The sequence below is a fragment of the Neobacillus sp. B24 genome (assembly GCF_055381825.1).
In genome coordinates, this window is sequence record NZ_AP035777.1 from 35,001 (window position 1) to 92,671 (window position 57,671).

Genomic DNA, 57,671 nt, shown 5'->3' on the forward strand with positions numbered 1-57,671 from the left:
CTGTAGTCGGTCCCAAGGGTTGGGCTGTTCGCCCATTAAAGCGGTACGCGAGCTGGGTTCAGAACGTCGTGAGACAGTTCGGTCCCTATCCGTCGTGGGCGCAGGAAATTTGAGAGGAGCTGTCCTTAGTACGAGAGGACCGGGATGGACGCACCGCTGGTGTACCAGTTGTCTTGCCAAAGGCATCGCTGGGTAGCTATGTGCGGACGGGATAAGTGCTGAAAGCATCTAAGCATGAAGCCCCCCTCAAGATGAGATTTCCCATAGCGTCAAGCTAGTAAGATCCCTGAAAGATGATCAGGTTGATAGGTCAGAGGTGGAAGCATGGTGACATGTGGAGCTGACTGATACTAATCGATCGAGGACTTAACCAAATAGAAAAGCGGAGGCGACTGTCCAACTTCGACAGACGTTGGAGGGCCGGCACGGCAAATCCCGATTTTGGATTTGTTGGGACGGACCGAAACGGCCGAGAAGTTAGGAGCCGAAGCTAGACAAGTCAACATGATTATTCGGTTTACTAATACTTCTTCTGCATTATCTAGTTTTGAGGGAATGAACCTCAAAAAAATAGTCTGGAAACTATGGCGAGAAGGTCACACCCGTTCCCATACCGAACACGGAAGTTAAGCTTCTCAGCGCCGATGGTAGTTGGGGCGAAAGCCCCTGTGAGAGTAGGACGTTGCCGGGCTAGCAAAAGACAACCTGAAAAATGGTTGTCTTTTTTGTGTTGTTTTATTAAAAGGGTAATTGGCTTTGAAAAATGGAGTTTCGCGGATATATTGGGAGTTTCGCGGATATATTTGTTTTTTCGCGGATAAAATCAAATTAACGCGGATATATTTTGTTTTTCGCGGATATCCGCAGGAAAACCGCGGATATAATTTTTTCAAACTATAATTGGTAAACAAAACTCCGAATTTTTACCCATAAAGTACGCCAATAGAACCTATTGGAGCAGTAAAGTACAAATTTTTATCCATATATTATGCCAATACAGCTTATTGCATAGTGATCCACGATTTTTCTACCATCCGCTGCGCCAAAAGCATCCATTGGAGCAGTAACACCACATAATTTCCCCGCTAACTACGCCAATAGAGCATAAAAAACTTCCCTCTAAGCTGAAACTGAAAAAAGTACGAATTGTTCGCAAAGAATTCACCATTAGACATACACCCAAACGAAAAATTGAACATAAAATATTTACTGAGGCCAGGAAAATTCGAAAAATTGTATACAAATGGCAGTTGGCGGAAAGAATGGGTGTATGGAGGTGGAGAGATTGAGTTTATTGGCACATAATCATTTTGAGGACAAATGCGTTATTTGTGAGAATCTAAAACCAAAAGGTATACATCTATACACTTCTTTCATTTGTACGGAGTGTGAACATGATTTAATTCAAACTGATACAAGTGATCCCAGGTATAAATATTTTTTAAAACAGCTAAAAAAAATCACAACCCCAGAAATATTTTCATGATAAGTCCTTTAAGGGCTTTATTTTTTTTGCTTAAAACGAGAAAATAGATAAGACTCTTAAAAGGATGTAAGAAGATGAATAAGCAACTGAATGTACCTTTATATAATGCGTTGGCAGAACATGTCCGAAAGGGGCCAATCTCGTTTCATGTACCCGGACATAAATATGGACGCGTTTTTGATGCAAGCAAAGATACCTTTTTCCAAAATATACTGTCGCTTGATGCCACAGAGTTATCGGGCTTAGATGATTTGCATTCGCCGGAAGGAGCGATTTTAGAAGCTCAAACTCTTTTAGCTGAACTTTATCAGGCAGACAAAAGCTTTTTTCTAATCAATGGCTCCACGGTAGGGAATTTGGCGATGATTATGGCGGTTTGTTCTGAAGATGATGAAGTGTTAGTTCAAAGAAACTGCCATAAATCGGTGTTAAATGCCGTAAAGCTTGCTAAGGCACGGCCAATTTTTCTCGAACCGGAATATAATAGCGAATGGAAAATTGCCGGCGGAGTTAGTCCGTTAACGGTGAAGGAAGCGATTCACCAATATCCTGAAGCTAAAGCGGTGATCCTAACCTACCCGAATTATTATGGAATGGTTAACGATATGCAGGCCATTGTAAAGGAAGCACACTCACATAACATTCCCGTTTTGGTGGATGAGGCGCACGGTGCCCACCTGATTGTCGGCAGACCGTTTCCGGCATCAGCCTTGTCTTTAGGTGCCGATATAGTTGTCCAATCAGCCCACAAAACCCTCCCGGCAATGACAATGGGGTCGTATTTGCATGTCAACAGCAGGTTGATTGATTTGGATAAACTGGGTGATTATTTGGCGATGTTCCAATCAAGCAGCCCATCCTATCCTATTATGGCATCGCTTGATTTGGCACGGGCTTATATAGCTGCATATGAACAAAACGACTTGGCTTACTTACTGTCTGAAATTGCTTATTTTAAAAGAGAATTGCGTAATATTTCAACAATAAAAGTGTTAGATTTCCCTGCAGGCCAAGGAGATTTATTAAAAATAACCATTCAGTCCCGTTGTAAGTTAAGCGGATTTGAACTGCAAAAGCGATTTGAAGGGTATGGAATCTATACGGAATTGGCTGACCCATACAATGTATTGTTGGTATTCCCGTTATTAAAAGCGGGGCAAACGTATCCCATTGCTGAAACTGCAGCAAAAATAAAGCAAGCTTTGGAAACAGAAACTTCATGCAAAATTGTAGATAAAGACCTGCAGGATACTATACATAAAATTTCAGCCTTGGCTCTCGGCTATAAAGAAATGGATAACCTGGAAACAGAGGAACTAGCTATTGGTGCAGCCTATGGTCGTATTTGTGCGGAAACCATCCTCCCGTATCCACCAGGAATCCCGCTGCTGCTAAAAGGGGAACAAATAACAGCGGACAAATTGGCTCAGCTGCAACAATTATTGGCAACGGGAGCGCGGTTTCAAGGCGGGGGTTTGCTGAAACAGGGTTTGTTGAAAGTTTTCCGGGCAACTTAAGAAATAACAGATTTGGAGGTTTTATAAATGAACGGAGTATTTATTACATTTGAAGGGCCGGACGGGGCAGGAAAGACAACGATTCTTGGTATGGTCGCGGAACATCTGCAAAATGTGCTGGTTACACGCGAGCCAGGCGGGATTGATATAGCAGAACAGATTCGCCAGGTGATATTAGCAAAAGAAAATACAGCAATGGACCCGCGCACAGAGGCATTGCTCTATGCTGCCGCCAGAAGGCAGCATTTAGCTGAACGGGTAAGGCCTGCACTTGAAGCAGGTAAAGTAGTTTTGTGTGACCGGTTTGTTGATAGCTCATTGGCTTATCAAGGGTACGCCCGCGGCTTGGGAATTGATGAGGTGTGGTCGATTAATCAATTTGCCATTGAGGAAATGATGCCGGAGTTAACGATTTATTTTGATATTCAACCGGAGTTAGGTTTAACCCGGATTAATAAAAATAAAGGTAGAGAGATTAATCGCCTGGATCTTGAAAATCTTGATTTCCATCAAAGGGTAAGAGAGGGCTACCATATTTTAATGGAACGGTTTCCTAATCGAATTGTGAAAATTGATGCTTCAGGAGAGATTGATGATGTATTCACAAAAACCCTAGAACTGATCCAAGCAAAGTTAGCACAAAAAAAGCCTGCGTTGTAAGGCTTTTTTTTAGCTAATCAGAATTTATTTCCATAAATTCTGAACGCATAAATTCAACTAAGCCTCATGAACCGTCCTAACGGACTCGCCATTCGGCAAGTTTCCATTTACGGAAAAGAACTAAATTTTCTTTCATTCTATGATTGCGTATGAACGTACGCCAATAAACTGTTATAATATAGAAAAAGCTAACAAGTACCGGGAAAATGAAGGAGAGGGTGAATAGGATGAAGTTAATTATTGCAGTAGTTCAAGACCAAGATAGTAACCGTTTATCAAAGGCATTGGTGGAAAATAATTTTCGGGCAACCAAGCTTGCCAGTACAGGTGGGTTTCTCAAGTCGGGAAATACCACATTTATTATCGGTACCGAGGATATTCGCGTCGATCGTGCCCTCCAAATTATCAAGGATAACTGCAGAGCCCGTGAACAGCTGGTGTCACCTGTATCACCGATGGGCGGAAACGCCGATTCCTATGTCCCTTACCCAGTCGAAGTAGAGGTCGGGGGAGCAACCGTATTTGTTCTGCCAATTGAGCAGTTTTTGCATTTTTAATTATGAAAGTTAGTGAGTGATAAGCATGGTTAATACATGGGATCAACTGGAGGAACTGCAACCGGCAGTTCTAAGGATGTTAAAAAACAGCATAGTAAAAAGTCGGGTGGCCCATGCCTACCTTTTCGAAGGCCAAAGAGGGACCGGAAAAAGGGAAATTGCCTTATTGCTCACGCGTGCCCTATTTTGTGAATCACCAATCGATGGCTATAAGCCCTGCGAGTCCTGCCATAATTGCCGAAGGATTCAAAGCGGCAATCATCCCGATATTCATCTTGTTGAGCCTGATGGACAATCGATTAAAGTTGATCAAATTAGAAACCTGCAGGCAGAATTTTCGAAGAAGGGCGTGGAATCATTACGGAAGGTCTATCTGCTAGTCCATGCAGATAAAATGAGCAATAGCGCATCCAATAGTTTGCTAAAGTTCCTAGAGGAACCGAATGCGGAGACAACTGCTTTTTTGCTCACCGAACAGCCACAGCAAATGCTGCCAACTATTCTATCAAGATGCCAGACGTTATCATTTCAGCCGCTCCCGCCACAAATATTGGTAAAGCAATTGATTGAAAATGGTGTAGAGGCTAGGAAGGCACCGCTGTTAGCGCACTTGACCAATAGTCTCGATGAGGCGCTAGAACTAAATGTCGATGAATGGTTTGCACAAGCCCAAAAAATAGTGGTAAAATTATATGAGGTGTTGGGAAAGAATCAATTGGAGGCGATGGTCACGCTTCAAACAGAATGGTTCCCTCACTTTAAAGAAAAAGAACAGCAATATCGTGGTTTAGATCTATTACTTCTTATTTTTAAAGATTTACTATATATACAACTGGATAAAGAGGAGCAAATTGTTTTCAAGGGAGAAACAGATAGGCTGAAGCAATTTGCCTTACGGACATCTGGACGGCGCTTAACGGCTCAAATGTCAGCTATTCTTGATGCAAAAAGAAAGCTGCAAGCGAACATGAATCCTCAGCTAATGATGGAGCAACTGGTGTTAAATTTGCAGGAGGGATCTTGATTTTGTATGATGTTGTAGGAGTACGCTTTAAAAAAGCGGGGAAAATCTATTATTTTGATCCCGGAGACCTCCCAATTCAAAAGGATGACTTTGTCATTGTCGAAACCGTCCGCGGTGTGGAATACGGCAGAGCAGTAATTGCCAAGAAACAGGTGGACGAGAATGATGTTGTCCTGCCGTTAAAAAAGGTAGTTAGAATTGCGGATCCCAAGGATCGGATGATTGTTGAGGAGAATAAGCAGGCAGCTCGGGAAGCGTATGAAGTTTGCAATGAAAAAGTAACTGAACATCAACTGGATATGAAGCTGGTTGATGTTGAATATACATTTGACCGGAATAAAATCATCTTCTACTTTACTGCAGATGGAAGGGTGGATTTCCGGGAACTTGTAAAGGATTTGGCAGCGATTTTTCGCACAAGGATTGAGCTGCGGCAAATAGGTGTTCGCGATGAAGCAAAAATGCTCGGCGGTATTGGCCCATGTGGGAGGATGTTATGCTGTTCCACGTTTTTGGGAGACTTTGACCCGGTATCAATAAAAATGGCCAAAGACCAAAACTTATCGCTGAACCCTACGAAAATCTCCGGCTTATGCGGCAGGTTGATGTGCTGCTTAAAATATGAAAATGATGAATATGAATCTGCCAAAGAGCAGCTGCCTGATTTGGGTGAAACCATTCAAACACCAAATGGGTTAGGAAAAGTTGTAGGTTTAAATATTCTGGAACGCGTAATGCAAGTAGAAATGGTAGGACAAGACCGGGTTCTAGAGTATACTTTGGATGAAATCATTAAAGAAGGTGCCTTTTCAATCCAATCCACAGATTAAGAGGTGTAAGACGTGGATAAAAAAGAAATATTTGAATCAGTAAGTAATATGGAAACTCAGATTGGCCATCTTTACCAACAGCTCGGGGAATTGAAGGAGCATCTAGCTGAAATACTAGAAGAGAACCATAGTTTAAAGCTAGAAAATGAACATTTAAGACGCCGTTTAGATGTAACCACGGAAACAGACAGAAAAGATGGCAAGAAGAAACTTGAGCAAGGCGCTGGAGGAGTGACCACGAGTCCAACTCCTGGCGGCAAAGCGTTTGATGTTGGCGAAGGCTATGATAATTTAGCACGTCTGTATCACGAAGGCTTTCATATTTGCAATTTGCATTTTGGAAGCTTGCGTAAGGAAGGCGATTGTTTATTCTGTTTATCTTTTCTTAATAAGAAATAATTTTGGGAGAGGCTGATGACCGTCAGCCTCTATTTTCATACATATATTTAGTTAGGATGGTAATTGTGGTCAACTTGAAAGCTGATGAAAGACTTGATTATTTGTTGGCGGAAAATTTACGGATTATCCAGAGTCCGTCCGTGTTCGCCTTTTCACTCGATGCCGTTTTGCTGGCAAGGTTCGTTTATGTCCCAATCCAAAAAGGCAATTTAGTCGACCTGTGCAGCGGAAATGGGGTAATCCCGTTATTTTTAAGCGCCCGGACAAAAGGAAACATAATCGGTGTTGAAATCCAGGAGCGTCTTTACGATATGGCAGTTCGCAGCATTGAATATAATGGCCTGGAAAAGCGCCTTAGGATGATTCATGGTGATATTAAGGACATCCCTAAGCAGTTGGGCTATAGCAAATTTGATGTTGTCACATGCAATCCACCCTACTTTAAAACCCCGCCAAAGGCCGAAATTAATCCTAATGAACATCTAGCCATTGCCCGTCATGAAATCCTCTGTACATTGGAGGATGCGATCAAGGCTTCAAGCGAGTTGGTGAAGCAAGGTGGAAAAGTGGCATTTGTCCATCGCCCTGGAAGGTTATTGGATATTATTACATTAATGCGCGAATACCGGCTCGAGCCAAAGCGAATCCAATTTGTTTATCCGAAGCTGGGGAAGGAAGCCAATACGGTTTTGGTTGAGGCGATTAAGGACGGAAGTCCCGATATAAAAATTCTTCCGCCAATCATTGTCTATAATGAACAAGATGAATATACGAAACAAATTAGAGAGATTTTATATGGAGAAGAATGAGCATTATTTCTATGTGTTAACCTGTGCTGATGGGAGTCTTTATGGAGGCTACACAAACAATCTGGACCGCAGAGTTAAGATGCATAATGAAGGCAAAGGTGCCAAATATACACGGGGCAGAGGCCCGGTTAAGTTAACCTTTTATAAAAGCTACGATAACAAAAGTGAGGCAATGAGTGCGGAATACTTTTTTAAAAAGTTAACCCGCAAGCAGAAACTAGAGTATTTAGTTCGAGAAACGAGTGGTGATGTTGATGTGGCAGCAAAAGAGTTTTGAGAATGAGGAACAGAAGGGGATTCTTTATCTTGTCCCGACCCCAATTGGCAATTTGGAGGACATGAGCTTCCGGGCAATTCGAATCTTGAAGGAAGCGGATTTAATTGCGGCAGAAGATACAAGAAACACAAAAAAGCTGCTGAATTACTATGAAATTGATAATCCCGTGGTCAGCTATCATGAGCATAATAAAGAGAGCAGTGGAGAGAAGCTGCTGCAAAAATTGCGGGATGGCCAGAAAATTGCCTTGGTCAGTGATGCTGGGATGCCAGCGATTTCCGACCCCGGTTACGAGCTCGTCTCTCAGGCGATTGCAGAACAGTTCACGGTTGTGCCGCTGCCAGGAGCCAATGCCGCTCTGACATCATTGATTGCTTCTGGACTTGTCTGTCAGCCGTTTTATTTTTATGGCTTCCTCCATCGCAATAAAAAGGAAAAGCGTGCGGAATTGGATGAACTGAAGCATCAGGAAGCAACGCTCATATTTTACGAGTCACCGCATCGCTTGAAGGATACTTTAACCTTGATGTTAGAGGTTTTGGGAAACCGCAAACTTGCCTTATGCCGGGAATTAACGAAAAAATTTGAGGAGTTTATCAGGTGCAGTATCGAAGAAGCGGTGGTATGGGCCAATCAGGAGGAAGTTCGCGGTGAGTTTTGCATCATTGTCGAAGGCGGTGTGGCCAAAACCGATGAGGCAGAGAACTGGTGGGCACACATGAAAGTGGAAGAACATGTCGACCACTATATTTCAGTTAAAAACATGACGTCAAAGGATGCAATAAAACAGACTGCAAAGGACAGGGGTTTGAATAAACGGGATGTTTATCAGGCATATCATATTGATTAACAATATCGCAAAATAAAAGAGAGCTCCACGGAGCTCTCTTTTATTTTGCAGTTTCAAAGTTGTTTTGGATTTCTTTTATTAATTGCTCTGCACCTTCACGGCTTAAAATTAACTTGCCGCCTGCAAGTGCCATGTTATCATCAGAAACTTCGCCAGTGATAGCGCAAGTCATGTTTGGCTTATATTTCTTTAAGATGATGCGATCATCATCCACGTAGATTTCAAGTGCATCTTTTTCAGCAATACCAAGAGTACGTCTTAATTCAATCGGAATAACCACACGACCTAATTCATCAACTTTACGAACGATACCAGTAGATTTCATTTTTTTAAATCTCCTCTCATAAATTAGCAATCTATTTCTATTATAATTCGTCATTATTCGACAAATTTCTTTACCCTAATAATACCAGCCTTTCCCATATCCGTCAATTATTTTATTTTGAAAAATAATTGAAAAATTTTTCCTGTAACATAAATGTTGATATGATAGCGTTTTCAGCTGAAAAACCCTATGGAATTAGGTTTCTAATATTATTGTAGTACAAACCTAATAAATCAAGGTTTTGTCGAAAATTCGACAAATTTCTACATTAGTTCTCTTTTTTTCACAATATACTTCGGTATAAAAATTAAATTTATGGGTGTGAAAAGGAAAATATTTTAAAAAAATGGAATCTATAAATGATGGTTTCTTGCACTTACACTCAATTTTAGGTATATTTTGATGATATAGAAGGGAAAAAACGGGCAATACTGAATAGGTGGGGATTGCTTGCGATTTGCCTTAAGGGAGGGCTAACAATGGTAGAAGACAAAAAGACTTTTTACATTACCACACCGATTTATTATCCAAGTGGAAATTTACATATTGGCCACGCTTATACTACTGTGGCTGGAGATGCGATGGCTCGCTACAAGCGGATGCGAGGGTTTGATGTCAGGTATTTGACTGGAACGGACGAGCACGGGCAAAAGATTCAGCGCAATGCCGAGGAAAAAGGAGTTACACCGCAGGCTTATGTCGATACAATCGTCTCTGGAATCAAGGAACTTTGGGATAAGCTTGAGATTTCCTACGATGATTTTATTAGGACAACCGAGGATAGACATAAAAGGATTGTCGAAAAAATCTTTGCCCAACTGCTGGAGCAAGGGGATATTTATCTTGATCAATATGAAGGCTGGTATTGTACTCCGTGTGAATCCTTTTATACTGACCGCCAGCTTGTCGATGGAAATTGTCCCGATTGCGGCCGTCCGGTGGAAAAGGTAAAAGAAGAATCATATTTTTTCAAAATGAGTAAGTATGTCGACCGCCTGCTGCAATACTACGAAGAAAATCCTGAATTTATTCAGCCGGAATCCCGCAAGAATGAAATGATTAATAACTTTATCAAACCGGGGCTTGAGGACTTGGCCGTATCAAGGACAACATTTGACTGGGGCATTAAGGTGCCGGGAGATCCGAAACACGTTATTTATGTTTGGATCGATGCGTTATCCAATTATATTACCGCTCTTGGTTATGGTACCGAGGATAATACCAACTACTTAAAATACTGGCCGGCTGATGTTCACCTCGTCGGGAAGGAAATTGTTCGTTTCCATACGATTTATTGGCCGATTATGTTAATGGCCCTTGATCTTCCGTTGCCAAAGAAAGTGTTTGCGCACGGCTGGCTGTTGATGAAGGATGGAAAAATGTCAAAGTCAAAAGGTAATGTTGTCGATCCGGTCACATTAATCGACCGTTATGGTCTGGATGCCCTTCGCTATTATTTATTAAGGGAAGTGCCGTTTGGTGCTGACGGCGTGTTCACTCCAGAAGGATTCGTTGAAAGAATCAATTTTGACCTTGCCAATGACCTAGGGAACCTATTAAACCGTACAGTAGCGATGATTGAGAAATATTTTGCTGGCATTACACCTAAATATGCCGGCTCAATTGGTCAATTTGATGAATCACTGCTCGAAGTAAACCGGGAAACCGTCACAAAATATGTGGACGCAATGGAAAAGATGGAGTTTTCCGTTGCATTAACAGCGATTTGGCAGTTGGTCAGCCGTACCAATAAATATATTGATGAAACCCAGCCATGGACATTGGCTAAGGACGAAGCTCGCAGAAGCGAATTGGCCAGTGTGATGGTGCATTTAGCTGAATCACTGCGCCGGACTGCGATTCTACTGCAGCCGTTCTTAACCAGGACGCCAAATGGAATCTTTAAACAGCTGGGTATTCAGGATGACGACTTGAAAACATGGGAAAGCCTTGAAACCTTTGGCACAATCCTAAGTGGTACAAAGGTTGAGAAGGATGCGCCGTTATTCCCGAGATTGGAAATTGCTGATGAAGTAGAATTTATTAAAACTAAGATGCAAGGAGGGACGGCTCCTGTGGATACGCCAGAAGTACAAGCAACGCAGGAAGAGAAACCTGAAGAACTCGCAGAAATTTCAATTGATGATTTTATGAAAGTAGATTTGCGAGTGGCAGAGGTTGTTGAGTGCGAACCAGTGAAAAAAGCGGATAAATTGTTAAAGCTACAACTTGATCTAGGCTATGAGAAACGTCAAGTTGTATCTGGGATTGCCCAATATTATAAACCAGAGGAACTTGTCGGCCGTAAAGTAATCTGTATTACGAACCTAAAACCGGTCAAGCTTCGCGGTGAACTGTCACAGGGAATGATTCTAGCCGGATCAAAAGACGGTAAGCTATCCGTTGCCACTGTGGATCAATCGCTTCCGAATGGTTCGAAGGTGAAATAATAAGAGAGGGGAATGTTTCACGTGTAACAATTTTCGTGAATATTCCCCTTTTTTCTATGTGAATTCAAAAATAAACTATTTATGTAATTCCTTGATGAATAAAGGAAAGAAGGGACTAGTATGTTATTCGACACCCATGCGCATTTAAATGCAGAGCAATATCATGATGACCTGGAAGATGTGATAGAACGAGCACAAAATGAGGGAGTTTCTACTATGGTTGTGGTAGGATTTGATCGCCCAACTATTGAAAGAGCAATGGAACTGGCAGAAAAATATGAGTTTATTTATGCCTGTGTTGGCTGGCATCCTGTTGATGCCATTGATATGAAGGATGAAGATTTGCTTTGGATTGAAGAACTCGCAGCACACCCTAAGGTTGTGGCTTTAGGTGAAATGGGGCTTGATTATCATTGGGACAAGTCGCCGAAGGATATTCAGCAAGAGGTATTTCGCAGACAAATCCGGCTTGCCAAAAAAGTAAAGCTGCCGATTGTTATTCATAATCGTGAGGCAACAGCGGATATCGTTGAGATCTTGAAGGAAGAAGGGGCAGAAGAGGTAGGCGGAATTATGCATTGCTTCAGCGGCAGCGCGGAAACTGCAAAGGAATGTGTGAAAATGAACTTTTTTATTTCTTTGGGTGGTCCAGTCACCTTCAAAAATGCCAAAAAACCAAAAGAAGTGGCAGCAGAGATTCCTTTAGACAAGCTGTTAATTGAAACAGACTGTCCTTATTTGGCACCCCATCCGTACCGTGGTAAACGAAATGAGCCAAGTTATGTAAAGCTGGTTGCCGAACAAATTGCCGAAATAAAGGGATTAACGTATGAGGAGGTAGCGGAAGCCACGACACGAAATGCTAAAAAATTATTCGCCATAAAATGCTAAAGGATTTTGTCGAAAGCCAAAGAAGCTTGTCCAAATTTTTTCTAATAACAAAAAGTTCTACATGTCTCCTTTTCTACATAGGATAACCGTGTCGATAAGTTTCCCTTTGCAATATTTTTAATATTGTGCATAATTAGGAATAAGTTCTCAGGGTATGCAAAGGTTGACAGCCAGGCAGCTTGGTTTTTAAATATCTCTCCAAAGAAAAGGAGGCGTTTTTCATCGTATTCAAAAACGTGAAAAGCCTGTTTTTCGAGTCCTTGAGCGGAAGAAATTTGACCATTGCGTTTGCTAGTTTCGTAGTTTTGCTAACCACTCTTAGCAGTCTTCTCTATGAGGGATCAAAGAACACGGTAGCGCTCACATTAAATGGCGAGCAGATGGTCTACAAGACGCATGCAGATACTGTTAAAGAAATATTAGATGAGCAAGATGTATCGATCCGCAATCAGGACTACTTGCATCCAAACCTAGATACCAAGGTGAAGGATAACCTTGAGATTGTTTGGAAGCAAGCGAAGCAGGTGACCATTGTCAAGGACAACGAGAAGAAAACGATTTGGACAACAGCTGGGACTGTAGCAGAGGCTTTAAAGGCAGAGAATATTGTTTTGAACGAGTATGATAAACTATCCCCTGGACCGCAGGCGGCAATCAAGGAAAAGATGAAGATTGGCATACATATCGCCTTTCCTCTGAGCCTTGTTGACGGCGGAAATCCGAAAGAAGTTTGGTCCACTTCGACTACGGTCGCTGACTTTTTGAAACAACAGGGCATACAACTAAACGAATTAGACCGAGTTGAACCGTCATTAACAGAAACCATCGCAATGAATGGTGTTGTTAACGTCATTCGAGTAGAAAAAGTCACCGATGTAGTGGAAGAACCTGTTGAGTTTGCCGTAATCACAAAAAAGGATGAAGGTTTAGCAAAAGGAAAAGAAAAAACAGTAACTCAGGGTAAGCAAGGACTCGTTTCCAAACAATATGAAGTCGTGTTGGAAAATGGCAAAGAGGTTTCCAGAAAAGTAGTAAGCGAACAGATAGTTAGAGCAAAGCAGGATAAGGTTGTGGCTGTCGGAACGAAAGACTTAGCGTTACAGGTTTCACGTGGTGCAGAAGAAACAGGAACGGAGTTTTATGTTACAGCAACGGCCTATACGGCGTATTGCAATGGCTGTTCAGGGCGAACTGCCACCGGTTTTAATCTCCGTGCCAACCCAAACGCCAAAGTGATTGCAGTAGACCCGAGAGTGATTCCACTTGGAACCAAAGTTTATGTCGAGGGTTATGGCTATGCCGTTGCTGCTGATACAGGAGGTGCCATTAAAGGGAATAAAATCGATGTATTCATGTCTTCTAAGGCGGATGCATATCGTTGGGGACGTAAACAGGTAAAGATCAAGATACTTCAATAATTTTTTAATGCAGAGGGCCGTACCTCTGCATTTTGCTTTTTTACAAAATTTCTTTATACTTATCAACGAATACATGCAATCCCTACACTTTAATTTATGAAGGTGTTTGCTAATATAGACGATGGACATTACGAAAATGTTTCAGTTTTTTTTCAATTTTATTTTAAATTTTTTGGAGGGCTAATGAAGATTCAAGAAATCATTGTCGTTGAAGGCAAGGATGATACGACTGCCATCAAACGGGCGGTTGATGCCGATACGATTGAAACAAACGGTTCAGCTGTTAACCAAATCACGATTGAAAAAATTAAACGGGCTCATAGCACGAGAGGAGTCATCATTTTTACCGATCCGGATTATCCCGGAGAAAAGATACGGAAGACCGTGGCTGCAAGCGTTCCTGGCTGCAAGCACGCATTTTTAACAAAGGATGAGGCATTAGCCAAAGGGAATAAGGGAATTGGTGTTGAGCATGCTAGTCCGGTGGCAATCAGGGAAGCATTAAAAGATGCCCAAGTAATGAGTGAGACGCCAACAGAGGAGATCACGCAAGAGGATTTGCTAACTGCCGGCCTGATTGGCGGCAGCGGTGCCAAGGAGCGGCGAACTCGATTAGGCGAGCTTTTAAAAATAGGCTATACGAACGGTAAGCAGCTGCATAAACGTCTGATGATGTTCCAAATCAGCAAACAAGAATTTGCTGAGGCACTGGCTGTTGTCCGGCAGGAGGAAAATCATGCATAAAGATATCGCGACCCCGGTAAGAACAAGGGCCATTTTAGAAAAATACGGGTTCTCATTTAAGAAGAGCCTGGGGCAGAATTTCTTAATTGATACAAATATATTAAAAAAGATAGTCAGTTTTGCACAGTTGACTGAGAATTCCGGAGCGATTGAAATTGGTCCGGGGATTGGGGCACTGACTGAACAGCTGGCCCGCTCCAGCAAAAAAGTAGTCGCCTTTGAAATTGACCAGCGGCTGCTGCCGATTTTGGCGGATACCCTGTCGCCGTATTCCAATGTGAATGTCATTCATAATGATGTGTTAAAAGCGGATGTGAACGGGGTAATCGCCGAGGAATTTAGCGAGGTTTCTGACTTAATGGTGGTCGCAAATTTGCCCTATTACGTGACAACGCCAATCATTATGAAACTGCTTGAGGAACATTTGCCAATCCGCGGGATTGTCTGCATGCTTCAAAAGGAAGTGGCCGACCGGATTTCCGCCCAGCCGGGTACAAAGGATTACGGTTCACTTTCCATTGCCGTCCAGTATTATACAGAGGCTGAGATCGTAATGATCGTTCCCAAAACGGTATTCGTCCCGCAGCCAAATGTCGATTCAGCGGTCATCCGGTTGACGAAACGGACCAAGCCTGCAGTAGCTGTGAAGAATGAAGACTTCTTCTTCCAAGTGACAAAAGCAAGCTTCGCCCAGCGCCGGAAAACATTGTTGAACAACCTGACCAGCCAGCTTCCGGACGGTAAACAGAAGAAAGAAGAAATCCTCACCGCCCTGGACGCCAGTGGAATTGAGCCCTCACGACGGGGCGAAACACTCTCAATCGAAGAATTTGGCCGGCTCAGCGATGAACTATATTCATATTTCCAATAGACCTTTTAAGAAGGTCTATTTTTTTATTCCCACATGTTAAAGCTACAGTGACTAAAAATATTTCCTCACCTAGACAAACATCCATGCATAGCCTAGAGAGAAACCTTATTTATATGGCCTATTTGTCGGTCTAATTGGAGTGACGACAGTGGATATAAAAATAAATGATATTGTCGGCAGACGTTCGTATAATTGTGATCTTCTCTTCCGAGTCATTGATATACAAAAACAAAACGGCCAGACTGTTGCGATCCTCTATGGTGAGGATTTCCGTCTGGTCGCCGATGCACCGTATCAGGATTTGGTTGTCCTCAATCAAAGTGAACGCAAAAAGCATTCTGAGGAGTATCGAACTCTTGAGGAGCAGTCATTAAGGCTATTTACCCAGGATGTTGAATTATTAAGAGAGCGGCGGGAATATGCGGCGACAGGGGGCTATGCGAAACCTAACAATTATTTTCAAATTCCCGGAAGAGTCCTGCATTTGGATGGAGACCCCTCATATTTAAAAAAATGTATGGCACTTTACGAAAAAATTGGTGTCCCCGTTTTAGGCGTCCATTGTAACGAGAAAGAAATGCCCGTAAAAATCGGCGAGTTGATGGATTATTATCGTCCGGATATCTTGGTAATTACCGGCCACGACGCCTACTCAAAAGCAAAAGGAAAAATGTCCGATATCAACTCGTACCGCCATTCGAAGCATTTCGTCCAAACTGTCAGAGAGGCACGAAGGAAAATCCCGCAATTGGATCAATTAGTGATTTTCGCTGGTGCTTGTCAGTCCCATTTTGAATCGCTAATTTATGCCGGCGCTAATTTTGCCAGTTCTCCATCAAGAATCAACATTCATGCACTAGACCCGGTTTACATTGTCGCCAAAATCAGCTTTACACCATTCATGGAGCGAATTAATGTCTGGGATGTGCTGCGGAATACATTGACAGGTGAAAAGGGACTAGGCGGAATTGAGACAAAGGGTGTCCTCAGAACCGGAATGCCTTATCGCCCTGTCCAGGAAGAAGAATAAGCCGTATTTCCCCCTAGGCTTATTTTTTTCTTGATACATATTCCCCCCAGATTAAGGTAACGCTAGAAATGTTGAAATTTAGCAAAAAAAACAGAATGAAATATATTGACAATCATTTTGTTGGACTGATATAATTTATTATTTTATTTGACAAAACTATGCCGGTGTGATAAACTTAACATAGTGAGGTGGATCGAATGACTAAATCCTTGGCGGATATTAAAAAATCCCTCGATTCAAATTTAGGGAAAAGGTTGTTACTAAAGGCAAACGGAGGACGGCGAAAAACAATTGAACGCTCCGGGGTCCTTGCTGAGACGTACCCATCTGTTTTCGTGATTGAATTGGACCAGGACGAGAATGCATTTGAACGTGTTTCCTACAGCTATGCAGACGTCCTGACAGAGACGGTGCAGATAACCTTCTATGATGAGACAGCAGGAAGTGCAGCTTTAAGCTAAACTAACATGGTATATAGGTAATAGGCGGCAGTAAACAGGAGTTTACTGCTTTTTGCTGTCTTTAAAAAAACTCTCTTTTACCCATACTAACGATAATGCGGGTTGGAAAGGGGTTGTTTAGATGGGCAGAAGAAGAGGTGTTATGTCACATCAGTTTAAAGAAGAGCTTGCTAAAGATCTTGGTTTTTATGATGTCGTCCAAAAAGAGGGCTGGGGCGGTATTCGGGCAAAAGATGCAGGGAATATGGTGAAGCGGGCCATCCAACTGGCGGAACAACAGTTGGCCGGCCGGGACAGGCAATAGGCCTGAAAAGTTGCTTCCGCTAACACTTTAAACAAACAATCACCGCAGCAAAGCTGGGCAGAAAGTCCTTGGATGGACAACTGTCCGGCTTTTTATGCTATTTTTCTAAAAAAAATCATGATAAAATAATGAAATTTGGTAGGATATATTCATACCCACGTCTTACATTTATCAAATTGTGGTAAAATAGGACAATATATGACTCGGAGTTAAACAGGCAGGCACTTCAATGTCGGCATTGGATATTTATAAAAGTAGGTGGACGAGCGTGAAGCTGTTAGTAAAAGCGCCGGCTAAAATTAATTTGGCCTTGGATGTTTTACATAAACGGCCCGACGGCTTTCATGAAGTGGAAATGATTATGACCACAATTGACTTAGCTGACCGGGTCGAACTGACCTTATTGAATGAGGACAAAATACATATTCTTTCCCATAATCGATATGTGCCTGATGATCATCGCAATTTAGCCTATCAAGCGGCACAACTATTAAAGACTCGGTTCGGTGTAAAGCAGGGTGTGACAATTTCAATCGAAAAAACAATTCCGGTTGCCGCCGGATTGGCCGGGGGAAGCAGCGATGCTGCTGCTGCTTTAAGAGGATTAAATAAATTATGGAATCTTGGTTTGACGCTTGACCAATTAGCCCAGATTGGCAGTGAAATTGGTTCGGATGTCTCCTTTTGTGTGTATGGCGGGACGGCGCTCGCCAAGGGAAGAGGAGAAGTGATTACCGAACTCCCGGCACCGCCAACCTGCTGGGTCATTTTGGCCAAGCCGTTTATTGGTGTCTCAACAGCAGAGGTGTACCGACAGCTTAACCTGTCGGGAATGCAGCACCCGAGTATTCCCGATATGATTGAAGCAATCACAAACAATGATTATCAACAGGTATGTGATAACATGGGCAATGTCCTCGAGGATGTTACTTTAAAGCTCCATCCTGAGGTTGCTCAAATTAAGGAGCAAATGAAACGCTTCGGTGCCGATGCTGTCCTGATGAGCGGAAGTGGTCCGACTGTATTTGGATTGGTTCAGCATGATTCAAGGATGCACCGTATTTATAATGGACTGAGAGGGTTTTGTGACCAAGTATTTGCAGTCAGAATGCTGGGTGTCCGGCATTCACTTGATTAAAGGCGCACATTAGTAGTATTCTTGATATAGAATATTCGGTTTCGGAGGTAATTATGAAATTTCGCCGCAGTGAACGTTTGATAGATATGACAAATTATTTGCTGGACCATCCTCGCCAGCTTGTGCCGTTAACTTTTTTTGCTGACCGCTATGAATCAGCCAAGTCTTCCATAAGTGAGGATTTAGCTATTGTCAAGGAAACACTTGAACATCGGGGAATTGGAACGTTGCAAACTGTCCCCGGGGCAGCTGGCGGTGTGAAATTTTATATCAATGTTAGTAAAGAAAAGGCGGAACCGTTTGTAAAAGACCTTTGCGAGTTAATTACCGATTCCGAGAGACTTCTGCCTGGCGGATATTTATATTTGACGGATATTCTGGGCAGTCCGCAGATCGTTCAAAAAGCGGGCCGGATTATCGCATCTGCCTATGCTGAGGCAAAAATTGATGTGGTCATGACGATTGCCACGAAAGGAATTCCGCTGGCCTATGCGGTAGCGAGCCAATTGAATGTCCCCGTTGTCATCGTCCGTCGTGATAGTAAGGTGACAGAAGGACCGACTGTCAGCATCAATTATGTATCAGGATCGGCAAAACGGATTCAGACAATGGTTTTATCAAAACGAAGCATAAAACCGGGATCCAAGGTCCTGATTGTCGATGATTTTATGAAAGCAGGCGGAACGGTAATCGGGATGATCAGCATGTTAGAGGAATTTAACGCCCAAGTTGCTGGCATTGCGGTGCTAGTGGAGGCGGAAAAAACGGAAGACAGGCTGATTGATGAGTATATTTCTCTCGTAAAATTATCAGATGTTGATGTTAAAGAAAAAAAGATAAATGTTCAAGTTGGTAATTATTTTGAAAAAAGGGGAGAATTTTAATGAAAGTTGTTCAAACTAGCGGAGCTCCAGCGGCTATTGGCCCATATTCCCAAGGAATTGTCGTAAACAATCTATTTTATAGCTCAGGGCAAATTCCATTAACACCTGAAGGAACAATGGTGACCGGAGATATTAAAGATCAAACCCATCAGGTATTCCGCAATTTGCAGGCAGTGCTTCAAGAAGCAGGTGCCTCACTAGAAACAGTCGTAAAGGCCACTGTATTTATCAAAAATATGGATGAGTTCGCTGCGGTTAATGAAGTATATGGCGAATATTTCTCTGCCCATAAACCTGCACGCTCCTGCGTCGAAGTCGCCCGTCTGCCAAAAGACGCATTAGTTGAGATCGAAGTAGTTGCGCTCGTTAAATGAAAACTTGCCGACTGGCAAGTCCGTTAGGACGAAGACAGAGGCTTAGTTGAATTTATGCGCGCGAAGCTGAGAACAAAAATTGGAGACAATTTTAGACTTTTTTATTTGCTAAATAAACGGGCGTTTTTTCTTGTTTAGAAACATAAAACTAGGAAATACAGCCTATTTTTTTGTGTTATTTTGTAAAAATACACCCAATATTTTCAAATGTTCACCAATTTGCCCTAATTTTTCAAAAATTTTTTGAAATAAAGAAGGATAATGCAATTTCCTGTTGAATTAATTATTTAACATTGAAAAAGGGTGTGAGCACATGGAAGTAACTGACGTAAGACTACGCCGCGTTAATACCGATGGTCGTATGAGGGCAATCGCTTCAATTACACTAGATAACGAATTTGTTGTCCACGACATTCGCGTTATTGACGGAAACAACGGTTTATTTGTCGCTATGCCAAGTAAGCGGACTCCAGATGGAGAATTTCGTGACATTGCGCATCCAATCAACTCTGGAACACGCGGAAAGATCCAAGAAGCGGTATTGGCTGAGTACCACCGTTTAGGTGAATTGGAAGTAGAATTTGAAGAAGCCGGAGCTTCCTGAGAATTAAAAACAACTAGGGCCTTTCTTCTCAGTTAGGCTCTTTTTTATTTATTTGGAAATTCCCCAATCATTCCCCATATTACGCCGCCAATAAAAAAACTCAAAATTAAGACATTAGACATATATTCTTCATTTCTTGAAATACAATCCTATTTACGTTAATATTTTAATGGGTAAAAAGGTTAAAAAATGGAGGACTGTCCATGTCTAATCGTTATGCTGTGATTTTAGCCGCTGGTCAAGGAACACGGATGAAATCAAAGCTATATAAAGTTTTACATCCCGTATGCGGAAAACCAATGGTTCAACACGTTGTTGATCAAGTCAACAATCTTGATATTCAGGAAATCGTTACGATTATTGGCCACGGAGCCGAAACGGTAAAGGCCCAGTTAGGTAATTCCAGCCTTTATGCACTTCAAGACCAACAGCTTGGCACAGCACATGCTGTAATGCAGGCAAGAGAAATGTTGGAAGGAAAGGAAGGCGTAACACTGGTTGTCTGCGGAGATACTCCATTAATTAAGGCTGAAACAATGGAAGCGCTTTTCAAGCAGCATGTGGAAGCAAAGGCGAAAGCAACGGTGCTCACAGCAAAAATTGAGAATCCATCCGGCTATGGCCGAATTGTTCGCAATTCAAATGGTCTCGTAGAAAAAATTGTTGAGCATAAAGACGCCACTGAAGATGAACGGAAAATTAACGAAATTAATACAGGAACCTATTGTTTTGACAATATAGCGTTATTTGAAGCGTTAAAGCATGTCTCTAATGAGAATGTCCAAGGAGAGTACTATCTCCCAGATTTGATTGAAATCCTGAAAAAGCAGGGCGAGATCGTGACGGCCTACCAAACGAGTGATTTAGAAGAGACGCTTGGTGTCAATGACCGCGTGGCATTGGCGGAAGCAGAGCGAATCATGCGTTCCCGCATCAATGAACTACATATGCGTAACGGGGTAACGATCGTTGATCCGCATAACACCTATATTGAAGCTGATGTTGAAATAGGTGCTGATACGACAATTCTGCCGGGGACTATGCTTAAAGGCAAGACGACAATCGGTGCAGACTGTACGATTGGTCCTCATTCGGAAATTGTATCATGCCAAATTGGTGATGGAACCGTCATTAGGCAATCAGCCGCTCATAATAGTTGCATTGGGTCAAAGGTTAATATCGGCCCGTTCGCACATATCCGGCCAGAGTCAAATATTGCTGATGAAGTGAAAATTGGCAACTTTGTGGAAATTAAAAAGGCTGTCTTTGGCAAAGGAAGTAAAGCATCGCATCTTAGCTATATTGGTGATGCCGAAGTGGGCAGCAATGTGAATATCGGCTGTGGCTCGATCACCGTCAATTATGATGGTAAAAATAAATTTTTAACGAAGATTGAAGATGAAGTGTTTATTGGCTGCAACTCTAATTTGGTTGCCCCTGTTACGATCGGAAAAGGAGCCTATGTTGCTGCCGGTTCCACCATAACAAAGGATGTACCAGGCAACGCTTTATCAATTGCGCGTGCACATCAAGTGAACAAGGAAAATTACGTTGACAAGCTTAATTTGAAAAAATAAGCGAAATTAATGGAGGGCCCTCATGTCGAATCAATATTTAGATCCAAACTTAAAGGTGTTCAGTTTAAATTCCAACATCCCCCTTGCTCAGGAAATCGCCAAGGTGATAGGGGTCGAACTTGGGAAATGTTCCGTCAATAAATTTAGTGATGGAGAAATCCAAATTAATATTGAAGAGAGTATCCGCGGCTGTGATGTTTTCGTCATTCAATCGACCAGCAGCCCTGTAAATGACAATATTATGGAACTACTAATCATGATTGATGCACTAAAAAGGGCATCAGCCAAAACGATTAATATTGTTATGCCTTACTACGGTTATGCCCGTCAGGACCGAAAAGCACGTGCCCGGGAGCCAATTACTGCAAAGTTATTTGCTAACTTGCTCGAAACCGCGGGTGCTACACGTGTACTTTGCTTAGATTTACATGCACCGCAAATTCAAGGCTTCTTTGAAATCCCTACTGACCACTTAATGGGTGTGCCAATTCTTTCAGATTACTTTAAGGATAAGGCGTTAGATGGCGATATTGTCATTGTTTCCCCAGACCATGGCGGCGTAACGAGAGCAAGAAAAATGGCAGAGCGTCTAAAAGCGCCAATTGCTATTATTGATAAGCGCCGTCCTAGACCAAACGTGGCTGAAGTCATGAATATCGTCGGTAATATTGAAGGCAAGGTTGCGATTTTAATCGATGATATTATTGATACAGCGGGTACAATTACCCTTGCTGCTAACGCATTAGTGGAAAATGGTGCAAAAGAAGTTTATGCTTCCTGTACCCATCCAGTATTATCGGGACCGGCGATTGAACGAATTCAAAATTCTAAAATTAAAGAATTGGTTGTAACGAACTCGATCTTACTTCCTGAAGAGAAGAAAATTGAAAAAATTGTCAGCCTTTCTGTAGCTCCATTAATTGGGGAAGCCATTATCCGTATCCATGAGGAGCAGTCTGTAAGTACGTTGTTTGACTAAAATTTATGTTTAAACCTTCCTGTTTTAGGGCATTTTTATAGGGATGACTGAAATAGGAAGGTGATATACATGAGTGCTATTTTAGAAGCAAAAGAGCGTAAGGATTCTCCTCGCTCAGAATTAAAGAAGATGAGGAAAATTGGAAATATCCCTGCTGTCGTATATGGCGCAAAGGTGGAAAGCAAGCCGGTGTTTGTCAGTTCGGCAGACCTAACCAAAACCATCCGTGCTGTTGGCAGAAATGGTGTGATTTCGCTTGATGTCGGCGGTACGAAGCAAGATGTGATTCTGTCGGAGTATCAAGAAGATGCTATTAAAAAGGAAATCATTCATGTTGATTTTCTTGCTGTCGATAAATCCTCAAAAATCACCGTAGACGTAAGACTTGCTCTCGTGGGAGAAGCACTGGGCGTCAAGGATGGCGGTATGCTGCAGCAGCCAATGCACCAGCTATCGGTTACAACAACACCGGATGCTATTCCGCCGCAAATTGAAGTAGATGTCTCGAATCTTCAAGTTGGTGATACTCTCTTTGTTAGAGATATTCCGACGATGGGGATGACGATTAACCACGAGGAAAGTGAAGTCGTTGCTTCGATTCTGCCGCCTAAAGTCGAAGAGGAAATCAACGCCGGTGAGCAGCAAGAAGGCGGCCACCCGGATAATGAAGAAGGCAGAGAAACAGAGCCTGAAGGCAAAGAATAGAATAGTAATAGACGTAACCTTGTTGGTTACGTCTTTTATTACATAGACATACAATGGGAGAAGTTGGAATGTTATCGAGATTTTTCAAAAAACGGACGAAATCAGAAGAGGAAGGGGGACCTGATATGAAGGTGATTGTTGGCTTGGGGAACCCCGGGAAACAATATGAGCATACACGGCATAACATTGGCTTTGAAGTGATTGACGAATTGGCCAGCCGCTGGAATATCCCGCTTAATCAGGCAAAACATAAAGGGGTATACGGGATTGGCTTAGCTGGCGGGGAAAAGGTTCTGCTGTTAAAGCCATTAACCTATATGAATTTATCAGGGGAAAGTATTCGAGCAGTGATCGATTATTATCAAGAAGATCTGGAAAATCTGGTGATCATCTATGATGACCTTGATTTGCCCGTAGGAAGAATTCGGCTCCGTCAAAAGGGAAGTCCTGGCGGTCATAACGGTATTAAGTCAACGGTACAACATCTCGGAACACAGGAATTTAATCGAATCCGGATCGGAATAGACCGGCCCAATCCTCCAGGCATCAGTGTGCCTGATTATGTACTTGGGAAATTCCGGACCGATGAACAGGGGCCAATGAAAGAAGCTGTCCTGAAGAGTGCCGATGCCTGTGAAGCCTGGCTAAAAAGGCCATTTTTACAGGTAATGAATGAATATAATCAGTAATGATACGAGCTTTTGCTTAATAGACTAAAGCAAAAGTAAGTTCGTAGCAATCTCATGATGAATAAGTTCTTCCGCTGCCGTTCATACTAATAATGAATTGCAGATTAGGGAGGGACATGCATGGCCATCCATTATCATTGCCGTCATTGTGGCACTAAACTTGGTTCTATTGAGCAGACATCCGTCCACTCAGAGACACTTGGACTTCATAAATTAACCGATCAGGAAAGACTGGATATGGTTACCTATGACGCCTCAGGGGAAATATATATCAAGGCGATATGCGAAGATTGCCAGGAAGCATTGGAACGGAATCCGGAATATCATCAATATGATTTTTTGATTCATTAGCCAGCTTTGGAATAACTCCAAAGCATTTTTCTGTTTAAAAAATGGCGCAAGCCAAAATAATAAAACTTTTATAGGGAGGAGGAGAAGTTTTGAATGGTCTAAAATCGTTGTTCCTGCAACAGGAAGATGTTCAGTCCGTCCTGGCCGGCATCGAAGAAAATTTGCGGGAACAGCTTATTGCCGGATTATCAGGTTCTTCAAGAACTGTATTTACAGCAGCAATATACGAAAAATTAAATAGGCCGATCATGGTTGTTACCCATAATCTATTACAAGCTCAAAAGCTCTATGATGACCTTGCCAATCTAGTAAATGAAACAGAAGTGTTTCTCTTCCCGGCAAACGAGCTAATTGCTGCTGAACTCAGCATTGCCAGTCCGGAATTGAAGGCACAGCGTATCGACGTATTGAATTACTGGAGTCAGCATAATAAAGGAATTTTAATTGTCCCGATTGCCGGGTTAAAGAAAATTCTCCCTCCCAAATCATTATGGCAGCGATACCAGCTATCATTAAAAATAGGGGAAGATTTGGAGATTGAAGATTTCCTGAATACATTGGTCAAAATGGGCTATGTACGCGGCGAAATGGTAAGCACCCCGGGTGAATTTAGTGTCAGGGGTGGAATTATTGATATTTACCCGCTCACCGAGGAGAATCCGTTAAGAATAGAGTTATTTGATACCGAAATCGATTCGATTCGTTATTTCTCCCTCGAGGACCAGCGTTCAAAAGGAAAGGTTAACAATGTTGTGATTGGTCCGGCAACAGAGGTTTTGCTGGGGGCCGAACATTATAGTGCAATGATTGACAGATTGGAAGATGGTTTAGCGAAGAGTCTAAAAAAATTAAAAGACGACAAGGCCAAACTTCAGCTTACACAAAACATCAGCTATGAATTGGAGCAATTAAAAAATGGCCAAAAGCCTGAACAAGTTTATAAATACTTGTCACTAGCCTATGATTCACCTAGCAGTCTACTAGACTACCTTCCGCGGAATAGCTTAGTATTTCTAGATGAAATCACCCGAATTCAAGAGATGAATGAATCGCTTGTGAAAGAAGAAGCTGAGTGGTACACAGCTTTGCTAAGTGAAGGGAAGATCATTCATGATTTGCAGATTTCTCATGACCTGCAGGCGTTTTTGATCAAAAAAGAGTTTCCAATTATTTATATGTCGTTATTTTTACGGCATGTCGCTAATACCAGCCCGCAAAATATCATTAATGTATCCTGCAAGCCGATGCAGAACTTCCATGGGCAAATGCATCTGTTAAAAGCTGAGATAGACAGATGGAAAAAAAGCAATTATTGTATTCTATTTTTAGGCCCCGACGGAGAAAGAGTGAAAAAACTCGAACGCGTTCTCGAGGATTATGAAGTGGATGCCAGTATCATTACTGATAACCAGCAGCTTTTACCTGGAAGAGTACAGATTATGAAAGGGAGCCTGCAATCAGGCTTTGAGCTGTCAATTCAAAAAATTGCCATCATTACGGAGGAAGAGCTGTTTAATAAGCGGGTGAAAAAGAGCTCTTCGAGTCGGCAAAAGCTCTCCAATGCTGAACGGATTAAAAGCTATTCGGAGCTTAAGATTGGTGATTATGTCGTTCATGTGAATCACGGTATAGGTAAATATTTAGGGATAGAAACATTGGTGATCAATGGTATTCATAAAGATTACCTTCATATCCGTTACCAGGGGACTGATAAACTATATGTACCGGTTGAACAAATCGATCTTGTACAGAAGTATGTTGGTTCCGAAGGAAAAGAGCCGAAAATTTATAAATTGGGCGGCACTGATTGGAAAAAGGTTAAGAAGAAGGTCCAATCTTCTGTTGAGGATATTGCTGATGACCTGATTAAGCTCTATGCCGAGCGGGAGGCCGCAGTAGGATACGCCTTTTCACCAGATGGCGATATGCAGCGGGAATTTGAAACATCGTTTGCATATCGCGAAACAGAAGACCAGCTTAGGTCTATCCATGAAATTAAAAAGGATATGGAACGCCCCCGCCCGATGGACCGGTTGTTGTGCGGCGATGTTGGCTATGGAAAAACGGAGGTGGCCATCCGGGCAGCATTTAAGGCAATTGCCGACGGTAAACAGGTGGCCTTTCTTGTGCCAACGACGATATTGGCTCAGCAGCACTACGAGACATTGCGCGAGAGATTTCAAGATTTTCCGATTAATATTGGCATGTTAAGTAGATTCCGCACGAAGAAACAGCAAACGGAAACAATAAAAGGATTAAAGGCGGGAACCGTTGATATTGTCGTCGGAACACATCGCCTGCTGTCCAAAGAAATTGTTTATCGTGACATAGGGCTGTTAATCATTGATGAGGAGCAGCGCTTTGGTGTAACACATAAAGAAAAAATTAAGAAATTAAAAACCAATATTGATGTGTTAACGTTGACCGCAACGCCAATCCCGAGGACGCTGCATATGTCGATGCTCGGTGTCCGCGATTTATCGGTTATTGAGACACCGCCGGAAAATCGCTTTCCGGTGCAAACATATGTCATGGAATACAACGGAACTCTTGTCAGAGAGGCAATTGAACGTGAGCTTGCCCGCAACGGACAAGTTTACTTTTTATACAATCGCGTCGAGGATATCGAACGCAAGGCCGAGGAAATTCGCATGCTGGTGCCGGACGCACGGGTAACCTGTGCCCATGGTCGGATGTCAGAGAACGAATTGGAGTCTGTCATGCTCAGCTTTTTAGCAGGTGAGTTTGATGTCTTGGTAAGTACCACCATAATTGAAACAGGTGTTGATATTCCTAATGTCAATACTCTGATTGTTCACGATGCCGACCGCATGGGTCTGTCCCAGCTTTATCAGCTGCGCGGCCGCGTCGGCCGGTCAAACCGGGTGGCGTATGCGTATTTCACCTATCGTAAAGATAAAGTATTAACAGAAGTTGCCGAAAAACGCCTAGAGACAATTAAAGAATTTACCGAGTTAGGCTCAGGCTTTAAAATTGCCATGCGCGACTTATCGATAAGAGGAGCAGGAAATTTATTAGGTGCTCAGCAGCATGGTTTTATTGATTCAGTGGGCTTTGACCTTTATTCACAAATGCTTAAGGAAGCGATTGAAGAGCGTAAAGGTGACCTAGCGGCAGCACCAAAACCAACTGTTGAAATTGACCTTGAAATTGATGCCTACATTCCTGACACTTATATTAAGGATGGGCATCAAAAAATTGAGATGTATAAGCGATTTAGAGGAGCCCAGACACTTGAGGATATTGAAGAACTGCATGCGGAAATGCTTGATCGTTTTGGCGAGTATCCTAATGAAGTCGCCTATCTGTTCCAGATTGCGGAAATGAAGGTTTTTGCCATTGAGCACGGCGTTGAACAGGTTAAGCAACAGAAGCAGGAAGTGACGATCCTTTTAAATGAGGCCGTAACAAACACAATCGATGGCAGCAAATTGTTCCACCTTGGCAGTAAGTATGGCCGTGCGGTCATCCCTGGCATGGAGGGAAAGAAACTAAAAATTGTCATCAAAACCAAAGACTTTGAGGCCGCCGTCTGGCTCAATATCATCTTTGAAATGGTTAAAGGCATCCCGTTAGCAAGAAAAGAACAAGGAAACCCAGTGAATTAATTTGCCTCAATTTCCAATGTTTCCGGAATTGGCAGCAGTTCCTGAATATGTGAAAAAAATGTGACGGTCGTGTATAGAACTTTCCAGTTGAAAGATACTAAATTCAAAGTTGGAAGTGATTAGAAAAATCACTTGCCAAGTTGAACAATCATCAGATGAAAGTGAGGCAACATTGGATGAAAGCAACTGGAATAGTTCGTCGAATCGATGATTTGGGTCGTGTAGTAATTCCTAAAGAAATACGCAGAACCTTGCGTATCCGTGAAGGGGATCCGCTAGAGATCTTTGTTGACCGGGATGGGGAAGTCATTTTAAAGAAGTATTCACCAATCAGCGAGTTAAGCGATTTTGCCAAGGAATATGCTGAAGCCCTATTTGACAGCCTCGGTAACCCTGTTCTGATTTGTGATCGGGATACTTATATTGCAATAGCGGGTGGTTCTAAAAAAGATTATTTAAATAAAAATATTAGTGATTTAGTTGAAAAGACCATGGAGGATCGCAATTCAACGCTCGTCACTCAGCAGGGCGATGTTTCCTTGGTAGAAAGCAATGAAGAATCGGTAACCTCTTACACCATTGGCCCGATCATTGCCAATGGAGACCCGATAGGTGCCGTGATTATTTTTTCAAAAGAAGGAACACTAGGGCAAGTAGAGCAGAAGGCTGTGGAAACAGCAGCTGGCTTCCTGGCAAGACAAATGGAACAGTAGTTATTTTGGATGATATGACGAAAAAGGCAGCCCAGGCTGTCTTTTTTAATGCTATAATGGTAGGCGCGCTTACGCATTCCGAGGCAGGTGAACCATGTGAACCCATCAAAGGCTTTGTTTAAAGGGGCCTTTATTTTAACCATTGGTGCAATTATTACGAAAATTCTAAGTGCCTTTTACCGGATTCCCTTTCAAAATATTGTTGGGGATATCGGCTTTTACATATATCAGCAAGTATATCCGTTTTACGGCATGGCAATAGTTCTCGCTACATCAGGTTTTCCGGTTGTCATTTCCAAGCTTTATGCGGAACAAAAGGAAAAGGGTGAGGCAGGAAACCGGCTGCTGCTGTTGGTGTCGTTTGTATATTTACAACTATTCGGTTTGATATGTTTTCTAATTCTCTATTTTGGGGCAGATTTAATTGCACAGTGGATGCATGACTCCGAGCTTTCGGTGTTGATTAGGGTTGTTTCCATAGTCTTTATAACATTTCCGATTGTGGCAACGCTGCGAGGACTTTATCAGGGGATTGGCGATATGGCGCCGACTGCATTATCACAGGTTGGCGAGCAGGTCATTCGAGTATTGACAATCCTGTTCCTATCGTACCTTTTGATGCAAAAAGGAGTCTCCTTATATCTGGTCGGCGGGGGAGCCATGTTTGGGTCAATTACTGGGAGCATTATTTCTGGCATCATTTTGTTTATGTTTATTTGGATTCGTAAAGAATGGAAAGTAATCGCACCCGGAAAAGGAGAATTGAAAAAGGATAAGGCTGGGGTAAAACCTATTCTAAAAGCACTCACGTTTCATGGTTTGGCGATTTGCATCAGCGGGATGCTGATGATTTTTATTCAATTGGCGGACTCATTAAATTTATATTCTTTGCTTGTCACCTCAAATATAAGTCAGGATACAGCTAAAACTTTAAAGGGGATTTATGACCGCGGCCAGCCGTTAATTCAATTGGGAACTGTCGCCGCTTCGTCTATGTCCTTAACGCTTGTGCCGCTTATTACGCGTGAGCGACTAGCAGCCAGGCCGGAATTTTTATATCATAAAATCCAATTAGCCATAAAGGTAAGTATCGTCATTGGTCTTGGAGCCTCATTTGGGCTGGCGGCAATTATCACCCCAACGAATATTATGCTGTTCGAGAATGACCTTGGTTCTTCCGTTTTGGGTATGTTAAGTTTTGTTATTTTGCTTACATCTATCATATCTATTATTATGGCGATTCTGCAGGGACTAGGAAACATGATATTTCCTGCTCTAGCCGTGGTAAGCTTGTTCCCTGTAAAATACCTTCTGAATATCGTTTTAGTTCCGGAATATGGAACAATGGGGGCCGCAGTTTCAACTCTAATTTCGTTAGGAATTGTGATAATACTTTTGTTATTGAAATTAAATAAAATGATTCCTGTCCCGCTGGTACCGATGCGGTTTTTGGCGACAGTTTTCGCGGCAGGATTGGGAATGGTTTTGTGTTTAAAAGGCTATTTTTCCCTATTGGATATTATATTTGGACCATTGGAGGACAGCCGAACTGGAGCAGCACTGCAGGCGTTATCTGCTGTCGGATTTGGTGGACTCATTTTTAGTGTCATTGTGATTAGAGGGAAAGTATTCAAGGTGGAAGAGCTTGCTCTTTTCCCGTTTGGCAGTAAATTTATTTATTTAATGGCTCGAAAGGATCGGGGTTACTATGGCAAAAAAAATTGAAATTGTCGGCTTAGGTGCAGGTGATTTAGAACAGCTTCAGGTCGGTGTTTATCGAAAGTTAATAAAGGCTGAGCATGTGTACCTAAGAACAAAAGAGCATCCAGTCGTTGCGGAATTAGCCGCAGATGGAATGACATTTACCTCATTTGATTCTATTTATGAACAACATGATCAGTTTGAGGAAGTGTACGCGGAAATAGTCCAAAATTTAATCAAAAAGGCAGAAAATGAAGATATCTTCTATGCAGTGCCAGGTCATCCGCTAGTAGCCGAGCGCACGGCTCAGCTACTGTTTGAATACGGACCGAAGGCGGGAGTGGAAGTCACGGTCGGCGGTGGACAAAGCTTTATTGATGCGATTTTTGCTTCTTTAAAAATTGATCCAATAGAAGGCTTTCAACTACTGGATGGCACTTTAATTTATGCCAATCAACTGCAAATGGATCAGCATATTATCATCAGTCAAGTTTATGACCAATATATCGCTTCCGATGTTAAGCTTACACTTATGGAAAGATATCCGGATGACTACGAAGTATGGATTGTCACTGGTGCTGGCAGCAAGCAGGAAAACCTCGAGAAAGTCATGTTATATGAATTGGATCGCAATGTATCAATTAATAATCTTACCTCTGTTTATGTTCCGCCTGTCAAGAATGAGGAAATCCTCTGGAAAAACTTCGGAAAACTGCGCGGAATTATTGCACAGTTGAGAGGGCCAAATGGCTGCCCATGGGATAAGGAACAAACCCATGAATCGTTAAAAAGATATTTGATTGAAGAAACCTATGAAGTCATCGAGGCAATCAATGAAGGGGATTTAGACCATTTGATTGAGGAACTAGGTGATGTCCTGCTTCAAGTGATGCTTCATGCGCAAATTGGTGAAGATGATGGTTATTTTTCCATCGATGATGTCATTGAAGGAATTTCGGCAAAAATGGTCCGACGTCACCCCCATGTATTTGGTGAAGGCAAAGCAGCAAATGCCGAAGAGGTTGTTCAAAATTGGCAGCAAATTAAAGAGCAGGAAAAGGGCGGCCAAGCCCGTCAAGCATCCAAGCTCGATGGAGTTTCAAAAGCACTGCCCAATTTGCTAAGAGCTTACGAACTGCAAAAGAAAGCAGCAAAGGTTGGCTTTGACTGGCAGGAAATTACCCCTGCTTTGGAGAAAGTGAAAGAAGAGCTCGAGGAATTTACTGCTGAGTTAAGAGCTGGGAGCTTGGTTAATGCAGAAAAGGAATTTGGCGACTTGATGTTTGCGTTTGTCAATGTGGCGAGGTTCCTGAACATTCATCCCGAAGAGGCACTTTTTCAAACTAACGAAAAATTCGTTCGCCGGTTTCAGTACATTGAGAAGCAGGTAAACAAGAGCGGCAAAAGCTTTGAGGACTATACGCTTGAAGAGCTTGACCACTATTGGGATGAGGCAAAGCAAAAAGGATTATAGAAGGGAGAGACAGGCTATGCGTTTAGATAAGTTTTTAAAAGTATCACGATTAATTAAGCGAAGAACCTTGGCCAAGGAGGTATCCGACCAAGGCCGGATTGAGATTAATGGGAAAGAAGCCAAAGCGAGCTCAACGGTAAAAGTCGGTGATGAACTAACACTTCGCCTTGGACAGCGGAGAGTGACCGTCAGAATTGAACGGATTCAGGAAACGACCCGCAAAGAAGAAGCGGCAGAAATGTACACAATCATCAAGGAAGAAAAGGTAAGCTATTCAGAAGAAGGTTTGGAGTAAAGCTTGTTCTATTTTTCTTTCTCTTCACATAAAAATGTACAAAATGATTGTACTAAGAAAAGCGGAAGCGCCTTGGTGCTGCGCTGGACAAAAGATTGTGGGGGATAAGAATGAGCCAACAATATTATGAAAGTCAATCAACAAAAAGTAATATTCCAGACCATGATGTTATGATGAGAGGAAGAAAGCTTCTAGATATTACCGGTGTTAAGCAAGTAGAAAGCTTTGATAATGAGGAGTTTTTGCTGGAGACGTCGATGGGGTTCCTTGCCATTAAGGGACAGAACCTGCAGATGAAAAACCTGGATGTCGAAAAGGGAATTGTTTCGATTAAAGGGAAAATCTTTGATCTCGTCTATCTAGATGAACATCATGGGGAGAAAGCTAAAGGATTCTTTAGCAAGTTATTCCGATGAGCCTTTCGACTCAATTTCTCACCATGCTTTCAATGATTGGAATGGGGTCGCTATTTGGGGCCCTTTTTGACACGTATCAAAGATTTTTGGACAGGCCAAAGCGTAAGGTTTGGATCGTGTTTATCAATGACATGCTATTTTGGATGATCCAAGCCCTGCTTATTTTTTATGCATTGTTTTTAGTCAATAACGGAGAATTAAGATTTTATATTTTTATTGCCCTTCTCTGCGGGTTTGCCGCCTATCAAAGTTTGTTAAAAACTTTTTATCTAAGGTTGTTGGAGTTCCTCATTAGAACAGTCATCTCCGTAGCACAATTTATCAAAAGAACCTTCCTAATGCTTATATATAAACCAATTGTTGGACTAGTTCAACTAGTAATTGTTATTCTTCTGTCCATAGGAAAAGGACTCCTATCAATAGCTAACTTTATTTGGAAGGTCCTGCAAGCTTTACTAAACTTTATTTTTGGTATTGGAAAACGAATTTTATTAATTTTATGGAAACTTTTGCCGAAAGGACTTAAAAAATCCGTCGAGAAGTTATATAATGAAACGGCAGGAAAATTAAAGGTAATCTGGAATAATATAATTAAGTGGTTAAATAAATGGAAAAAAAGAAAAGAGTAAGGAAGGATAAGGGAAATGGGAGCTGAACGCCAAAAAAATGTATCCAGAATCCAGACGCCATATGTCAAACAGCAGGAATATGCAGAAATTGCTTCAGCGAGGAAACGGAAGCTGTTAATCAGAAGGCTGTCGCTATTTTTTGTGGTTGCGGCTGTCCTATCTTATTTGCTGATTTCCGGCTTAATTTCCCAGAATTCCAAGCTTGAAGCAAAAATAACACAGCACCAGAAGCTTAAAACTGAGCTCGCTGAATTAAAAAAGCAGGAAGATATATTAAATGAGAATATCATTAAATTGAATGATGACGAATATATTGCTAAACTGGCTAGGAAAGAATACTTTTTCTCAGAAAAGAATGAAATTATTTTTAATATCCCTGACGAAAAGAAGGAAAAATGAACCAATAGGGCGCATTATTGACACTCAAATTTCCCTTTCTGTATAATATATAGTAAGTTTGATTTTTTATATTTTTAAGGAGGAACATTTTTTTTATGTCAATCGAAGTAGGCAGCAAGTTACAAGGAAAGGTGACAGGAATTACAAATTTCGGAGCGTTTGTGGAGCTGCCGGATGGTTCAACAGGACTTGTGCACATCAGCGAGGTTGCTGACAATTATGTAAAAGATATTAACGATCATCTTAAAGTCGGCGATCAAGTTGAAGTGAAGGTTCTCAATGTTGAGAAGGATGGCAAGATTGGCTTATCAATTAAGAAAGCCAAGGATAGACCAGAACAACCGGAAAGAGAAAGAAAATTTTCAAACCAACGTCCACGTCATGGCAGATCGAACGATCGCAATAATGCTAGACCAGAGAACTTTGAGACTAAAATGGCGAAATTTTTAAAGGATAGCGAAGATCGTTTATCTTCCCTAAAGCGAAACACAGAGTCCAAGCGTGGAGGAAGAGGAGCCAGACGGGGTTAACTTGCTGCTGACTTATACTTGGATAGAGCAGATTTTTAATAGATAAAAGACAAGTCTAAATAGACTTGTCTTTTTTGTATGCCAAAAAATATAATACAAACACCGCTATAGAATGCCAATATTAACAACATTGATCAAGGGACAACGTCAGCAATTCGGGATAGTTCATATTATTTGAATGAATATAGTGAAAACCGTCGAACGATTTTTTTAACTTGTTCACTAATTTGACAAACTTTACATTCTATCAACTCTATAATAGTTTTCAACTAGATATAACGAGGAGTGTGAATAATGGAAAAGCCAAACGCAAGTTTAATAGAGCCGATCGGAGAAGTAAATCTTCACTCTCCAAAGTGGAATCTCGAAAATGGATTAAGAAAATTTTTGTTTATGCTAGAATCCTTTTTTATCAAAAAAGGGATCCTTTTACTAATCGTAGGCTTTCTGCTGGGACGAGCGTTAATCTTGGCAAAGCTGGCCCCGTTCAGTCTTCCTTTTTTTGCAGCCGTTTATTTAATTAAACGAGATCGGGCACCGCTTGCCCTGATCGGACTCATTGCAGGGGCTGCAACCCTGTCGCTGGCCAATGCCGCCTTAACCTTCATTATTACCTTCTGTTTTATTGTAATCTACAGAATTAGCCAAAAATGGTTAGCAAATGAGATGAAGGCGCTGCCATTCTTTGTGGGAATTATTTTGGGGTTGGGAAAACTGGCAGAGGCTTATTATTTTTCTGAACAGCTGACAATCTACGACGCTATGATGGTCGGCGTTCAAGCCAGTCTTGCCTTTATCCTGACGCTGATTTTCCTGCAGAGCATTCCCCTATTAACCTTCAATAAGCGCAGGCAGCTGTTGAAAACAGAAGAGATTGTTTGTTTAATTATTATGCTGGCATCGATTATGACAGGAACCATAGGCTGGAAGGTTTATGATATGTCGGTGGAACATATACTGTCCCGATACCTAGTGTTAATATTTTCATTTATTGCCGGAGCAACCATCGGATCAACTGTCGGGGTAGTGACCGGGTTGATTTTCAGCCTTGCCAGTGTTTCAAGTTTTTATCATATGAGCCTGCTGGCGTTTTCCGGGGTATTGGGCGGCTTGATGAAGGAAGGGAAAAAGATTGGCGTTTCGGTTGGTCTGTTTATTGCAACGCTGCTAATTGGGATGTATGGAGAAGGAGGCGGTTCTTTAAAGGTGACCATTCTCGAATCAAGCACCGCCATTCTATTATTTTTATTGACCCCGCAGATGCTCACATCGCGATTGGCCAAATATATTCCAGGCACTCCAGAGCACACCGCCGAGCAGCAGAAATATATGCGGAAAATGCGCGATGTGACCGCCCAGAGAGTTTCCCAATTTTCAACTGTCTTTCACGCATTGTCCAAAAGTTTCTCACAGTTAGACTCTGAACCGGCATTTGAAGATGAAAGTGGCAGAGAAATGGATTACTTTATGAGTCATGTGACGGAAAAGACATGTCAAACCTGCTTTAAAAAGGAGCAATGCTGGGCGAAGAATTTTAGTACAACCTATGCCTATATGGAGGATATTATTCATGAAATGGACCAAAATGACGGGAACGTCTCCTTAAAGCTGGCACGGGAATGGGAAAGGCTGTGTTCCCGTTCAAAAAAAGTTTATGAAACGATTGGCACCGAATTAACTTTTTATCAAGCAAATCAAAAATTAAAGAAAAAGGTTCAGGAGAGTCGAAACCTGGTTGCTGATCAGTTAATGGGTGTTTCCGAGGTGATGAATAATTTTGCCAAGGAAATACAACGGGAACGTGAAAATTATTATAAACAGGAAGAACAAATCATGGAAGCAATCCAAGGATTCGGGATCCACATTGAACAGGTGGAAATTTACAGTCTTGAACCTGGTAATGTTGACATAGAGATGTCAGTTCCATTTTGCAACGGTCATGGGGAATGTGAAAAACTGATTGCCCCAATGTTGTCTGATATTCTTGGTGAAACGATTATAGTGAAAAAAGAGGATTGTGCTGCCACTCCAAACGACCTTTGTTATGTTACTTTTAGGTCGACAAAGGCATTTACTGTTGAAACAGGGGTTGCCCATGCGGCAAAGGATGGAGGATTAGTATCCGGTGACAGTCATTCAACCATTGAACTTGGACTTGGTAAGTTTGCGATCGCTATCAGCGACGGGATGGGCAATGGTGAACGTGCTCATTACGAGAGTAAGGAAACCTTACAGCTGTTACAAAAAATTCTCCAATCGGGAATAGAAGAACAAATTGCCATTAAATCCGTCAATTCAATCCTTTCTTTAAGGACAACGGATGAAATTTTCTCCACCCTCGACTTGGCAATGATTGATTTAAAAAATGCCTCGGCTAAGTTCCTAAAAATTGGCTCGACCCCAAGCTTTATTAAACGGGGTAAAAAGGTGATTAAAATTCAGGCCAGCAATCTGCCGATGGGAATTCTCCAGGATTTCGAAGTGGATGTTGTCAGCGACCAGTTAAAGGCTGGCGATCTGTTAATTATGATGAGTGATGGGGTCTTCGAAGGTCCAAAACATGTAGAAAACTATGACTTATGGATGAAGCGTAAAATTTTGGAGATGGAAACAGAGGATCCGCAGGACGTTGCCGATCTAATTCTTGAGGAAGTGATCCGCTCAAAAGGTGAAGTGATTGATGATGATATGACAATCATGGTCGCCAAAATCAAGCACAATACCCCTAAGTGGGCATCCATTCCAATGCAAAAAGTAAGGAAACGAGCTTAACACATTATTTTATCCCGGTAGATTTCGAATTATGTATAAATCCCCTCCACTCGGTCGAAAATGGTACCAAATGCTAAAAGTGGAGGGAGAACGTTATGTATACAGGGAAGATCCGTCAAATTCTTTTAATTACCGATGGCTGCTCCAATCAAGGAGAGGATCCAATTGCTATTGCCGCCTTGGCTCGAGAGCAAGGAATTACAGTCAACGTCATTGGTGTCATGGAGCAGGATGTGATTGATGAAAAAGGGATGACGGAAATTGAAGGTATCGCGATGTCAGGCGGCGGGGTAAGTCAAATCGTATATGCCCAACAACTGTCACAAACGGTACAAATGGTAACAAGAAAGGCGATGAATCAGACCATTCAAGGGGTGGTTAATCGGGAATTACAGCAAATACTAGGACGCTCGAAAACAATGGAGGATCTTCCGCCAGAAAAACGGGGCGAGGTCATGGAAGTTGTCGATGAACTTGGTGAAACTGTCGAACTAGAAGTGTTGATACTTGTCGATACAAGCGCCAGTATGAAACATAAGCTTCCGACAGTAAAAGAAGCATTATTCGACCTATCTCTAAGCTTGAATGCCCGTACAGGGGAAAATCAGTTCTCTGTTTATGTATTTCCCGGGAAAAGAAATGATGTCGAAAAGCTGCTGGATTGGACGCCCAACCTGCAAAATTTGACAAGTGTATTTTCCAAGTTAAGTACTGGAGGCATAACGCCAACAGGCCCAGCACTCAGAACGGCTTTAGCCTCGTTCAATCAAAAACCATCATTAAGGAGCTTATTGGCAAATGATGATGAATCATACTTGGAAGACTCAGTATAAGATCAGTCCCGGGACGGTTATTACAGGGAGATGGCATGCCAAGCAATATGTGATTTTAAAAGAATTAGGATTTGGAGCCAATGGGGTGGTCTACCTTGCCAAGCAAAACAACACTCAGGTAGCTTTGAAAATGAGTGATAACAGTATGTCGATCACCTCTGAGGTAAATGTGTTAAAATCCTTAGCGAAGGTCCAGGGGTCTCCATCCCTCGGGCCTTCTTTAGTTGATGTCGATGATTGGCAGAGCAAGTATGGACAGTTATCTTTTTATGCAATGGAATATATCCAAGGTCCTGATTTGCTTGCGTTTATCGCCAATAAGGGGAAATCGTGGGTCCCTGTGTTATTTTTGCAGCTATTAAATGATCTGGACAAACTCCATGAAAATGGTTGGGTGTTTGGTGATTTAAAACCCGAGAACCTGATTGTCACCGGCCCTCCCCCAAAAATCAGATGCATTGATGTCGGCGGTACGACCATTCAAGGGAGGGCAATTAAAGAGTTCACCGAATTCTACGATCGCGGGTATTGGGGGCTTGGCACACGCAAGGCAGAACGCACGTATGATTTATTTGCGGTGGCGATGATGATGATTAATACGGCCTATCCAAAAAGATTGACGAAGACAACAGGAGGGCTTGCCCAACTCAAAGGAGCCATTAAGCAAAAGCCTGAACTGAAGCGCTATGAAAAAGTAATCTTAAGAGCACTTCAAGGTCAATACACGACAGCAAAGCAAATGAGAGATGATTTATTGAATAGTATGAGTGGTCAGCCAAGCCCAGGCAGCGGATCCAAAGCTGCAACAGGTGCTGCTTCGAAACGGCCAGCAACTACTCAACAGACAACAGGAGCGCAATCCATTTCTAGACAGCAGTATCGCCAAAAAAAGAAAAAGAGCGGATGGATGGAATTTTTCGTCATTGGCACAGTCCTTTGCATCTTATATAGTATGTATATTTTTTTAAAACTGCTGTAATAGATGAAACTTCTTGTGAGTTGATTCGTATTTATAGAAACGGCAATTAACTAAACATTGGCAAGCCTTTGTTTTGATAGGATTTAACGATAAGTGGTATTCTAAAAAAAAGTAAATTTGGCAAGTAAGGTGTAAGGATATGTTGGAAGGTAAGGTTGAGGCCTTTATTAAGCGCCATTCATTCAAGTTGGACCATAAAAAAATCGTTGTCGGTGTATCCGGGGGGCCTGACTCATTAGCGTTGCTCCATTTCCTTAATCAGACAAAGGAAAGAAGACAGCTGACTATCATCGTGGCTCATGTTGATCATATGTTTCGTGGTCGAGAGTCATTTGAGGATGCATTATTCGTTAAGGATTATTGCGAAAAAATTGGAATTCCCTTCGAAATGGTAAGAATCAATATCCCGGAAAAAATGAAGCTTGAAGGGAAAAGCAGTCAACTGGCCGCAAGAGAGGCGAGATATGACTTTTATGGAAAAGTTATGGAGCAGTATGACGCTCCCTATCTTGCACTAGCTCATCACGGCGATGATCAAATGGAAACGATGCTAATGCGATTCACACGCGGCAGTACTGGGATAGCACGAGCAGGAATGTTGTTCACACGTCCCTTTGGTAATGGGACCATTATCCGGCCGTTTTTGTGTTTGACCAAGAATGAGATTCTTGATTATTGTCAAAGGCACGAGCTTACCCCTAGATTGGACCCGAGCAATGAAAAGAATACCTATAGCAGGAATCGTTTCCGCCATGAGGTTCTTCCTTTTTTAAAGAAGGAAAATCCGCATGTACATGAACATTTCCAGCGTTTTAGTGAGGAATTGCAAAGTGATGAATCGTTTCTGCAGGAATTAACAATCCAAAATATGAATACAGTAGTGAAAAAAAGAGAAACAGGCAAAATAACCATTGACATTGATGAATTTCTTAAAATGCCTTTACCTTTACAAAGAAGAGGGATTCAACTAATATTAAACTATCTTTACAAGGTTAAACCGGCCGCTCTTTCCGCTGTACATATTGATCAGATAGTATACTTAATCCATTATGGCGGACCGTCAGGAGAACTTGATTTTCCGGGTGATTTAAAAGTATATCGGTCGTATCGTGAGCTGAGCTTTCAATTTCAGCACATTGAGGCGCAAGAATACTCCATTCAACTTAATGGGCCGGGGTCAGTAACATTTTCTATGGGGGTAATCACAGCCGGCTATACAAATGATGAAAAGCCGAATTGTGCAGGGCAGACAGCATTGTTTTCTTCAGATTCGGTAAATTGGCCGCTGATTATTCGAACCAGGCGCAAAGGGGACCGAATGACATTAAAAGGAATGACAGGATCGAAAAAGTTAAAAGATATCTTTATCGACCATAAAGTTCCGGTTTATGACCGTGATGTCTGGCCAGTCATAACCGATCGAAATGGAAATATTCTCTGGCTTCCAGGATTAAAAAAGTCATCATTTGAAGGAATCGAGACAGCAGGAAAACCATATATACTACTCACATACGTAGGTAATGATCTTCTAGGGGGCACATAGGATGATGAACCAGGATATTGAAAAGGTATTAGTTTCAGAAGAGGAAATTCAGGAGAAGATAAGGGGGCTAGCAGCCCAATTGACGGAGGAGTATAAGGACCGCTTTCCGTTAGCGATCGGCGTCCTTAAAGGCGCGATGCCATTTATGGCTGATTTATTGAAGCGAATGGATTGCTATTTGGAAATGGATTTCATGGATGTATCCAGCTATGGAACAGCAATGAAATCTTCCGGTGAGGTAAAAATCCTGAAGGATTTGGATACGTCCGTTGAAGGACGGGATATCCTGATTATCGAGGATATTATTGACAGTGGTTTGACTCTAAGTTATCTGGTTGATTTATTCCGCTACCGGAAGGCAAAATCAATTAAGATTGTCACACTGCTTGATAAACCAACTGGCAGAAAAAGCAAGATCAAAGCAGATTATGTCGGGTTTATTGTCCCAGATGAATTTGTCGTAGGATATGGATTAGATTACATCGAAAAATACCGGAACCTTCCGTATATCGGGGTTTTGAAACCGAGCGTTTACAGCAGCAATGAATAAACCAAAAGTCCCGTTCTCACAAGGGCAAATCCTTGAATTTACAAGATTTTCTATGATACTATTTAATATAGTTTTTACCCGCGGGAGGAGGTAAGAGATGAATCGGATTTTCCGTAATACCATCTTTTATTTATTGATATTTTTAGTCATTATAGGCGTTGTCAGCTTTTTTAATGGAAGCAATGAGCCCACTGACCAAATCTCTTACGATAAGTTTGTGGAACAGCTGGAAAGTAAGGAAGTAAAATCCTTTACGATGCAGCCTGAACGAGGGGTATTTGAGATTCGTGGTACGCTCGAAGCGAACGATAAGAAATTTATCACCTATATCCCAAACGGCGAAAGTATTCTTGACACTGTTCAGAATTCCGATGCCAAAGTGGACGTAATGCCGGCGAAGGAAACAAGCGGCTGGGTTACCTTTTTCACATCTATCATTCCGTTTGTGATTATCTTTATTTTATTCTTCTTCTTGCTTAATCAGGCACAAGGCGGCGGCAGCCGAGTCATGAACTTCGGCAAGTCCAAAGCAAGGCTCTATAACGATGATAAGAAAAAGGTTCGTTTTAGAGATGTTGCTGGTGCAGATGAAGAAAAGGCCGAATTGGTCGAAGTAGTTGAATTTCTAAAAGATCCGCGAAAGTTTGCTGAACTTGGGGCAAGAATTCCAAAAGGTGTGCTGCTGGTCGGACCTCCGGGTACTGGTAAAACCTTGCTGGCCCGTGCGGTTGCCGGTGAGGCGGGCGTACCGTTCTTCTCTATCAGTGGATCGGATTTCGTTGAAATGTTTGTCGGGGTCGGTGCATCCCGTGTCCGTGATTTATTTGAAAATGCAAAGAAAAATGCGCCATGTATCATCTTTATTGATGAAATTGACGCGGTAGGGCGCCAGCGTGGTGCCGGTCTTGGCGGCGGCCATGATGAGCGTGAACAAACATTGAACCAATTGTTGGTTGAAATGGATGGGTTCGGAGCCAATGAAGGAATTATCATCATTGCGGCAACAAACCGTCCGGATATTTTAGACCCAGCGTTATTACGTCCAGGACGTTTTGACCGTCAAATCACTGTTGACCGTCCGGATGTCAATGGCCGCGAGGCTGTCTTAAAGGTACATGCCCGAAATAAGCCGTTGGATGAGGCAGTCAATCTGAAAAATATTGCAATGCGCACTCCTGGTTTTTCAGGCGCAGACCTTGAAAACTTGTTAAATGAAGCAGCCCTTGTGGCCGCACGACAAAATAAAAAGAAAATTGAAATGGTCGATATCGATGAAGCCACAGACCGGGTTATTGCCGGCCCAGCGAAAAAGAGCCGGGTTATTTCAGAGAAGGAAAGACGGATTGTTGCTTTCCATGAAGGCGGCCACACGGTTATCGGCTTAGTGCTCGATGAAGCGGATATGGTTCATAAGGTAACGATTGTACCGCGCGGTCAGGCTGGCGGCTATGCTGTAATGCTTCCAAGAGAAGATCGTTACTTCATGACAAAGCCTGAGCTGCTTGATAAAATTGTTGGTTTATTAGGTGGACGTGTAGCAGAAGAGATTGTCTTTGGTGAAGTCAGCACCGGAGCTCACAATGACTTCCAGCGTGCAACAGGCATTGCCCGCCGGATGGTAACAGAATTTGGTATGAGTGATAAGCTAGGCCCGCTGCAGTTCGGTCAACAATCAGGAGGTCAAGTTTTCCTTGGACGTGATCTTCACAATGAACAAAACTATTCTGATGCAATTGCTTATGAAATCGACCTTGAAATTCAACGGATTATTAAAGAATCGTACGCAAGATGTAAACAGATTCTTACCGAGAATCGTGATAAGCTTGATTTAATCGCGAAAACTTTGTTGGAAGTGGAAACATTAAATGCTGAACAAATAAGGTATTTAGTGGAGAATGGCCGCTTACCGGAGAATCCGGAGGAACTTAAATCTGTTGTAATCGATATGAAAAAGTCTGATGACGTAAAAGTAAACATCAATACAAAAAAGGAAGAGACTCCTTCTGACGAAAGCTCTTCAGATGATACAAACAAATAAACCTTAAAAAGAGTGCTTCGAAAAGAGGCACTCTTTTGTTCGCTAATAAAAATATTATGGTATTATGTTTTCATGTGGAGCTACGAAAAATCCTTTAAAAGTGAGTGATAGATTTGATTTTTGTTATTGACGTGGGAAATACCAATATTGTTTTGGGCGTATATGACAATGATGAACTAAAATACCACTGGCGCGTTGAGACGAGCCGCAACCGTACAGAAGATGAGTTTGGGATGAACATCAAAGCCCTGTTTGATTTTTCGGGCCTGAAATTTACCGATATTAACGGTATTATTATTTCTTCCGTTGTTCCGCCAATCATGTTTGCTTTAGAAAGAATGTGCCAAAAGTATTTTCATGTAAAACCGTTAGTTGTCGGCCCTGGAATAAAGACTGGCTTAAATATCAAATATGAAAATCCAAGGGAAGTCGGGGCTGACCGTATTGTCAATGCCGTCGCGGCAATTCACGAGTATGGGAGTCCGTTGATAATTGTTGATTTCGGGACAGCAACAACGTATTGTTATGTGAATGAACAGGGTCAATATATGGGCGGTGCAATTGCCCCTGGTATTGGCATCTCAACGGAGGCTTTGTATTCGAGAGCAGCCAAATTGCCACGAATTGAAATTGTCCGCCCTGACGGTGTAATCGGCAAGAACACAGTGGCAGCGATGCAGGCAGGCATTGTTTATGGCTACGTTGGACAAGTCGAGGGAATCGTAAAACGGATGGTGGCACAGAGCGAAAAGATGCCAACTGTTATTGCCACTGGAGGCCTTGCCACTTTAATCGCCCAAGAATCAACAATCATTGATGTAGTTGATCCATTCTTAACTTTAAAGGGATTGCAGTTAATTTATAAACGAAACGTGGATAACCTAAGAAACAATAGCGAGAAAGGGGTTTAATATGAACGATTATTTAGTAAAAGCACTCGGTTTTAATGGCAGCATCCGCGCTTATGCAGTGCGGACAACCGAGATGGTAAGCGAGGCGCAGCGGCGCCATCAAACCTGGCGGACAGCATCGGCTGCCCTTGGCCGTACGTTGACAGCAGGGGCGATGATGGGTGCCATGCTGAAGGGCGACGAAATGTTGACAATTAAAATTGATGGCGGGGGTCCGTTGGGTCCGATATTGGTCGATGCCAATGCCAAGGGTGAAGTCCGTGGTTACGTTACTAACCCACAGGTGGATTTTGAAGCTAATGAACATGGCAAGCTTGATGTCCGCCGTGCGGTCGGCACGAACGGCTTATTGGCGGTTGTTAAGGATATTGGGATGCGTGACTTTTTCTCTGGGCAGGTTCCGCTTGTTTCAGGTGAGCTGGGTGAGGATTTCACCTATTATTTTGCTGCCTCGGAGCAGACACCATCATCAGTTGGCGTGGGGGTATTGGTTAACCCAGACGACTCTATCCTGGCAGCAGGAGGGTTTATCATTCAAATTATGCCGAGTACAGATGATAAAATCATTACAAAGCTCGAGGAACGGTTAAAAGTCATTCCGCCTGTTTCAAAATTAATTGAGCAAGGACTAACACCAGAACAATTATTAGCTGAGTTGTTTGGCGATGAGTCTGTTAAAATTCTTGAAACCATGCCGGTCAAATTTCAATGCACCTGTTCCAAACAACGCTTTGCTGATGCCATAGTCGGCCTCGGTGCCAAAGAAATCACCGATATGATCGAAGAAGATGGCCAAGCGGAAGCCCACTGCCACTTCTGCAACGAAAAATACCTATTTACAAAAGAAGAATTGGAAGAGCTAAAAAAAGAAGTCAAGTAAGTTGCTACGCAAGGGGAGATCAGGTTGGGGAAGAAGCAGCTTTGGATGGTAATTGCCGGTCTTATCATGCTGAACTGTTTAACCATTGCCTTTTTTCTATCAAAGGCAAGTGAGGCAGGCGGTGCGGCCAATGATGAAGCAGTAGCTACCATCGGAAACAAGGCCATTACCAGGCAGGATTGGTTAAACGAATTAGAATCACGCTATGGCAAGGATGTACTGCGGGACTTAATAAATGAGCAGGTCGTCCAGGAAATGGCCAAAAAAGAAAAGATAAAAATATCGGACCAAGAGGTACAGCGCGAGTTCCGGATGCTGCAAGCGACCAATACTTCATTCGGCCCAAATTCCAAGCTTGACGATAAAGAGTGGAAAGAACAAATTCGCAGCACCCTGCTGTTAGAAGAGCTTTTAACAAAAGATGTTAACATTTCCGAAAAGGAAATCAAAAGCTATTATGACAAAAATAAACACCTATTCGATGTTCCTGAAGCCTACCATATAGCGCAAATTATCGTAAAAACAAAGAAGGATGCCGACTCTGCCTATAATGAACTAAAACAAGGCTCAAGTTTTTCCGCCTTGGCGATGGAACGTTCCATAGATGAATTTTCTGCGAATGAAGGCGGCGATATAGGTTATATTACAGAAGGGGACGAGCAGTATCCAAAACTGTATATTGACACGGTAAAGAAGCTAAAAAAAGGAAAATACTCGAAGCCAATAAAAGTGGATGCCGGCTATGTCCTATTGCAGCTTCAAGGGAAGGTCAGCGGAAAGAAGTTCTCCTATGGGGATGTAAAGGACCAAATTCGCAGGCAAATTGCGTTGGAACAAATGAAAACACCTGCCTCGGCAACAACCTTCTGGAAAGCGGCTAAAGTCGAATGGTTTTACGGCAATTCTAAAGACGAGAACTAAAACACAGAGTTGTTCTGTGTTTTTCTTTTAGAAAAAATTCACAAATTTCATCAATCAAAGTGATTGACAAAACATGTATAATACTGGTAGATTGAATATATTGATAAATCCAATAAAAATACTCGGAATAGAGTGTAGATAGGGGTGCAACATATGGTTCGTGTAGCAAATTCAATTACCGATTTAATCGGGCAAACACCGATTGTAAAACTAAACAGGTTAGTAGATGAAAACAGCGCAGAGGTTTATTTGAAGCTTGAATACTTCAACCCTGGCAGCAGCGTGAAAGACAGAATTGGCTTGTCAATGATTGAAGCAGCAGAAGAGCAAGGCCTAATCAAGCCAGGTGTTGATACCATTATTGAACCAACCAGTGGAAATACTGGAATTGGCTTAGCAATGGTGGCAGCAGCAAAAGGCTACAAAGCCGTGTTTGTTATGCCAGAAACAATGAGCTTAGAACGACGTAACCTGCTTCGTGCTTATGGTGCTGAGCTTGTGTTAACTCCTGGACCTGAAGGGATGAAAGGTGCGATTGCCCGCGCTGAAAGCTTAGCAAATGAAAAGGGTTATTTCATGCCGCAGCAATTTAAAAACCAGGCAAATCCAGAGGTACACCGCAAAACAACAGGTAAGGAAATTGTTGAACAAATGGATCAGCTTGATGCGTTTGTTTCCGGAATTGGTACGGGTGGAACGATTTCAGGTGCCGGCAGTGTCATTCGCGAGAAATTTCCAAATGTAAAAATCGTTGCAGTTGAGCCAAACGATTCTCCGATTCTATCAGGCGGCAACCCTGGACCGCATAAATTGCAAGGTCTTGGCGCAGGCTTTGTTCCTGACACTTTAAATACAGATATTTATGATGAAATCATTAAAATTTCTACCGAAGAAGCGTTTGAAGCATCCCGCCGTGCGGCGCGTGAAGAAGGAATTCTTGGCGGTATTTCTTCTGGAGCAGCCATCTCTGCAGCCTTACAGGTAGCGAAACAATTAGGTAAAGGCAAGAAAGTGTTGGCTATTATCCCTGATAACGGTGAGCGTTATTTAAGTACACCACTTTATCAATATGATGCAGAATAAATGAAAAAATATAGCTAAAGTGGCATCGGTGCTAAGCCGATGTCTTTTTTTGTGTAGGATATTGTTTTTAATGTATGATAAAGGAAGTGAAAAATTTAAAGGGGGAAATGGGATGAATACAGCTTTTGAACCGATAATCAAGTGTGGTCCATTTACATTAGACATGACGAAAAAAACCATTGTTATGGGAATCCTCAATGCCACTCCCGATTCCTTTTCTGATGGTGGTAAATACAATGCAATCGACAGGGCGGTTGAACATGCCCGGGAAATGGTTGAAAATGGCGCTGATATTATTGATATCGGCGGTGAATCGACAAGGCCGGGCTTTGCTGCGGTTTCTGCACAACAGGAGCTAGAGCGAGTCATCCCGATTATTCAGGCAATAAAAGAAAATGTCCAGGTGCCAATTTCAATTGATACCTATAAAGCGGAAGTAGCCAAGCAGGCGATTGAGGCTGGTGCCCATATTATCAATGATATTTGGGGCGCAAAGGCAGATGAGCAAATGGGTGCTGTTGCTGCGGAGTACAATGTGCCGATTATCCTGATGCATAATCGCCAAAATCGAGATTATCAATACTTTATCAGAGATGTTTTAAATGATTTTTATGAAAGCATATCCATTGTAAAAAAAGCAGGAGTGAAGGATGAGAATATTATTCTTGACCCAGGCATTGGTTTTGCTAAGGACTATCAAGAAAACCTATTGATGATGCAAAATCTGGACAAGCTCGTGAATCTCGGTTATCCGGTTTTGTTGGCGACGTCAAGAAAAACGATGATTGGTCAGGCATTAAATCTGCCGGTGGATGAACGAATGGAAGGGACCGGAGCTACGGTCTGCTACGGTATTCAGAAGGGCTGCCAAATGGTTCGTGTTCATGATGTCAAAGAGATGAGCAGGATGGCCAAAATGATGGATGCTTTGATGGGAAAAGGTGAACTTAATGGATAAGATATATGTCAACGAAATGCAGTTTTACGGCTACCATGGTGTTTTTCCGGAAGAAAATGTTCTTGGTCAACGATTTGCTGTTGACCTAACGGTGTCATTAGATTTGAGACAGGCGGGAGAAAGCGATGAACTTGAGCATTCCGTTAATTACGGAGAACTGTATGGAGTCTGCAAAGAAATTGTCGAAGGAAAGCCCTATAAGCTCGTGGAGTCTGTTGCTGAAAAAATCGCCTCAAGTGTGCTGGCAGGATTTCCGCTTATCGCTGAAGTGACGGTGAAGGTGATCAAACCCGACCCGCCAATTCCCGGACATTACAAGTCAGCCGCTGTAGAAATCACAAGGGGAAGATAAAGGTGGAAAACACAGCATTTATTGCCATTGGCTCTAATATAGAAAATCGTTATGATAATATGATGAATGGAATAACTCGTTTGACCGGCACGCAGGATATTGAGTTGGTCAATTATTCCTCAATTTATGAAACCGATCCGGTTGGTTATGTGGAACAAGATCTATTTTTAAATATGGTTATTGAGGTTAGGACAGCTTTAACTGCCATGGAATTGCTGGAAAGATGTTTGCGAATTGAGCTGGAACTTGGCAGGAAGAGGGAAATAAGATGGGGTCCGCGGACACTTGACCTTGATATTTTAACTTTTAATCAAGAAACGATTGAAACAGAGACGTTAACTGTTCCGCACCCCCGCATATGTGAGCGGGCGTTTGTAATGATTCCACTCCATGAAATCAAACCTGATCTTCATATCTCGGCGATGGGAAAGCCTCTAGATGTATTAGTCACCGAATTACCTGATAAAGAAGGAGTCAGAATATGGAAACGGAAAAATGGGGAAGACGTATTCGCGCTTATCGAAAACTGAAGGGCTATACACAAGAAAGTTTTTCAAGAGAACTGGGAGTCTCGGTCTCGATATTAGGAGAAATAGAGCGAGGCAATCGCTTGCCTGCGGATGACTTGCTAAAGAAGATTGCTCAGAGTTTAAAAATAACGATTGATGATTTGGCACCGAAGGATTAGATACTATCAATCAAGGATAGGAGGTTTTACATGCTGAAAATTGGTGATATTGAATTGAAGAATCCTGTTGTGCTGGCACCGATGGCCGGTGTCTGTAACTCTGCCTTTCGCCTGACAGTCAAAGAATTTGGCGCGGGATTGGTTTGTGCTGAAATGGTCAGTGACAAAGGAATTATGTTTAAAAATGAAAAAACAATGAATATGCTTTATATAGATGAACGTGAAAAGCCGTTAAGCTTACAAATTTTTGGCGGTGAAAAAGAAACGCTTGTAGAAGCGGCGAAGTTTGTGGATAAAAACACAAATGCAGATATAATTGATATCAACATGGGCTGTCCGGTTCCAAAAATCACAAAATGTGATGCTGGAGCCAAATGGCTGTTGGACCCAAACAAGATTTATGAAATGGTTTCCGCTGTTGCCGACGCGGTTGAAAAACCCGTTACCGTGAAAATGCGCATGGGCTGGGATGAGGATCATGTTTACGCAGTGCAAAATGCACAAATGGTAGAGAAAGCCGGTGGAAAGGCAGTAGCCCTCCATGGCCGCACCCGGGTGCAAATGTACGAAGGGAAAGCGAATTGGGATATTATCCGTGAAGTAAAGCAGGCGGTTAACATTCCGATTATCGGTAACGGTGATGTGCTAACACCGCAGGATGCAAAACGAATGATTGATGAAACAGGTGTCGATGGGGTCATGATCGGGCGTGCTGCACTAGGCAATCCATGGATGATTTACCGCACGGTTCAATACTTGGAAACTGGTAGATTGATGGATGAGCCATCTGTTCGTGAAAAAATGGATGTCTGTATCCTTCACTTAGACCGTCTAATTGCTCTCAAAAATGAACACATTGCTGTCCGCGAAATGCGCAAGCATGCGGCTTGGTACTTAAAAGGGATCCGCGGCAATGCAAATATCCGCAATGCCATCAATGAATGTGACACTCGTGACCAACTGGTTACCGTATTGAATGACCTTGCCTTCGAGGCAGAAGCAAAAGAGACGGACCAGGCCATTGTCGGCTAAAATTTGACATTAACCGTGTCATTTCCTATAATAATTTTGTTTACAATGCAAACTGCCAGTGGAGAACTGGCAGTTTTTATTTATTTTAAGTAATTTTAGATGTCTGAATTCACGAGATTGTGTAAAATAATAGAAGTGTGCAGTTTAGACATGACAAGGCGCGGTTATATGGCGGTTTACATACTTAAGAAGTAATTGGAGTTGATTAGTCGTGAATCATGAAGAGTTAAATGACCAGTTAAGGGTCAGACGTGAAAAAATGCAATCGATGCGTGATAATGGCCTTGATCCATTTGGCAAGCGTTTCGATCGTACCCACAGCACCCGGGAATTAATTGAACAATACAATGAGATAGATAAGGAAGAGCTAGAGGCAAAGAACGTTGCCGTTTCGCTTGCTGGCAGAATAATGACAAAACGCGGCAAAGGTAAAGCTGGCTTTGCCCATGTTCAGGACTTGCATGGTCAAATCCAAATCTATGTGCGCAAGGATGCCGTTGGCGAAGAACAGTATGAGGTATTTGATTCAGCTGACTTAGGGGATATCGTGGGTGTCCATGGCTCATTATTCAAAACAAAAGTCGGTGAGCTATCTATTAAAGTTGAAAACTTTGTGTTTTTAAGTAAAGCATTACGCCCGCTGCCCGACAAATTCCATGGCTTAAAGGATGTTGAGCAGCGTTATCGTCAGCGTTACTTGGATTTAATTATGAGCCAGGAAAGCAAGCAGACGTTTATCACCCGCAGCCGGATTATTCAATCGATGCGCCGTTATTTGGATGATCACGGATATTTGGAAGTGGAAACGCCAATGATGCATGGTATTGCCGGTGGAGCTTCAGCGCGTCCGTTTATTACCCATCATAATGCACTTGATATGGAGCTATATATGCGAATTGCCATCGAATTGCACTTAAAGCGCCTGATTGTCGGCGGTCTTGAAAAAGTGTATGAAATTGGCCGCGTGTTCCGTAATGAGGGTGTGTCTACCCGCCACAATCCTGAGTTTACAATGATTGAGCTTTATGAAGCGTATGCTGATTACCGTGATATTATGAGTTTGACAGAAAACCTGATTGCCCATATCGCCCAGGATGTTTTGGGAACAACGACCATCCAATACGGTGAATATGAAGTCGACCTGAAGCCTGAATGGAAAAGACTTCATATGGTTGATGCCATCAAGGAATACACAGGCGTTGATTTCTGGAAGGAAATGAGCGTTGATGAGGCACGCCAGCATGCCAAAGAACATGGCGTTGAAATAAATGAGCATATGCTTTATGGTCATATTGTCAACGAATTCTTTGAGCAGAAGGTAGAGGAGAAATTAATCCAGCCAACCTTCATTTATGGCCATCCAGTAGAAATATCTCCACTTGCCAAGAAGAACGAAGAAGACCCACGCTTCACCGATCGCTTTGAATTATTCATTGTCGCCCGTGAGCATGCCAATGCATTCACCGAGCTAAATGATCCAATCGACCAACGCGAGCGTTTTGAAGCACAGCTTAAAGAGCGGGAGCAAGGTAATGATGAGGCTCATATGATGGATGAAGACTTCATCGAAGCCTTGGAATACGGTATGCCTCCTACTGGGGGACTTGGAATTGGTATCGATCGTTTAGTGATGTTACTATCCAATTCACCGTCGATCCGTGATGTATTGTTATTCCCATTAATGCGTCATAAATAATATGTTTTTAAAAAAGTGCCGACATCCGGCACTTTTTTTGAATTAACAAGTGAAAAAGTGTGAAAATTAGAACTTAGGAATATTGCAGAAAAAACTATTGCACGAAATTAATATAGGTGGTATATTAATAAACGTTGTTGCGAGACAGTTTGTCTCCAGCAAAGAAACAAAAAAAGTTGTTGACTTTAAGTTGATAACTTGGTAAGATAAGAAGGTCGCTTTTGGGCGATAATGAAAAATAGTTCTTTGAAAACTAAACAAACAAAAACGTCAACAATAAAATTATTCATTCCTAACGGAATGAAGCCAACGTAACATTTATGAGCTAATCAACTCATCTTTTTTGGAGAGTTTGATCCTGGCTCAGGACGAACGCTGGCGGCGTGCCTAATACATGCAAGTCGAGCGAATCAATAGGAGCTTGCTCCTGTTGGTTAGCGGCGGACGGGTGAGTAACACGTGGGCAACCTGCCTGTAAGACTGGGATAACACCGGGAAACCGGTGCTAATACCGGATAATTCTTATCAACACATGTTGGTAAGCTGAAAGTCGGTTTACGCTGACACTTACAGATGGGCCCGCGGCGCATTAGCTAGTTGGTGAGGTAACGGCTCACCAAGGCGACGATGCGTAGCCGACCTGAGAGGGTGATCGGCCACACTGGGACTGAGACACGGCCCAGACTCCTACGGGAGGCAGCAGTAGGGAATCTTCCACAATGGACGAAAGTCTGATGGAGCAACGCCGCGTGAGCGAAGAAGGCCTTCGGGTCGTAAAGCTCTGTTGTCAGGGAAGAACAAGTATCGGAGTAACTGCCGGTACCTTGACGGTACCTGACCAGAAAGCCACGGCTAACTACGTGCCAGCAGCCGCGGTAATACGTAGGTGGCAAGCGTTGTCCGGAATTATTGGGCGTAAAGCGCGCGCAGGCGGTCCTTTAAGTCTGATGTGAAAGCCCACGGCTCAACCGTGGAGGGTCATTGGAAACTGGGGGACTTGAGTGCAGAAGAGGAAAGCGGAATTCCACGTGTAGCGGTGAAATGCGTAGAGATGTGGAGGAACACCAGTGGCGAAGGCGGCTTTCTGGTCTGTAACTGACGCTGAGGCGCGAAAGCGTGGGGAGCAAACAGGATTAGATACCCTGGTAGTCCACGCCGTAAACGATGAGTGCTAAGTGTTAGGGGGTTTCCGCCCCTTAGTGCTGCAGCTAACGCATTAAGCACTCCGCCTGGGGAGTACGGCCGCAAGGCTGAAACTCAAAGGAATTGACGGGGGCCCGCACAAGCGGTGGAGCATGTGGTTTAATTCGAAGCAACGCGAAGAACCTTACCAGGTCTTGACATCCTCTGACACTCCTAGAGATAGGACTTTCCCCTTCGGGGGACAGAGTGACAGGTGGTGCATGGTTGTCGTCAGCTCGTGTCGTGAGATGTTGGGTTAAGTCCCGCAACGAGCGCAACCCTTGATCTTAGTTGCCAGCATTTAGTTGGGCACTCTAAGGTGACTGCCGGTGACAAACCGGAGGAAGGTGGGGATGACGTCAAATCATCATGCCCCTTATGACCTGGGCTACACACGTGCTACAATGGATGGTACAAAGGGCTGCAAAACCGCGAGGTTGAGCCAATCCCATAAAACCATTCTCAGTTCGGATTGCAGGCTGCAACTCGCCTGCATGAAGCCGGAATCGCTAGTAATCGCGGATCAGCATGCCGCGGTGAATACGTTCCCGGGCCTTGTACACACCGCCCGTCACACCACGAGAGTTTGTAACACCCGAAGTCGGTGGGGTAACCGTAAGGAGCCAGCCGCCTAAGGTGGGACAGATGATTGGGGTGAAGTCGTAACAAGGTAGCCGTATCGGAAGGTGCGGCTGGATCACCTCCTTTCTAAGGAATCGTTAGTCCTTACGGACTAATAAAACGTTGATTGTTTTCTGTTTGTTTAGTTTTGAGGGAATTATTCTCTCAAAGCTTTTTTATTCGTTCTTTGAAAACTAGATAATCGTAAGAAGAAGTAACCAAGTAAAAACCGAGTGATCGCCATTTTAGTTTTTCTCTCTAATGAATGTTAGAGTAAAACCTTTTAGGTTAAGTTAGAAAGGGCGCACGGTGGATGCCTTGGCACTAGGAGCCGATGAAGGACGGGACTAACACCGATATGCTTCGGGGAGCTGTAAGTAAGCTTTGATCCGGAGATTTCCGAATGGGGGAACCCACTGCTCGTAATGGAGCAGTATCTTTACCTGAATACATAGGGTATGGAAGGCAGACCCGGGGAACTGAAACATCTAAGTACCCGGAGGAAGAGAAAGCAAACGCGATTCCCTGAGTAGCGGCGAGCGAAACGGGAACAGCCCAAACCGAAAGGCTTGCCTTTCGGGGTTGTAGGACACTCAACATGGAGTTACAAAGGAACGGGGTAAATGAAGCGGCCTGGAAAGGCCAGCCGTAGAAGGTAAAAGCCCTGTAGTTGAAACTTCGTTCCCTCCTGAGTGGATCCTGAGTACGGCCGGACACGTGAAATCCGGTCGGAAGCAGGGAGGACCATCTCCCAAGGCTAAATACTCCCTAGTGACCGATAGTGAACCAGTACCGTGAGGGAAAGGTGAAAAGCACCCCGGAAGGGGAGTGAAATAGTACCTGAAACCGTGTGCCTACAAGTAGTCAAAGCCCATTCATGGGTAATGGCGTGCCTTTTGTAGAATGAACCGGCGAGTTACGATTACATGCGAGGTTAAGTTGAAAAGACGGAGCCGCAGCGAAAGCGAGTCTGAATAGGGCGTCATAGTATGTAGTCGTAGACCCGAAACCAGGTGATCTACCCATGTCCAGGGTGAAGTCCAGGTAACACTGGATGGAGGCCCGAACCCACGCACGTTGAAAAGTGCGGGGATGAGGTGTGGGTAGCGGAGAAATTCCAATCGAACTTGGAGATAGCTGGTTCTCTCCGAAATAGCTTTAGGGCTAGCCTCACGTAGTAAGAGTCTTGGAGGTAGAGCACTGTTTGGACTAGGGGCCCTCATCGGGTTACCGAATTCAGACAAACTCCGAATGCCAATGACTTATCCGTGGGAGTCAGACTGCGAGTGATAAGATCCGTAGTCAAAAGGGAAACAGCCCAGACCACCAGCTAAGGTCCCAAAGTATACGTTAAGTGGAAAAGGATGTGGAGTTGCTTAGACAACCAGGATGTTGGCTTAGAAGCAGCCACCATTTAAAGAGTGCGTAATAGCTCACTGGTCGAGTGACTCTGCGCCGAAAATGTACCGGGGCTAAACGTATCACCGAAGCTGTGGGTGGACACCGTCTGGTGTCCGCGGTAGGAGAGCGTTCTAAGGGCGTTGAAGCTAGACCGTAAGGACTGGTGGAGCGCTTAGAAGTGAGAATGCCGGTATGAGTAGCGAAAGACGGGTGAGAATCCCGTCCACCGTATGCCTAAGGTTTCCTGAGGAAGGCTCGTCCGCTCAGGGTTAGTCGGGACCTAAGCCGAGGCCGAAAGGCGTAGGCGATGGACAACAGGTTGATATTCCTGTACCACCTCTTTATCGTTTGAGTGATGGGGGGACGCAGGAGGATAGGGTAAGCGCGCTGCTGGTTATGCGCGTGTAAGCAGTTAGGCTGAGAAGCAGGAAAATCCGCTTCTCACATAAGGCTGAGCTGTGATGCCGAGGGAAATATAGTACCGAAGTTCCTGATTCCACACTGCCAAGAAAAGCCTCTAGCGAGATAAAAGGTGCCCGTACCGCAAACCGACACAGGTAGGCGAGGAGAGAATCCTAAGGTGAGCGAGAGAACTCTCGTTAAGGAACTCGGCAAAATGACCCCGTAACTTCGGGAGAAGGGGTGCTCATTACGGTGAATAGCTGTGATGAGCCGCAGTGAATAGGCCCAGGCGACTGTTTAGCAAAAACACAGGTCTCTGCGAAGCCGCAAGGCGAAGTATAGGGGCTGACGCCTGCCCGGTGCTGGAAGGTTAAGAGGAGGGGTTAGCGTAAGCGAAGCTCTGAATCGAAGCCCCAGTAAACGGCGGCCGTAACTATAACGGTCCTAAGGTAGCGAAATTCCTTGTCGGGTAAGTTCCGACCCGCACGAAAGGCGTAACGATCTGGGCACTGTCTCAACGAGAGACTCGGTGAAATTATAGTACCTGTGAAGATGCAGGTTACCCGCGACAGGACGGAAAGACCCCGTGGAGCTTTACTGTAGCCTGATATTGAATTTTGGTACAGCTTGTACAGGATAGGTAGGAGCCTGAGAAGCCGGAGCGCCAGCTTCGGTGGAGGCGTCGGTGGGATACTACCCTGGCTGTATTGAAATTCTAACCCGCACCCCTGATCGGGGTGGGAGACAGTGTCAGGTGGGCAGTTTGACTGGGGCGGTCGCCTCCCAAAGAGTAACGGAGGCGCCCAAAGGTTCCCTCAGAATGGTTGGAAATCATTCGTAGAGTGTAAAGGCACAAGGGAGCTTGACTGCGAGACCTACAAGTCGAGCAGGGACGAAAGTCGGGCTTAGTGATCCGGTGGTTCCGCATGGAAGGGCCATCGCTCAACGGATAAAAGCTACCCCGGGGATAACAGGCTTATCTCCCCCAAGAGTCCACATCGACGGGGAGGTTTGGCACCTCGATGTCGGCTCATCGCATCCTGGGGCTGTAGTCGGTCCCAAGGGTTGGGCTGTTCGCCCATTAAAGCGGTACGCGAGCTGGGTTCAGAACGTCGTGAGACAGTTCGGTCCCTATCCGTCGTGGGCGCAGGAAATTTGAGAGGAGCTGTCCTTAGTACGAGAGGACCGGGATGGACGCACCGCTGGTGTACCAGTTGTCTTGCCAAAGGCATGCTGGGTAGCTATGTGCGGACGGGATAAGTGCTGAAAGCATCTAAGCATGAAGCCCCCCTCAAGATGAGATTTCCCATAGCGTCAAGCTAGTAAGATCCCTGAAAGATGATCAGGTTGATAGGTCAGAGGTGGAAGCATGGTGACATGTGTAGCTGACTGATACTAATCGATCGAGGACTTAACCAAATAGAAAAGCGGAGGCGACTGTCCAACTTCGACAGACGTTGGAGGGCCGGCACGGCAAATCCCGATTTTGGATTTGTTGGGACGGACCGAAACGGCCGAGAAGTTAGGAGCCAAAGCTAGACAAGTCAAAATGATTATTCGGTTTACTGAAACTTCTTCTGCATTATCTAGTTTTGAGGGAATGAAACCTCAAAAGAATAGTCTGGCAACTATGGCGAGAAGGTCACACCCGTTCCCATACCGAACACGGAAGTTAAGCTTCTCAGCGCCGATGGTAGTTGGGGCAAGCGCCCCTGTGAGAGTAGGACGTTGCCGGGCTAAGCCCCTTTTGGGGCTATTATTTTGTCTACATTATAGTTGGCCCCTTGGTCAAGCGGTTAAGACACCGCCCTTTCACGGCGGTAACACGGGTTCGAATCCCGTAGGGGTCACCATTTCGGAGGATTAGCTCAGCTGGGAGAGCATCTGCCTTACAAGCAGAGGGTCGGCGGTTCGATCCCGTAATCCTCCACCACTTAAATTAAAGTATGAGCCATTAGCTCAGTTGGTAGAGCAACGAGCAAAGCTTCTATGAAAAGGCTGCGAGTTGTACATGCCGAGCCGCTTCTTGAATATTCTTTCTGAGGCGGGGACATCTGACGTCCACAATCAAAATTTAGGGAATCATCATAGTATGAGCCATTAGCTCAGTCGGTAGAGCATCTGACTTTTAATCAGAGGGTCGAAGGTTCGAATCCTTCATGGCTCACCATTTAAATATGCGGGTGTGGCGGAATTGGCAGACGCACCAGACTTAGGATCTGGCGCCGCAAGGCGTGGGGGTTCGACTCCCTTCACCCGCACCATTTATGTTGCGGAAGTAGTTCAGTGGTAGAACACCACCTTGCCAAGGTGGGGGTCGCGGGTTCGAATCCCGTCTTCCGCTCCATTTATTTGCCGGGGTGGCGGAACTGGCAGACGCACAGGACTTAAAATCCTGCGGTAGGTGACTACCGTACCGGTTCGATTCCGGTCCTCGGCACCATTGTAATTTCATATGCGCCCGTAGCTCAATTGGATAGAGCGTCTGACTACGGATCAGAAGGTTATGGGTTCGACTCCTGTCGGGCGCGCCATTTAAAATTATTCTTTCGGGAAATAGCTCAGCTTGGTAGAGCACTTGGTTTGGGACCAAGGGGTCGCAGGTTCGAATCCTGTTTTCCCGACCATTTGCACGAATATGGGGCCTTAGCTCAGCTGGGAGAGCGCCTGCTTTGCACGCAGGAGGTCAGCGGTTCGATCCCGCTAGGCTCCACCAATTTCTTTAAAAAATATATTGACATTGCATTCTAGCTTTGTTACTATAAGAAAGTCGCCTTTAAGCGGCAATGAAAAATAGTTCTTTGAAAACTAAACAAACAAAAACGTCAACAATAAAATT

53 protein-coding genes, 9 tRNA genes and 5 rRNA genes (1 of these 67 only partly in view) are annotated in these 57,671 nt (G+C 43.3%); 66 read left to right on the forward strand and 1 reads right to left on the reverse strand.

Features of this window, described 5'->3' with window-relative positions:
• The 12 genes from ACZ43M_RS00165 to rsmI all read left to right on the forward strand — a co-directional run.
• Positions 1–374, forward strand: a 23S ribosomal RNA gene (locus tag ACZ43M_RS00165) (it extends 2,562 nt beyond the left edge of the window).
• 200 nt (positions 375–574) lie between these two features.
• Positions 575–691 (forward strand): 5S ribosomal RNA (gene rrf, locus ACZ43M_RS00170).
• A 579-nt stretch (positions 692–1,270) separates the two neighbouring features.
• Entirely contained in the window at positions 1,271–1,486 is a 216-nt protein-coding gene (locus tag ACZ43M_RS00175) for a sigma factor G inhibitor Gin (RefSeq protein ID WP_464507907.1), read from the forward strand.
• A gap of 74 nt (positions 1,487–1,560) precedes the next feature.
• Positions 1,561–3,003 (forward strand): aminotransferase class I/II-fold pyridoxal phosphate-dependent enzyme, encoded by a 1,443-nt coding sequence (locus ACZ43M_RS00180; RefSeq protein ID WP_464505533.1) that lies wholly within the window; start codon positions 1,561–1,563, stop codon positions 3,001–3,003.
• A gap of 27 nt (positions 3,004–3,030) precedes the next feature.
• The gene (gene tmk / locus ACZ43M_RS00185; RefSeq protein WP_464505534.1) at positions 3,031–3,663 is read left to right on the forward strand and encodes a dTMP kinase; all 633 of its coding nucleotides are present in this window, start codon (positions 3,031–3,033) and stop codon (positions 3,661–3,663) included.
• A 227-nt stretch (positions 3,664–3,890) separates the two neighbouring features.
• Positions 3,891–4,220, forward strand: coding sequence for a cyclic-di-AMP receptor (locus tag ACZ43M_RS00190; RefSeq protein ID WP_066321919.1), 330 nt, complete (start codon positions 3,891–3,893; stop codon positions 4,218–4,220).
• 25 nt (positions 4,221–4,245) lie between these two features.
• Positions 4,246–5,244, forward strand: a complete 999-nt coding sequence (gene holB, locus ACZ43M_RS00195) for a DNA polymerase III subunit delta' (RefSeq protein ID WP_464505535.1) — start codon at positions 4,246–4,248, stop codon at positions 5,242–5,244.
• Between the two features lie 2 nt (positions 5,245–5,246).
• On the forward strand, positions 5,247–6,074 hold the full coding sequence (locus tag ACZ43M_RS00200; protein WP_464505536.1) for a PSP1 domain-containing protein: 828 nt from the start codon (positions 5,247–5,249) through the stop codon (positions 6,072–6,074).
• A 12-nt stretch (positions 6,075–6,086) separates the two neighbouring features.
• Positions 6,087–6,473 (forward strand): DNA replication initiation control protein YabA, encoded by a 387-nt coding sequence (gene yabA / locus ACZ43M_RS00205; protein ID WP_464505537.1) that lies wholly within the window; start codon positions 6,087–6,089, stop codon positions 6,471–6,473.
• A gap of 65 nt (positions 6,474–6,538) precedes the next feature.
• Positions 6,539–7,282, forward strand: a complete 744-nt coding sequence (locus ACZ43M_RS00210; RefSeq protein ID WP_464505538.1) for a tRNA1(Val) (adenine(37)-N6)-methyltransferase — start codon at positions 6,539–6,541, stop codon at positions 7,280–7,282.
• Positions 7,269–7,559: a GIY-YIG nuclease family protein gene (locus tag ACZ43M_RS00215; protein WP_464505539.1), complete on the forward strand. Its 291-nt coding sequence runs from the start codon at positions 7,269–7,271 to the stop codon at positions 7,557–7,559. Before ACZ43M_RS00210 ends, ACZ43M_RS00215 begins: the two co-directional genes overlap by 14 nt.
• Positions 7,537–8,409 (forward strand): 16S rRNA (cytidine(1402)-2'-O)-methyltransferase, encoded by an 873-nt coding sequence (gene rsmI, locus ACZ43M_RS00220; RefSeq protein WP_464505540.1) that lies wholly within the window; start codon positions 7,537–7,539, stop codon positions 8,407–8,409. Before ACZ43M_RS00215 ends, rsmI begins: the two co-directional genes overlap by 23 nt.
• A 40-nt stretch (positions 8,410–8,449) precedes the next feature.
• Here the strand turns inward: rsmI and ACZ43M_RS00225 are convergent, their stop codons facing one another.
• Positions 8,450–8,734, reverse strand: a complete 285-nt coding sequence (locus ACZ43M_RS00225) for an AbrB/MazE/SpoVT family DNA-binding domain-containing protein (RefSeq protein WP_464505541.1) — start codon at positions 8,732–8,734, stop codon at positions 8,450–8,452.
• Between the two features lie 479 nt (positions 8,735–9,213).
• Here ACZ43M_RS00225 and metG point away from each other — a divergent pair, with 479 nt between their 5' ends.
• The 54 genes from metG to ACZ43M_RS00495 all read left to right on the forward strand — a co-directional run bounded on the left by metG (position 9,214) and on the right by ACZ43M_RS00495 (position 57,548).
• Positions 9,214–11,184, forward strand: coding sequence for a methionine--tRNA ligase (gene metG / locus ACZ43M_RS00230; RefSeq protein ID WP_464505542.1), 1,971 nt, complete (start codon positions 9,214–9,216; stop codon positions 11,182–11,184).
• Between the two features lie 120 nt (positions 11,185–11,304).
• Entirely contained in the window at positions 11,305–12,075 is a 771-nt protein-coding gene (locus ACZ43M_RS00235; RefSeq protein ID WP_464505543.1) for a TatD family hydrolase, read from the forward strand.
• A 275-nt stretch (positions 12,076–12,350) separates the two neighbouring features.
• Positions 12,351–13,493 (forward strand): ubiquitin-like domain-containing protein, encoded by a 1,143-nt coding sequence (locus ACZ43M_RS00240; protein WP_464505544.1) that lies wholly within the window; start codon positions 12,351–12,353, stop codon positions 13,491–13,493.
• Positions 13,494–13,676: 183 nt separating this feature from the next.
• Positions 13,677–14,237 carry a ribonuclease M5 gene (gene rnmV / locus ACZ43M_RS00245; protein WP_464505545.1) on the forward strand — a complete coding sequence of 187 codons (561 nt, stop codon included), beginning with the start codon at positions 13,677–13,679 and terminating at the stop codon, positions 14,235–14,237.
• A complete protein-coding gene (gene rsmA / locus ACZ43M_RS00250) occupies positions 14,230–15,108 on the forward strand; it encodes a 16S rRNA (adenine(1518)-N(6)/adenine(1519)-N(6))-dimethyltransferase RsmA (protein WP_464505546.1) in 879 nt (292 codons plus the stop codon). Before rnmV ends, rsmA begins: the two co-directional genes overlap by 8 nt.
• A gap of 148 nt (positions 15,109–15,256) precedes the next feature.
• Positions 15,257–16,138, forward strand: a complete 882-nt coding sequence (gene yabG, locus ACZ43M_RS00255) for a sporulation peptidase YabG (RefSeq protein WP_464505547.1) — start codon at positions 15,257–15,259, stop codon at positions 16,136–16,138.
• A 197-nt stretch (positions 16,139–16,335) separates the two neighbouring features.
• Positions 16,336–16,599: a biofilm formation stimulator Veg gene (veg, locus tag ACZ43M_RS00260; RefSeq protein ID WP_464505548.1), complete on the forward strand. Its 264-nt coding sequence runs from the start codon at positions 16,336–16,338 to the stop codon at positions 16,597–16,599.
• Between the two features lie 121 nt (positions 16,600–16,720).
• Complete coding sequence (locus ACZ43M_RS00265; protein ID WP_464505549.1) at positions 16,721–16,903, forward strand: small, acid-soluble spore protein, alpha/beta type; 183 nt, start codon at positions 16,721–16,723, stop codon at positions 16,901–16,903.
• Between the two features lie 268 nt (positions 16,904–17,171).
• On the forward strand, positions 17,172–18,041 hold the full coding sequence (gene ispE / locus ACZ43M_RS00270) for a 4-(cytidine 5'-diphospho)-2-C-methyl-D-erythritol kinase (RefSeq protein ID WP_464505550.1): 870 nt from the start codon (positions 17,172–17,174) through the stop codon (positions 18,039–18,041).
• Positions 18,042–18,094: 53 nt separating this feature from the next.
• Complete coding sequence (gene purR, locus ACZ43M_RS00275; protein ID WP_464505551.1) at positions 18,095–18,925, forward strand: pur operon repressor; 831 nt, start codon at positions 18,095–18,097, stop codon at positions 18,923–18,925.
• Positions 18,925–19,299, forward strand: a complete 375-nt coding sequence (gene ridA / locus ACZ43M_RS00280) for a 2-iminobutanoate/2-iminopropanoate deaminase (RefSeq protein WP_464505552.1) — start codon at positions 18,925–18,927, stop codon at positions 19,297–19,299. The genes purR and ridA overlap by 1 nt, the downstream gene beginning before the upstream one ends.
• A gap of 313 nt (positions 19,300–19,612) precedes the next feature.
• The gene (spoVG, locus tag ACZ43M_RS00285) at positions 19,613–19,903 is read left to right on the forward strand and encodes a septation regulator SpoVG (RefSeq protein ID WP_003347151.1); all 291 of its coding nucleotides are present in this window, start codon (positions 19,613–19,615) and stop codon (positions 19,901–19,903) included.
• 203 nt (positions 19,904–20,106) lie between these two features.
• Complete coding sequence (gene glmU, locus ACZ43M_RS00290) at positions 20,107–21,480, forward strand: bifunctional UDP-N-acetylglucosamine diphosphorylase/glucosamine-1-phosphate N-acetyltransferase GlmU (protein WP_464505553.1); 1,374 nt, start codon at positions 20,107–20,109, stop codon at positions 21,478–21,480.
• A gap of 22 nt (positions 21,481–21,502) precedes the next feature.
• Positions 21,503–22,459, forward strand: a complete 957-nt coding sequence (locus ACZ43M_RS00295; RefSeq protein WP_464505554.1) for a ribose-phosphate diphosphokinase — start codon at positions 21,503–21,505, stop codon at positions 22,457–22,459.
• Between the two features lie 69 nt (positions 22,460–22,528).
• A complete protein-coding gene (locus ACZ43M_RS00300) occupies positions 22,529–23,164 on the forward strand; it encodes a 50S ribosomal protein L25/general stress protein Ctc (protein ID WP_464505555.1) in 636 nt (211 codons plus the stop codon).
• Positions 23,165–23,289: 125 nt separating this feature from the next.
• Complete coding sequence (gene pth / locus ACZ43M_RS00305) at positions 23,290–23,853, forward strand: aminoacyl-tRNA hydrolase (RefSeq protein WP_464507908.1); 564 nt, start codon at positions 23,290–23,292, stop codon at positions 23,851–23,853.
• A gap of 120 nt (positions 23,854–23,973) precedes the next feature.
• A complete protein-coding gene (locus tag ACZ43M_RS00310) occupies positions 23,974–24,204 on the forward strand; it encodes an anti-sigma-F factor Fin family protein (RefSeq protein ID WP_464505556.1) in 231 nt (76 codons plus the stop codon).
• A gap of 89 nt (positions 24,205–24,293) precedes the next feature.
• Positions 24,294–27,833 carry a transcription-repair coupling factor gene (gene mfd / locus ACZ43M_RS00315; protein WP_464505557.1) on the forward strand — a complete coding sequence of 1,180 codons (3,540 nt, stop codon included), beginning with the start codon at positions 24,294–24,296 and terminating at the stop codon, positions 27,831–27,833.
• A 176-nt stretch (positions 27,834–28,009) separates the two neighbouring features.
• Positions 28,010–28,546 carry a stage V sporulation protein T gene (gene spoVT / locus ACZ43M_RS00320; RefSeq protein WP_464505558.1) on the forward strand — a complete coding sequence of 179 codons (537 nt, stop codon included), beginning with the start codon at positions 28,010–28,012 and terminating at the stop codon, positions 28,544–28,546.
• Positions 28,547–28,642: 96 nt separating this feature from the next.
• Positions 28,643–30,271: a putative polysaccharide biosynthesis protein gene (locus ACZ43M_RS00325; RefSeq protein WP_464505559.1), complete on the forward strand. Its 1,629-nt coding sequence runs from the start codon at positions 28,643–28,645 to the stop codon at positions 30,269–30,271.
• A complete protein-coding gene (yabN, locus tag ACZ43M_RS00330; protein ID WP_464505560.1) occupies positions 30,255–31,721 on the forward strand; it encodes a bifunctional methyltransferase/pyrophosphohydrolase YabN in 1,467 nt (488 codons plus the stop codon). The genes ACZ43M_RS00325 and yabN overlap by 17 nt, the downstream gene beginning before the upstream one ends.
• A 16-nt stretch (positions 31,722–31,737) precedes the next feature.
• Positions 31,738–32,016, forward strand: a complete 279-nt coding sequence (locus ACZ43M_RS00335) for an RNA-binding S4 domain-containing protein (protein WP_464505561.1) — start codon at positions 31,738–31,740, stop codon at positions 32,014–32,016.
• A 110-nt stretch (positions 32,017–32,126) separates the two neighbouring features.
• Positions 32,127–32,432 (forward strand): sporulation protein YabP, encoded by a 306-nt coding sequence (gene yabP, locus ACZ43M_RS00340; RefSeq protein WP_464505562.1) that lies wholly within the window; start codon positions 32,127–32,129, stop codon positions 32,430–32,432.
• Positions 32,429–33,061, forward strand: coding sequence for a spore cortex biosynthesis protein YabQ (gene yabQ, locus ACZ43M_RS00345; protein WP_464505563.1), 633 nt, complete (start codon positions 32,429–32,431; stop codon positions 33,059–33,061). Before yabP ends, yabQ begins: the two co-directional genes overlap by 4 nt.
• A 15-nt stretch (positions 33,062–33,076) precedes the next feature.
• Positions 33,077–33,460, forward strand: a complete 384-nt coding sequence (locus ACZ43M_RS00350) for an FtsB family cell division protein (protein WP_464505564.1) — start codon at positions 33,077–33,079, stop codon at positions 33,458–33,460.
• A gap of 95 nt (positions 33,461–33,555) precedes the next feature.
• Positions 33,556–33,990 carry a S1 domain-containing RNA-binding protein gene (locus tag ACZ43M_RS00355; protein ID WP_464505565.1) on the forward strand — a complete coding sequence of 145 codons (435 nt, stop codon included), beginning with the start codon at positions 33,556–33,558 and terminating at the stop codon, positions 33,988–33,990.
• A 294-nt stretch (positions 33,991–34,284) separates the two neighbouring features.
• Positions 34,285–36,762, forward strand: coding sequence for a stage II sporulation protein E (gene spoIIE, locus ACZ43M_RS00360; RefSeq protein ID WP_464505566.1), 2,478 nt, complete (start codon positions 34,285–34,287; stop codon positions 36,760–36,762).
• 95 nt (positions 36,763–36,857) lie between these two features.
• Positions 36,858–37,595 (forward strand): VWA domain-containing protein, encoded by a 738-nt coding sequence (locus tag ACZ43M_RS00365; RefSeq protein ID WP_464505567.1) that lies wholly within the window; start codon positions 36,858–36,860, stop codon positions 37,593–37,595.
• Complete coding sequence (locus ACZ43M_RS00370; RefSeq protein ID WP_464507909.1) at positions 37,564–38,574, forward strand: serine/threonine protein kinase; 1,011 nt, start codon at positions 37,564–37,566, stop codon at positions 38,572–38,574. Before ACZ43M_RS00365 ends, ACZ43M_RS00370 begins: the two co-directional genes overlap by 32 nt.
• A gap of 139 nt (positions 38,575–38,713) precedes the next feature.
• The gene (tilS, locus tag ACZ43M_RS00375; RefSeq protein ID WP_464505568.1) at positions 38,714–40,117 is read left to right on the forward strand and encodes a tRNA lysidine(34) synthetase TilS; all 1,404 of its coding nucleotides are present in this window, start codon (positions 38,714–38,716) and stop codon (positions 40,115–40,117) included.
• Positions 40,118–40,121: 4 nt separating this feature from the next.
• A complete protein-coding gene (gene hpt, locus ACZ43M_RS00380; protein WP_464507910.1) occupies positions 40,122–40,667 on the forward strand; it encodes a hypoxanthine phosphoribosyltransferase in 546 nt (181 codons plus the stop codon).
• Between the two features lie 97 nt (positions 40,668–40,764).
• Positions 40,765–42,705: an ATP-dependent zinc metalloprotease FtsH gene (gene ftsH, locus ACZ43M_RS00385; protein ID WP_464505569.1), complete on the forward strand. Its 1,941-nt coding sequence runs from the start codon at positions 40,765–40,767 to the stop codon at positions 42,703–42,705.
• A gap of 113 nt (positions 42,706–42,818) precedes the next feature.
• On the forward strand, positions 42,819–43,616 hold the full coding sequence (locus tag ACZ43M_RS00390; protein WP_464505570.1) for a type III pantothenate kinase: 798 nt from the start codon (positions 42,819–42,821) through the stop codon (positions 43,614–43,616).
• Position 43,617: 1 nt separating this feature from the next.
• Positions 43,618–44,496, forward strand: a complete 879-nt coding sequence (gene hslO / locus ACZ43M_RS00395) for an Hsp33 family molecular chaperone HslO (protein WP_464505571.1) — start codon at positions 43,618–43,620, stop codon at positions 44,494–44,496.
• Between the two features lie 24 nt (positions 44,497–44,520).
• On the forward strand, positions 44,521–45,417 hold the full coding sequence (locus ACZ43M_RS00400; protein WP_464505572.1) for a peptidyl-prolyl cis-trans isomerase: 897 nt from the start codon (positions 44,521–44,523) through the stop codon (positions 45,415–45,417).
• 153 nt (positions 45,418–45,570) lie between these two features.
• Positions 45,571–46,500 carry a cysteine synthase A gene (cysK, locus tag ACZ43M_RS00405; protein WP_464505573.1) on the forward strand — a complete coding sequence of 310 codons (930 nt, stop codon included), beginning with the start codon at positions 45,571–45,573 and terminating at the stop codon, positions 46,498–46,500.
• A 112-nt stretch (positions 46,501–46,612) separates the two neighbouring features.
• Positions 46,613–47,458 carry a dihydropteroate synthase gene (gene folP / locus ACZ43M_RS00410; protein ID WP_464505574.1) on the forward strand — a complete coding sequence of 282 codons (846 nt, stop codon included), beginning with the start codon at positions 46,613–46,615 and terminating at the stop codon, positions 47,456–47,458.
• A complete protein-coding gene (gene folB / locus ACZ43M_RS00415; protein WP_464505575.1) occupies positions 47,451–47,810 on the forward strand; it encodes a dihydroneopterin aldolase in 360 nt (119 codons plus the stop codon). Before folP ends, folB begins: the two co-directional genes overlap by 8 nt.
• Positions 47,811–47,812: 2 nt before the next feature.
• Positions 47,813–48,340: a 2-amino-4-hydroxy-6-hydroxymethyldihydropteridine diphosphokinase gene (folK, locus tag ACZ43M_RS00420; protein WP_464505576.1), complete on the forward strand. Its 528-nt coding sequence runs from the start codon at positions 47,813–47,815 to the stop codon at positions 48,338–48,340.
• Positions 48,292–48,498, forward strand: coding sequence for a helix-turn-helix domain-containing protein (locus ACZ43M_RS00425; protein WP_464505577.1), 207 nt, complete (start codon positions 48,292–48,294; stop codon positions 48,496–48,498). The genes folK and ACZ43M_RS00425 overlap by 49 nt, the downstream gene beginning before the upstream one ends.
• Positions 48,499–48,528: 30 nt before the next feature.
• Complete coding sequence (gene dusB / locus ACZ43M_RS00430; RefSeq protein WP_464505578.1) at positions 48,529–49,530, forward strand: tRNA dihydrouridine synthase DusB; 1,002 nt, start codon at positions 48,529–48,531, stop codon at positions 49,528–49,530.
• 211 nt (positions 49,531–49,741) lie between these two features.
• Positions 49,742–51,226 carry a lysine--tRNA ligase gene (gene lysS / locus ACZ43M_RS00435; protein ID WP_464505579.1) on the forward strand — a complete coding sequence of 495 codons (1,485 nt, stop codon included), beginning with the start codon at positions 49,742–49,744 and terminating at the stop codon, positions 51,224–51,226.
• 340 nt (positions 51,227–51,566) lie between these two features.
• Positions 51,567–53,116 (forward strand): 16S ribosomal RNA (locus tag ACZ43M_RS00440).
• A 199-nt stretch (positions 53,117–53,315) separates the two neighbouring features.
• Positions 53,316–56,251: ribosomal RNA gene (locus tag ACZ43M_RS00445) — 23S ribosomal RNA — on the forward strand.
• A gap of 201 nt (positions 56,252–56,452) precedes the next feature.
• A 5S ribosomal RNA gene (gene rrf, locus ACZ43M_RS00450) occupies positions 56,453–56,569 on the forward strand.
• The 16S, 23S and 5S rRNA genes sit together here with 9 tRNA genes alongside, the layout of an rRNA operon.
• Positions 56,570–56,610: 41 nt before the next feature.
• Positions 56,611–56,685: transfer RNA gene (locus ACZ43M_RS00455), tRNA-Glu, on the forward strand.
• 4 nt (positions 56,686–56,689) lie between these two features.
• Positions 56,690–56,765, forward strand: a tRNA-Val gene (locus ACZ43M_RS00460).
• A gap of 161 nt (positions 56,766–56,926) precedes the next feature.
• Positions 56,927–57,002 (forward strand) — tRNA-Lys (locus ACZ43M_RS00465).
• A gap of 9 nt (positions 57,003–57,011) precedes the next feature.
• Positions 57,012–57,096 (forward strand) — tRNA-Leu (locus ACZ43M_RS00470).
• A gap of 8 nt (positions 57,097–57,104) precedes the next feature.
• Positions 57,105–57,179, forward strand: a tRNA-Gly gene (locus ACZ43M_RS00475).
• Between the two features lie 7 nt (positions 57,180–57,186).
• Positions 57,187–57,275: transfer RNA gene (locus ACZ43M_RS00480), tRNA-Leu, on the forward strand.
• 14 nt (positions 57,276–57,289) lie between these two features.
• Positions 57,290–57,366, forward strand: a tRNA-Arg gene (locus ACZ43M_RS00485).
• Positions 57,367–57,382: 16 nt separating this feature from the next.
• Positions 57,383–57,459: transfer RNA gene (locus tag ACZ43M_RS00490), tRNA-Pro, on the forward strand.
• A 13-nt stretch (positions 57,460–57,472) separates the two neighbouring features.
• Positions 57,473–57,548: transfer RNA gene (locus ACZ43M_RS00495), tRNA-Ala, on the forward strand.
• Positions 57,549–57,671: the final 123 nt, after the last annotated feature.

Excerpts from the sequence above, each read along its gene's own strand:
- ACZ43M_RS00310 (WP_464505556.1), top strand. The coding sequence starts at position 23,974 with ATGGCCATCCATTATCATTGCCGTCATTGTGGCACTAAACTTGGTTCT.
- rsmI (WP_464505540.1), top strand. The coding sequence starts at position 7,537 with ATGTGGCAGCAAAAGAGTTTTGAGAATGAGGAACAGAAGGGGATTCTT.
- folB (WP_464505575.1), top strand. The coding sequence starts at position 47,451 with ATGGATAAGATATATGTCAACGAAATGCAGTTTTACGGCTACCATGGT.
- ACZ43M_RS00335 (WP_464505561.1), top strand. The coding sequence starts at position 31,738 with ATGCGTTTAGATAAGTTTTTAAAAGTATCACGATTAATTAAGCGAAGA.
- ridA (WP_464505552.1), top strand. The coding sequence starts at position 18,925 with ATGAAAGTTGTTCAAACTAGCGGAGCTCCAGCGGCTATTGGCCCATAT.
- ACZ43M_RS00225 (WP_464505541.1), bottom strand. The coding sequence starts at position 8,734 with ATGAAATCTACTGGTATCGTTCGTAAAGTTGATGAATTAGGTCGTGTG.
- yabN (WP_464505560.1), top strand. The coding sequence starts at position 30,255 with ATGGCAAAAAAAATTGAAATTGTCGGCTTAGGTGCAGGTGATTTAGAA.
- ACZ43M_RS00215 (WP_464505539.1), top strand. The coding sequence starts at position 7,269 with ATGGAGAAGAATGAGCATTATTTCTATGTGTTAACCTGTGCTGATGGG.
- ACZ43M_RS00370 (WP_464507909.1), top strand. The coding sequence starts at position 37,564 with ATGATGAATCATACTTGGAAGACTCAGTATAAGATCAGTCCCGGGACG.
- folP (WP_464505574.1), top strand. The coding sequence starts at position 46,613 with ATGAATACAGCTTTTGAACCGATAATCAAGTGTGGTCCATTTACATTA.
- purR (WP_464505551.1), top strand. The coding sequence starts at position 18,095 with ATGAAATTTCGCCGCAGTGAACGTTTGATAGATATGACAAATTATTTG.
- cysK (WP_464505573.1), top strand. The coding sequence starts at position 45,571 with ATGGTTCGTGTAGCAAATTCAATTACCGATTTAATCGGGCAAACACCG.
- ACZ43M_RS00365 (WP_464505567.1), top strand. The coding sequence starts at position 36,858 with ATGTATACAGGGAAGATCCGTCAAATTCTTTTAATTACCGATGGCTGC.
- holB (WP_464505535.1), top strand. The coding sequence starts at position 4,246 with ATGGTTAATACATGGGATCAACTGGAGGAACTGCAACCGGCAGTTCTA.
- ACZ43M_RS00265 (WP_464505549.1), top strand. The coding sequence starts at position 16,721 with ATGGGCAGAAGAAGAGGTGTTATGTCACATCAGTTTAAAGAAGAGCTT.
- ACZ43M_RS00175 (WP_464507907.1), top strand. The coding sequence starts at position 1,271 with ATGGAGGTGGAGAGATTGAGTTTATTGGCACATAATCATTTTGAGGAC.
- yabP (WP_464505562.1), top strand. The coding sequence starts at position 32,127 with ATGAGCCAACAATATTATGAAAGTCAATCAACAAAAAGTAATATTCCA.
- ACZ43M_RS00350 (WP_464505564.1), top strand. The coding sequence starts at position 33,077 with ATGGGAGCTGAACGCCAAAAAAATGTATCCAGAATCCAGACGCCATAT.
- spoVT (WP_464505558.1), top strand. The coding sequence starts at position 28,010 with ATGAAAGCAACTGGAATAGTTCGTCGAATCGATGATTTGGGTCGTGTA.
- glmU (WP_464505553.1), top strand. The coding sequence starts at position 20,107 with ATGTCTAATCGTTATGCTGTGATTTTAGCCGCTGGTCAAGGAACACGG.
- tmk (WP_464505534.1), top strand. The coding sequence starts at position 3,031 with ATGAACGGAGTATTTATTACATTTGAAGGGCCGGACGGGGCAGGAAAG.
- rsmA (WP_464505546.1), top strand. The coding sequence starts at position 14,230 with ATGCATAAAGATATCGCGACCCCGGTAAGAACAAGGGCCATTTTAGAA.
- rnmV (WP_464505545.1), top strand. The coding sequence starts at position 13,677 with ATGAAGATTCAAGAAATCATTGTCGTTGAAGGCAAGGATGATACGACT.
- ACZ43M_RS00295 (WP_464505554.1), top strand. The coding sequence starts at position 21,503 with ATGTCGAATCAATATTTAGATCCAAACTTAAAGGTGTTCAGTTTAAAT.
- pth (WP_464507908.1), top strand. The coding sequence starts at position 23,290 with ATGAAGGTGATTGTTGGCTTGGGGAACCCCGGGAAACAATATGAGCAT.
- ACZ43M_RS00190 (WP_066321919.1), top strand. The coding sequence starts at position 3,891 with ATGAAGTTAATTATTGCAGTAGTTCAAGACCAAGATAGTAACCGTTTA.
- hslO (WP_464505571.1), top strand. The coding sequence starts at position 43,618 with ATGAACGATTATTTAGTAAAAGCACTCGGTTTTAATGGCAGCATCCGC.
- hpt (WP_464507910.1), top strand. The coding sequence starts at position 40,122 with ATGAACCAGGATATTGAAAAGGTATTAGTTTCAGAAGAGGAAATTCAG.
- dusB (WP_464505578.1), top strand. The coding sequence starts at position 48,529 with ATGCTGAAAATTGGTGATATTGAATTGAAGAATCCTGTTGTGCTGGCA.
- ACZ43M_RS00180 (WP_464505533.1), top strand. The coding sequence starts at position 1,561 with ATGAATAAGCAACTGAATGTACCTTTATATAATGCGTTGGCAGAACAT.
- veg (WP_464505548.1), top strand. The coding sequence starts at position 16,336 with ATGACTAAATCCTTGGCGGATATTAAAAAATCCCTCGATTCAAATTTA.
- ACZ43M_RS00355 (WP_464505565.1), top strand. The coding sequence starts at position 33,556 with ATGTCAATCGAAGTAGGCAGCAAGTTACAAGGAAAGGTGACAGGAATT.
- spoVG (WP_003347151.1), top strand. The coding sequence starts at position 19,613 with ATGGAAGTAACTGACGTAAGACTACGCCGCGTTAATACCGATGGTCGT.
- metG (WP_464505542.1), top strand. The coding sequence starts at position 9,214 with ATGGTAGAAGACAAAAAGACTTTTTACATTACCACACCGATTTATTAT.
- ACZ43M_RS00425 (WP_464505577.1), top strand. The coding sequence starts at position 48,292 with ATGGAAACGGAAAAATGGGGAAGACGTATTCGCGCTTATCGAAAACTG.
- ACZ43M_RS00235 (WP_464505543.1), top strand. The coding sequence starts at position 11,305 with ATGTTATTCGACACCCATGCGCATTTAAATGCAGAGCAATATCATGAT.
- ACZ43M_RS00300 (WP_464505555.1), top strand. The coding sequence starts at position 22,529 with ATGAGTGCTATTTTAGAAGCAAAAGAGCGTAAGGATTCTCCTCGCTCA.
- ftsH (WP_464505569.1), top strand. The coding sequence starts at position 40,765 with ATGAATCGGATTTTCCGTAATACCATCTTTTATTTATTGATATTTTTA.
- yabQ (WP_464505563.1), top strand. The coding sequence starts at position 32,429 with ATGAGCCTTTCGACTCAATTTCTCACCATGCTTTCAATGATTGGAATG.
- spoIIE (WP_464505566.1), top strand. The coding sequence starts at position 34,285 with ATGGAAAAGCCAAACGCAAGTTTAATAGAGCCGATCGGAGAAGTAAAT.
- tilS (WP_464505568.1), top strand. The coding sequence starts at position 38,714 with ATGTTGGAAGGTAAGGTTGAGGCCTTTATTAAGCGCCATTCATTCAAG.